Origin of the sequence: Mumia flava, from assembly GCF_002797495.1 — a bacterium.
GTDB lineage: Bacteria > Actinomycetota > Actinomycetes > Propionibacteriales > Nocardioidaceae > Mumia > Mumia flava.
The window spans coordinates 2,833,200-2,890,495 of sequence record NZ_PGEZ01000001.1 but is presented as its reverse complement, the minus strand read 5'-3'; the positions used below and the strand labels follow the sequence as shown (position 1 = coordinate 2,890,495).

Annotated in this window: 49 protein-coding genes (1 of these 49 only partly in view); 24 read left to right on the top strand and 25 right to left on the bottom strand. The window is 72.0% G+C overall.

Features of this window, described 5'->3' with window-relative positions:
* Window positions 1-69 precede the first annotated feature (69 nt).
* Window positions 70-996, top strand: a complete 927-nt coding sequence (locus CLV56_RS13435; RefSeq protein WP_039352616.1) for a LysR family transcriptional regulator — start codon at window positions 70-72, stop codon at window positions 994-996.
* Between the two features lie 4 nt (window positions 997-1,000).
* Here the strand turns inward: CLV56_RS13435 and CLV56_RS13430 are convergent, their stop codons facing one another.
* From CLV56_RS13430 to CLV56_RS13415, 4 genes are all read right to left on the bottom strand, one after another.
* Window positions 1,001-2,071 carry a YihY/virulence factor BrkB family protein gene (locus tag CLV56_RS13430; RefSeq protein ID WP_100414954.1) on the bottom strand — a complete coding sequence of 357 codons (1,071 nt, stop codon included), beginning with the start codon at window positions 2,069-2,071 and terminating at the stop codon, window positions 1,001-1,003.
* A gap of 48 nt (window positions 2,072-2,119) precedes the next feature.
* Window positions 2,120-2,629: a 2'-5' RNA ligase family protein gene (locus CLV56_RS13425; protein WP_039352613.1), complete on the bottom strand. Its 510-nt coding sequence runs from the start codon at window positions 2,627-2,629 to the stop codon at window positions 2,120-2,122.
* Between the two features lie 163 nt (window positions 2,630-2,792).
* Window positions 2,793-3,809, bottom strand: a complete 1,017-nt coding sequence (gene trpS, locus CLV56_RS13420; protein ID WP_039352610.1) for a tryptophan--tRNA ligase — start codon at window positions 3,807-3,809, stop codon at window positions 2,793-2,795.
* 62 nt (window positions 3,810-3,871) lie between these two features.
* On the bottom strand, window positions 3,872-5,179 hold the full coding sequence (locus tag CLV56_RS13415) for a hemolysin family protein (RefSeq protein ID WP_039352607.1): 1,308 nt from the start codon (window positions 5,177-5,179) through the stop codon (window positions 3,872-3,874).
* A 40-nt stretch (window positions 5,180-5,219) separates the two neighbouring features.
* Between CLV56_RS13415 and galK the strand changes: the two genes are divergently transcribed.
* The 6 genes from galK to purU all read left to right on the top strand — a co-directional run bounded on the left by galK (window position 5,220) and on the right by purU (window position 10,950).
* Complete coding sequence (galK, locus tag CLV56_RS13410; protein ID WP_039352605.1) at window positions 5,220-6,338, top strand: galactokinase; 1,119 nt, start codon at window positions 5,220-5,222, stop codon at window positions 6,336-6,338.
* Between the two features lie 92 nt (window positions 6,339-6,430).
* A complete protein-coding gene (locus CLV56_RS13405) occupies window positions 6,431-7,261 on the top strand; it encodes a prephenate dehydratase (RefSeq protein ID WP_039352701.1) in 831 nt (276 codons plus the stop codon).
* A 164-nt stretch (window positions 7,262-7,425) separates the two neighbouring features.
* The gene (gene trxA, locus CLV56_RS13400; RefSeq protein ID WP_039352603.1) at window positions 7,426-7,818 is read left to right on the top strand and encodes a thioredoxin; all 393 of its coding nucleotides are present in this window, start codon (window positions 7,426-7,428) and stop codon (window positions 7,816-7,818) included.
* Between the two features lie 178 nt (window positions 7,819-7,996).
* The gene (locus CLV56_RS13395) at window positions 7,997-8,563 is read left to right on the top strand and encodes a PadR family transcriptional regulator (RefSeq protein WP_039352600.1); all 567 of its coding nucleotides are present in this window, start codon (window positions 7,997-7,999) and stop codon (window positions 8,561-8,563) included.
* Window positions 8,545-10,068: a DHA2 family efflux MFS transporter permease subunit gene (locus CLV56_RS13390; protein WP_100414952.1), complete on the top strand. Its 1,524-nt coding sequence runs from the start codon at window positions 8,545-8,547 to the stop codon at window positions 10,066-10,068. Before CLV56_RS13395 ends, CLV56_RS13390 begins: the two co-directional genes overlap by 19 nt.
* Before the next feature lie 18 nt (window positions 10,069-10,086).
* Window positions 10,087-10,950 (top strand): formyltetrahydrofolate deformylase, encoded by an 864-nt coding sequence (gene purU, locus CLV56_RS13385; RefSeq protein ID WP_039352597.1) that lies wholly within the window; start codon window positions 10,087-10,089, stop codon window positions 10,948-10,950.
* 80 nt (window positions 10,951-11,030) lie between these two features.
* Here the strand turns inward: purU and CLV56_RS13380 are convergent, their stop codons facing one another.
* Window positions 11,031-12,722: a hypothetical protein gene (locus tag CLV56_RS13380; protein ID WP_157805161.1), complete on the bottom strand. Its 1,692-nt coding sequence runs from the start codon at window positions 12,720-12,722 to the stop codon at window positions 11,031-11,033.
* A 176-nt stretch (window positions 12,723-12,898) separates the two neighbouring features.
* Entirely contained in the window at window positions 12,899-14,149 is a 1,251-nt protein-coding gene (locus tag CLV56_RS13375; RefSeq protein ID WP_245857819.1) for an MFS transporter, read from the bottom strand.
* A gap of 149 nt (window positions 14,150-14,298) precedes the next feature.
* Here CLV56_RS13375 and aqpZ point away from each other — a divergent pair, with 149 nt between their 5' ends.
* On the top strand, window positions 14,299-15,051 hold the full coding sequence (gene aqpZ, locus CLV56_RS13370) for an aquaporin Z (protein ID WP_245857817.1): 753 nt from the start codon (window positions 14,299-14,301) through the stop codon (window positions 15,049-15,051).
* Between the two features lie 105 nt (window positions 15,052-15,156).
* A complete protein-coding gene (locus CLV56_RS13365; RefSeq protein ID WP_039364299.1) occupies window positions 15,157-16,146 on the top strand; it encodes a malate dehydrogenase in 990 nt (329 codons plus the stop codon).
* Window positions 16,147-16,392: 246 nt separating this feature from the next.
* Here the strand turns inward: CLV56_RS13365 and CLV56_RS13360 are convergent, their stop codons facing one another.
* The 3 genes from CLV56_RS13360 to CLV56_RS13350 all read right to left on the bottom strand — a co-directional run bounded on the left by CLV56_RS13360 (window position 16,393) and on the right by CLV56_RS13350 (window position 18,019).
* A complete protein-coding gene (locus tag CLV56_RS13360; protein WP_039364296.1) occupies window positions 16,393-16,785 on the bottom strand; it encodes a phage holin family protein in 393 nt (130 codons plus the stop codon).
* Window positions 16,786-16,874: 89 nt separating this feature from the next.
* Window positions 16,875-17,162, bottom strand: coding sequence for a DUF3017 domain-containing protein (locus CLV56_RS13355; RefSeq protein WP_100414951.1), 288 nt, complete (start codon window positions 17,160-17,162; stop codon window positions 16,875-16,877).
* Window positions 17,159-18,019, bottom strand: a complete 861-nt coding sequence (locus CLV56_RS13350; RefSeq protein ID WP_039364349.1) for a bifunctional methylenetetrahydrofolate dehydrogenase/methenyltetrahydrofolate cyclohydrolase — start codon at window positions 18,017-18,019, stop codon at window positions 17,159-17,161. The genes CLV56_RS13355 and CLV56_RS13350 overlap by 4 nt, the downstream gene beginning before the upstream one ends.
* A gap of 31 nt (window positions 18,020-18,050) precedes the next feature.
* Here CLV56_RS13350 and CLV56_RS13345 point away from each other — a divergent pair, with 31 nt between their 5' ends.
* The gene (locus CLV56_RS13345) at window positions 18,051-18,596 is read left to right on the top strand and encodes a YbaK/EbsC family protein (protein WP_039364293.1); all 546 of its coding nucleotides are present in this window, start codon (window positions 18,051-18,053) and stop codon (window positions 18,594-18,596) included.
* Window positions 18,597-18,744: 148 nt separating this feature from the next.
* On the opposite strand, the gene CLV56_RS13340 is transcribed toward CLV56_RS13345, so the two are convergent.
* From CLV56_RS13340 to CLV56_RS21025, 4 genes are all read right to left on the bottom strand, one after another.
* The gene (locus CLV56_RS13340) at window positions 18,745-20,967 is read right to left on the bottom strand and encodes an NADP-dependent isocitrate dehydrogenase (RefSeq protein WP_039364290.1); all 2,223 of its coding nucleotides are present in this window, start codon (window positions 20,965-20,967) and stop codon (window positions 18,745-18,747) included.
* A gap of 93 nt (window positions 20,968-21,060) precedes the next feature.
* Complete coding sequence (gene purH, locus CLV56_RS13335; protein ID WP_039364287.1) at window positions 21,061-22,620, bottom strand: bifunctional phosphoribosylaminoimidazolecarboxamide formyltransferase/IMP cyclohydrolase; 1,560 nt, start codon at window positions 22,618-22,620, stop codon at window positions 21,061-21,063.
* Complete coding sequence (gene purN, locus CLV56_RS13330) at window positions 22,617-23,204, bottom strand: phosphoribosylglycinamide formyltransferase (protein WP_245857910.1); 588 nt, start codon at window positions 23,202-23,204, stop codon at window positions 22,617-22,619. The genes purH and purN overlap by 4 nt, the downstream gene beginning before the upstream one ends.
* A 19-nt stretch (window positions 23,205-23,223) precedes the next feature.
* A complete protein-coding gene (locus CLV56_RS21025) occupies window positions 23,224-24,531 on the bottom strand; it encodes a cell division protein PerM (protein WP_211288068.1) in 1,308 nt (435 codons plus the stop codon).
* 114 nt (window positions 24,532-24,645) lie between these two features.
* Between CLV56_RS21025 and CLV56_RS13325 the strand changes: the two genes are divergently transcribed.
* On the top strand, window positions 24,646-26,523 hold the full coding sequence (locus CLV56_RS13325; protein WP_100414949.1) for a sensor domain-containing protein: 1,878 nt from the start codon (window positions 24,646-24,648) through the stop codon (window positions 26,521-26,523).
* A gap of 160 nt (window positions 26,524-26,683) precedes the next feature.
* Here CLV56_RS13325 and sucD read toward each other — a convergent pair whose 3' ends face one another.
* The gene (sucD, locus tag CLV56_RS13320) at window positions 26,684-27,586 is read right to left on the bottom strand and encodes a succinate--CoA ligase subunit alpha (protein ID WP_039364281.1); all 903 of its coding nucleotides are present in this window, start codon (window positions 27,584-27,586) and stop codon (window positions 26,684-26,686) included.
* 13 nt (window positions 27,587-27,599) lie between these two features.
* Window positions 27,600-28,766, bottom strand: coding sequence for an ADP-forming succinate--CoA ligase subunit beta (gene sucC / locus CLV56_RS13315; protein ID WP_039364277.1), 1,167 nt, complete (start codon window positions 28,764-28,766; stop codon window positions 27,600-27,602).
* Between the two features lie 119 nt (window positions 28,767-28,885).
* Here sucC and CLV56_RS13310 point away from each other — a divergent pair, with 119 nt between their 5' ends.
* Window positions 28,886-29,773: an alpha/beta fold hydrolase gene (locus tag CLV56_RS13310; protein ID WP_039364274.1), complete on the top strand. Its 888-nt coding sequence runs from the start codon at window positions 28,886-28,888 to the stop codon at window positions 29,771-29,773.
* Here the strand turns inward: CLV56_RS13310 and CLV56_RS13305 are convergent.
* The gene (locus CLV56_RS13305) at window positions 29,751-30,029 is read right to left on the bottom strand and encodes a hypothetical protein (protein ID WP_039364271.1); all 279 of its coding nucleotides are present in this window, start codon (window positions 30,027-30,029) and stop codon (window positions 29,751-29,753) included. The genes CLV56_RS13310 and CLV56_RS13305 overlap by 23 nt on opposite strands.
* Window positions 30,030-30,209: 180 nt before the next feature.
* Between CLV56_RS13305 and CLV56_RS21020 the strand changes: the two genes are divergently transcribed.
* On the top strand, window positions 30,210-31,412 hold the full coding sequence (locus CLV56_RS21020) for a M23 family metallopeptidase (RefSeq protein ID WP_211288067.1): 1,203 nt from the start codon (window positions 30,210-30,212) through the stop codon (window positions 31,410-31,412).
* Between the two features lie 31 nt (window positions 31,413-31,443).
* Here CLV56_RS21020 and CLV56_RS13295 read toward each other — a convergent pair whose 3' ends face one another.
* Window positions 31,444-34,002: a UvrD-helicase domain-containing protein gene (locus CLV56_RS13295; protein ID WP_100414947.1), complete on the bottom strand. Its 2,559-nt coding sequence runs from the start codon at window positions 34,000-34,002 to the stop codon at window positions 31,444-31,446.
* A gap of 122 nt (window positions 34,003-34,124) precedes the next feature.
* On the opposite strand from CLV56_RS13295, the gene CLV56_RS13290 reads away from it, so the two are divergent.
* Genes CLV56_RS13290 through CLV56_RS13280 form a run of 3 tightly spaced genes read left to right on the top strand, consistent with a single transcriptional unit; the run spans window position 34,125 to window position 36,330 of the window.
* Entirely contained in the window at window positions 34,125-34,499 is a 375-nt protein-coding gene (locus CLV56_RS13290; protein ID WP_245857815.1) for a GntR family transcriptional regulator, read from the top strand.
* Between the two features lie 47 nt (window positions 34,500-34,546).
* Entirely contained in the window at window positions 34,547-35,533 is a 987-nt protein-coding gene (locus CLV56_RS13285; RefSeq protein WP_039364268.1) for a daunorubicin resistance protein DrrA family ABC transporter ATP-binding protein, read from the top strand.
* Window positions 35,530-36,330, top strand: a complete 801-nt coding sequence (locus CLV56_RS13280) for an ABC transporter permease (RefSeq protein ID WP_039364265.1) — start codon at window positions 35,530-35,532, stop codon at window positions 36,328-36,330. The genes CLV56_RS13285 and CLV56_RS13280 overlap by 4 nt, the downstream gene beginning before the upstream one ends.
* Here CLV56_RS13280 and CLV56_RS13275 read toward each other — a convergent pair.
* Window positions 36,312-39,608, bottom strand: coding sequence for an ATP-binding protein (locus CLV56_RS13275; RefSeq protein WP_170224795.1), 3,297 nt, complete (start codon window positions 39,606-39,608; stop codon window positions 36,312-36,314). The two genes, CLV56_RS13280 and CLV56_RS13275, sit on opposite strands and share 19 nt — an antisense overlap.
* 25 nt (window positions 39,609-39,633) lie before the next feature.
* Window positions 39,634-41,070, bottom strand: coding sequence for a glucose-6-phosphate dehydrogenase (gene zwf / locus CLV56_RS13270; RefSeq protein WP_039364262.1), 1,437 nt, complete (start codon window positions 41,068-41,070; stop codon window positions 39,634-39,636).
* Between the two features lie 282 nt (window positions 41,071-41,352).
* Between zwf and CLV56_RS13265 the strand changes: the two genes are divergently transcribed.
* A complete protein-coding gene (locus tag CLV56_RS13265; protein WP_170224794.1) occupies window positions 41,353-42,072 on the top strand; it encodes a TetR/AcrR family transcriptional regulator in 720 nt (239 codons plus the stop codon).
* An 18-nt stretch (window positions 42,073-42,090) separates the two neighbouring features.
* Here the strand turns inward: CLV56_RS13265 and CLV56_RS13260 are convergent, their stop codons facing one another.
* Window positions 42,091-43,524 carry a M4 family metallopeptidase gene (locus CLV56_RS13260; RefSeq protein WP_100414943.1) on the bottom strand — a complete coding sequence of 478 codons (1,434 nt, stop codon included), beginning with the start codon at window positions 43,522-43,524 and terminating at the stop codon, window positions 42,091-42,093.
* A 141-nt stretch (window positions 43,525-43,665) separates the two neighbouring features.
* On the opposite strand from CLV56_RS13260, the gene CLV56_RS13255 reads away from it, so the two are divergent.
* Window positions 43,666-44,778 (top strand): ferredoxin reductase, encoded by a 1,113-nt coding sequence (locus tag CLV56_RS13255; RefSeq protein WP_039364259.1) that lies wholly within the window; start codon window positions 43,666-43,668, stop codon window positions 44,776-44,778.
* Between the two features lie 45 nt (window positions 44,779-44,823).
* The gene (locus CLV56_RS13250; RefSeq protein WP_100414942.1) at window positions 44,824-46,104 is read left to right on the top strand and encodes a fatty acid desaturase family protein; all 1,281 of its coding nucleotides are present in this window, start codon (window positions 44,824-44,826) and stop codon (window positions 46,102-46,104) included.
* A gap of 180 nt (window positions 46,105-46,284) precedes the next feature.
* Here CLV56_RS13250 and CLV56_RS13245 read toward each other — a convergent pair whose 3' ends face one another.
* A complete protein-coding gene (locus CLV56_RS13245) occupies window positions 46,285-46,935 on the bottom strand; it encodes a response regulator (protein WP_039364257.1) in 651 nt (216 codons plus the stop codon).
* Window positions 46,932-48,377 carry an ATP-binding protein gene (locus CLV56_RS13240; RefSeq protein WP_211288066.1) on the bottom strand — a complete coding sequence of 482 codons (1,446 nt, stop codon included), beginning with the start codon at window positions 48,375-48,377 and terminating at the stop codon, window positions 46,932-46,934. The genes CLV56_RS13245 and CLV56_RS13240 overlap by 4 nt, the downstream gene beginning before the upstream one ends.
* A 141-nt stretch (window positions 48,378-48,518) precedes the next feature.
* Here CLV56_RS13240 and CLV56_RS13235 point away from each other — a divergent pair, with 141 nt between their 5' ends.
* From CLV56_RS13235 to CLV56_RS13225, 3 genes are read left to right on the top strand one after another with little or no spacing between them, the layout of a single operon-like run.
* Window positions 48,519-49,970, top strand: a complete 1,452-nt coding sequence (locus tag CLV56_RS13235; RefSeq protein WP_039364253.1) for a PspC domain-containing protein — start codon at window positions 48,519-48,521, stop codon at window positions 49,968-49,970.
* Window positions 49,967-50,449, top strand: coding sequence for a hypothetical protein (locus CLV56_RS13230; RefSeq protein WP_039364250.1), 483 nt, complete (start codon window positions 49,967-49,969; stop codon window positions 50,447-50,449). The genes CLV56_RS13235 and CLV56_RS13230 overlap by 4 nt, the downstream gene beginning before the upstream one ends.
* Window positions 50,446-50,694 carry a PspC domain-containing protein gene (locus CLV56_RS13225; protein WP_100414941.1) on the top strand — a complete coding sequence of 83 codons (249 nt, stop codon included), beginning with the start codon at window positions 50,446-50,448 and terminating at the stop codon, window positions 50,692-50,694. Before CLV56_RS13230 ends, CLV56_RS13225 begins: the two co-directional genes overlap by 4 nt.
* Here CLV56_RS13225 and CLV56_RS13220 read toward each other — a convergent pair.
* The 3 genes from CLV56_RS13220 to CLV56_RS13210 all read right to left on the bottom strand — a co-directional run bounded on the left by CLV56_RS13220 (window position 50,674) and on the right by CLV56_RS13210 (window position 55,359).
* Window positions 50,674-51,738 (bottom strand): glycerophosphodiester phosphodiesterase family protein, encoded by a 1,065-nt coding sequence (locus CLV56_RS13220; protein WP_157805160.1) that lies wholly within the window; start codon window positions 51,736-51,738, stop codon window positions 50,674-50,676. The genes CLV56_RS13225 and CLV56_RS13220 overlap by 21 nt on opposite strands.
* A gap of 104 nt (window positions 51,739-51,842) precedes the next feature.
* Window positions 51,843-53,594, bottom strand: a complete 1,752-nt coding sequence (locus tag CLV56_RS13215; RefSeq protein ID WP_245857813.1) for an ABC transporter ATP-binding protein — start codon at window positions 53,592-53,594, stop codon at window positions 51,843-51,845.
* The gene (locus CLV56_RS13210; RefSeq protein ID WP_039364307.1) at window positions 53,581-55,359 is read right to left on the bottom strand and encodes an ABC transporter ATP-binding protein; all 1,779 of its coding nucleotides are present in this window, start codon (window positions 55,357-55,359) and stop codon (window positions 53,581-53,583) included. Before CLV56_RS13210 ends, CLV56_RS13215 begins: the two co-directional genes overlap by 14 nt.
* 212 nt (window positions 55,360-55,571) lie before the next feature.
* Between CLV56_RS13210 and nhaA the strand changes: the two genes are divergently transcribed.
* The gene (nhaA, locus tag CLV56_RS13205; RefSeq protein WP_039364247.1) at window positions 55,572-56,867 is read left to right on the top strand and encodes a Na+/H+ antiporter NhaA; all 1,296 of its coding nucleotides are present in this window, start codon (window positions 55,572-55,574) and stop codon (window positions 56,865-56,867) included.
* A 272-nt stretch (window positions 56,868-57,139) separates the two neighbouring features.
* Window positions 57,140-57,296, top strand: the 5' end (the start) of a protein-coding gene (locus CLV56_RS21375; RefSeq protein ID WP_100414938.1) for an HNH endonuclease. Its footprint extends 1,442 nt past the window's final position; 157 of the gene's 1,599 nt are visible here — the first part of the coding sequence; the start codon lies at window positions 57,140-57,142; its stop codon lies off the right edge, out of view.

The window sequence follows — 57,296 nt, the reverse complement described above, 5'->3', positions numbered from 1 at the left end:
CGGATGCAGGTGCGCTAAGTCATACTGAGGCTCACTTTCATAGCCGTTGGCTATGGAACACTGGGAGGCGTGCAGATCCAGCAGCTCGCCTACTTCGTCGCCGTGGCCCGCACCCGGCACTTCACGCACGCCGCCGACGAGTGCGGCGTCTCGCAGCCGAGCCTGTCGAAGCAGATCCGCGTCCTGGAGAACTCGCTCGGCACCGCGCTGTTCGTCCGCGAGCGCGGCGCCGTGTCGCTGACCCCGGCCGGCGAGGCCCTGCTCCCCCATGCGCAGGAGATCCTGATCGAGGTCGACGAGGGCCTGCGCGCAGTGCGCGAGGTCTCCGGGCTGCAGCGCGGCCGCGTCCGGATCGGCGCCACGCCGTCGATGTGGGACGGGCTGATGTCGGGCACGCTCGCGGCGTTCCGCGCGGCCCACCCGGGCATCGAGCTCGAGGTCACCGAGGGCGGGTCGCGCACCCTCACCCGCGGCCTGGGACGCGGCGACCTCGACCTGGCGCTCGTGATCGTCCCGCTGCGCGCCGGCGACCCTGACCTGGTCGCGACCCCGCTGCTGCGCGAGCGGCTCGTGCTGGCGAGGCCGGCGGGGACGCCGTCACGCTTCGGCGACGACCCGATCGCGGTGGCCGATCTCGAGGGTGTGCCGCTGGTGACGTTCCGCGAGGGCTACGACCTGCGCGACACCACGACGAACGCGTGCCTCGACGCCGGCTTCGAGCCGACGCTCGCGATCGAGGGCGGCGAGATGGGAGCGGTGCTGCGGTTCGTCGAGGACGGGCTGGGGTACGCGGTGGTGCCGCCGATGGTCCTCGCGTCGCGTCCCGGGCTGCGGGGCACGCCGATCGAACGACCGCGGCTCACACGGACGATCGCGCTGGCGCACCGCCGTACGGAGGCCCTGCCGCTCGCGTCGCAGGCGTTCCGCCGGATGCTCGTCGAGCACCTCGGCGCCACCGCCGACGAGCCGGGCGGCCCCGAGGTCGACCGCGCCTGACGCGTCAGGCGCCGCGCTTCTTGTCCCAGCGCACCCACGCCCACGCCGCCGCGACGATTCCCGCCCCGACGAACGCAGCGCGTCCGACCGCGCCCGCGTCCTGGCGCTCCGGCGCACGTCCGACCGGCGTGATCGCCGCGGTCCCGGGTGACGGGACGGTCTCGACGCGCGGCACCACGGCCCGGTGCCGCGCCGCTCTCGAGGTCACCGCCCAGCCCGCGCCGTACACGATCAGCTGGGAGAAGTAGTAGATCCAGACCAGCATCGTCACCGCCACCGTGAAGGTCGCGAGAGCGCCGCCGGCGACGTTGCCCAGGACGAACGAGGCGAGCTGCTTGAGGATCTCGAAGCCGACCGCCGCGAGCAGCGCCCCCTGCCACAGCGAGCGGTTCGGCACGTCGGTCCCCGACAGGAGCTTGTACATGGTGAAGAACAGCAGAGCCCCGCTGGCCACGCCGAGCAGCACGCTCAGGACACCGATCCCGAGCTCCGCCACGCCGCTGCGGACGCCGACCAGATCGAGGAGGTCGCCGACGTACTGCGTGACCGCACCGGAGATGCTGACCGACAGGATCAGGACGACGCCGGTCAGGATCAGCACCGCCAGGTCCCGCAGCTTGCCGGGGACGAACCCGAACTCCCGCTGCTCCGGGACGTCGAACATCGTCGCGAGCACCGCCCGCATCCGCGAGATCCACCCCAGCCCGGTGTACAGCAGGAGCACGGAGCCGATCCCGATCACCGCGTCGCTCGAGCCGGCGATCTGCTCGATCGAGATCTGCCCCGTCGGCGGCGGGTCCTCGGTGGTGATGATGCCCGGGAAGACCTCGCTGACCGCGGTCGCCAGCGCGTCGTCGAGGTCGGGGAACCACTGGCTGACCTTGCCGATCAGGCCGAACGCGAGCGCGAGCAGCGGGAAGACCGACAGGAAGCCGAAGTAGGTGATCGCACCGGCCAGCAGCGTCCCCTTCACCGCACCGACGTACTGGACCATCCGGACGACGTGGTCGAGCAGCGGCCACCGACGCCGCTGGCGCTCGAACCACTCCTTCAGCCGTGCGATCAGGTCCCCCACCTCTTCCTCGCCGGTCGTACGGTCCGCCGGTCGCGCGTGTCGCGCGTGTCAGCCGAGCGTGAACTCCTGCGACGGGCTCCAGCCATCCGCATCATCGTGCCGGTACAGCGCGAAGGAGCGCACCTCGAAGTCGCACTCGAAGTCCGCGAGCGTCGCGTACGCGCGGTCGAGCGCCGCGTCGTCGAGGTGGTGGGCGACGGTGACGTGCGGGTGGTACGGGAACTCGAGCTGGCCGACCAGCAGTCCGTCGCGCACGTGCTTCGCGAGCACCTCCGTGCTGGAGATCCCCTCGCTGACCGCGACGAAGACCACGGGCGAGACCGGGCGGAACGTGCCCGTCCCCCGCAGCCGCATCGGGAACGGGTCGACCGCCCGCGCATCGTCGGCGAGCTTCTCGTAGACCTTCGGCAGATCGGTGTCCTCGACCTCGGTCGGCGGGAGCAGCGTCACGTGGCTGGGGATCCGCGCCGCCTCCGGGTCCCCGAAGTCGGCGCGGTGCGCCCGCAACTCGCTGCCCCAGGGTTCGGGGACGGGAATCGCGACGCCGATCGTGGGCATGCGGACACCCTAGCGGCAGATCGGCGGTCGCAGTCGAGGCCGCAACGCCGTACGACGCGTCTCGATCCGGAACCTCTCCGGTGGTCGAGGCGCGAGCGGAGCGAGCTCCCTCCGGTGGTCGAGGCGCGAGCGGCGCGAGCGATCGAGACCGAACCCGCCCCGATCAGCGGGCGCGGACGAATCCCACCCGGTCGTACGCCGCGTCGAGCGTGGCCTGCGAGACCTCGCGCGCACGCGCCGCACCCTCGCCGAGGATCCGGTCGAGCTCGGCCCGGTCGTCGAGCAGCTCCATCGTCGCCGCGCGCAGCGGGCCGACGAAGTCCGCCACGATCTCGCTCAGGTCGACCTTGAACGCGCCGTACCCCTGCCCGGCGTACTGCCCCGCGATCTCGTCGACCTTGCGGCCGGTGAGCGCGGAGTAGATCGTCAGCAGGTTCGAGACGCCGGGCTTCTCCTCGCGGTCGAAGCGCACCTCGGCCTCGGAGTCGGTCACCGCCGACCGGATCTTCTTCGCCGCGGACTTCGGATCGTCCAGCACGTCGACGATCCCCTTCGGCGACGACGCGGACTTGCTCATCTTGATCGTCGGGTCCTGGAGGTCCACGATCTTCGCGGTGTCGGCGATGATGATCGGCTCGGGCACGGTGAAGGTCTCGCCGAAGCGGCCGTTGAACCGTTGCGCGAGGTCGCGGGTGAGCTCGAGGTGCTGACGCTGGTCCTCGCCGACCGGCACGCCCTGGGTCTGGTAGAGCAGGATGTCCGACGCCATCAGCATCGGGTACGTCAGCAGCCCGACCGAGGCCTGGTTGAGGCCCCCCCTGGCCGCCTTGTCCTTGAACTGCGTCATCCGCTGCGCCTCGCCGAGGCCGGTGATGCAGTTCAGGACCCACGCGAGCTCCGCGTGCTCCGGGACATGGCTCTGCACGAACACCGAGGCCCGCTGCGGGTCGAGCCCGAGGGCCAGCAGCTGCGCGACCGAGCGGTACGTCCGCTCCCGCAGCGCGGCCGGGTCGTAGTCGACCGTGATCGCGTGCATGTCGACGACGCAGTAGAAGGCATCGTGGTCGTCCTGCAGGCGGATCCAGTGCTGCAGGGCACCCAGGTAGTTGCCGAAGTGGAACGAGTCGGCGGTCGGCTGGATGCCGGAGAACACACGGGGACGCGAGGACGGATCGGGCATGCTCCGATTCTGCCAGCAGGCTCCGCGCTCCGGTCCACCGGATTTGCCCGGGCGGGTGCGGCTCAGCCCTCGTCGAGCCCCAGCTCGGCCCGGCCCTCGTCACGCTCCAGGCGCAGCTGCGCGACCCTCCGACCGTCCTTCGCCGCCACCACGAGCCGGAACCCCTCGTACGTGACCACGTCGTCGACCTCCGGGATCCGCCCGAGCCGCGCCGTCACGTACCCGGCGACGGTCTCGTACGGGCCGTCGGGCAGCGCCACCCCGGTCTCGTCGGCGAAGTCCTCGATGTTCAGCAGACCCTCGACGACCATCGTGTTGCCGACGAACCCCGTCGCGGCCCGCTCCGCGGTGTCGTACTCGTCGCGGATGTCGCCGACGACCTCCTCCACGAGGTCCTCGAGCGTCACGATCCCGTCGGTGCCGCCGTACTCGTCGATCACGATCGCGAGGTGCACGCCCGCGCGACGCATGTCGGTCATCGCGGCCAGCACGTTGCGGGTCCCCGGGATCACGACGATGTCGCGGACCAGCTCACCCACCCGTACGGAGCGGCCCTGCATCGCGGGGTCGAACAGGTCGCGGACGTGGACGAACCCCTCGACCTCGTCGGCGGTGCCGCGGATCACCGGGTAGCGCGAGTGCGGCTGCTCGCGGGCCAGCTCGACCGCCTTGTAGACGGGCATCGAGGCGTCCATGAAGTCGACCTCGGTCCGCGGCAGCATGACCTCGCGGACGTGCCGGTCGCCGGCGGAGAAGACGTCGTCGACGATCCGCCGCTCCTCGTCCGAGAGCCCCTCGGTGGTCTGCACGAGACCGCGCAGCTCGACGTCGGTGATCTCCTCGCGGGCCGCGGACGGGTCGCCGCCGAGGATCCGGACGACGAAGTTCGTCGAGACCGACAGCAGCCAGATCACCGGCGTCGCGATCCGGGCCATCAGGTCGACGCCGGGCGCGAGCGCCATCGAGAACGCGACGGCGTGCTGCATCGCCAGGCGCTTCGCACTGAGCTCGGAGAAGACGATCGACAGGTACGAGATCAGGATCGTGATCCCGACCAGCGCGACCACGGACGCGACGCCGGGCGCCATCCCGGCGTCCTCGAGGACGGGGCTCAGGTCGCCCGCGAGCGTCGCTCCGCCGAAGGCCGCCGACAGGAATCCCGACAGGGTGACGCCGATCTGCACGGCGGACAGGAAACGGTTCGGGTCCGAGGCCAGCCGGGCCACCGTCGCACCGCGCTTGCCCCGGGTCGCGATCTCGGCGAGCTGCGAGTCACGGATCGAGACCAGGGCCATCTCCGCGGCCGCGAACACTCCACCGACGATGATGAACAGCCCGACCAGGGCCACGTTCCACAGGGTCTGGTCCACGCCGACAGCCTAGCCAGGCGCCGTAGTCCAGGATGGGGCCATGAGTGCGCACGAGAAGGCGGCCGACGGCGAGGTCACGACCTGGGCGGCTCCCGGCCGGGTGAACCTGATCGGCGAGCACCTCGACTACCTCGGCGGCCCGGTCCTGCCGATCGCGATCGACCGGCGCACGACCGTCAAGGTCCGCCGCCGTGACGACGGCCGCGTGCGGGTCTGGTCGGGGATAACGGAGAAGTCGGTCGAGTTCGGTGTCGACACCGCGCCGGGCGACGTCCAGGGCTGGGCGCGCTACGTCGCCGGCACGGTCTGGTCGCTCGCGCAGGCGGGGCACCGGGTCTCCGGCGCCGACCTCGTGATCGACTCCGACGTGCCGCTCGGCGCCGGCCTGTCGAGCTCGGCCGCGATCGAGTGCGGGGTCGCGGTCGCGCTGGCCGGGATGGAGGGGTGGTCGCTCGACCCGATCGAGACGGCGCTGCTGTGCCAGCGCGCCGAGAACGACTACGTCGGGGCGCCGACCGGCTCGATGGACCAGCTCGCGGCGATGTGCGGGCAGTCCGGCCACGCCCTACTGATCGAGACCGCTCCGACGCCGCCGACCGTCGAGGCGGTGCCGGCCCACTGGGTCGCCGACGGGTACGCGCTGGTCGTGATCGACACGCAGGCACGCCACAGCCTCGCCGACGGGGAGTACGGCAAGCGGCGGGCGCAGACCGAGGAGCTCACCGGTCTGCTGGATCTCGAGGTGCTGGCGACCGCGCCGCCGGACGCCGTGCTGAAGGTCGACGACCCGGTGCTCAAGGCGCGGCTGCGGCACGTGATCACCGAGACGCAGCGGGTGCGCTCGGCCGTACGGGCGCTGTCGTCGCGTGACTGGGCGCAGTTCGGCCAGCTGATGTCGGCGTCGCACGCGTCGCTGCGCGACGACTACGAGGTGAGTGCTCCGGAGCTGGACCTGGCGGTGGAGACCGCGCTGGAGAACGGCGCGCTCGGTGCGCGGATGACCGGCGGCGGGTTCGGCGGGAGCGCGATCGCGCTCGTCGACGCCGAGCGGGTCGAAGCGCTGACCGAAGCGGTGGTCGCGGCGTTCGCGCGGGTCGAGTTCACGGAGCCGCGGACGTTCGTGGTCGCGCCCGAGGACGGCGCCGGCCGCATCGGCTGAGCCGCTGCTGCGATGATGGCGCGGTGACCGTCGACGCTGCACCCGACACCGCCGGATCCGGCACGCCCGCTCCCGGCCAGGGCCCGCGCCGGATCGCCTATCAGGGTGAGCCCGGCGCGAACTCGCACATCGCCTGCGCCGACGCGTACCCGGACGCCGAGCCCGTCGCGTGCGCGTCGTTCGAGGACGCGTTCGCCGCCGTCAGCGACGGGAGCGCAGACCTGGCGATGATCCCGATCGACAACACGCTCGCGGGCCGCGTCGCGGACATCCACCACTTCCTGCCGACCAGCGGGCTGCACATCGTCGGCGAGTACTTCCTGCCGATCCACTTCGACCTGCTCGTCGTCCCGGGGACGGCCATCGACCAGGTCCGCGAGGTCCACAGCCACGTGCACGCGCTCGGGCAGTGCCGCAAGATCATCCGCGAGCACGGGTTCGTCCCGGTGATCTCCGGCGACACCGCCGGCGCCGCGCGCGAGGTCGCCGAGTGGGCGGACCCGACCAAGGCCGCGCTCGCGACGCCGCTGGCCGCGCAGACGTACGGGCTGGAGACGCTGGCGCGGCACGTCGAGGACGAGGACCACAACACGACGCGGTTCGTGGTGCTGTCGAGGACCCCGGATGTCCCGCCGGTGGGGATCGGGCCGACGGTGACGACGTTCATCTTCAACGTGCGCAACATCCCGGCGGCGCTCTACAAGGCGCTCGGCGGGTTCGCGACCAACGGCATCAACATGACCAAGCTCGAGAGCTACATGGTCGGGGGTGCGTTCGCGGCGACGATGTTCCTCGCGGAGGTCGACGGGCATCCGGACGAGCCGGCGCTCGCCCGGGCGCTCGAGGAGCTGGCGTTCTTCTCCACCGAGGTGCAGGTGATGGGCGTCTACCCAGCGCACCCGCACCGCGCCGAGAACCCCTGAGGGCGGGCGCTTCCCTCAGTGTCGAAGAACGTTGACACGGAGTGACCTCGATCTTCGACACTGACGCGGGCGTGCCGTACGGGAGCGCGCCGGGAACATGTGCGGCCGGTCCGCTGTTGAACCAGGCGAGAACGGACTTCCCGACACGATCGGAACGGATAGACATGGCAACGACCGCCCTGACCGCTGACAGCTTCATGGACACGATCTCCTCCGACGGGATCGTGCTGGTGGACTTCTGGGCCTCCTGGTGCGGCCCGTGCCGCCAGTTCGCGCCGGTCTTCGAGGCCGCGTCGGAGTCCCACGAGGACATCACGTTCACCAAGGTCGACACCGAGGCCGAGCAGGAGCTCGCCGGTGGCCTCCAGATCACCTCGATCCCGACGCTGATGGCGTTCCGCGACGGCATCCTGCTCTTCAACCAGCCCGGGGCGCTCCCCGCTACGGCGCTGGAGCAGGTGATCGACGCGGTACGCGAGGTCGACATGGACGAGGTGCGCGCCGAGGTCGCCAAGCAGCAGGCGGAGCAGTCCGAGAACGGTGACGCCCCGGCCTGAGGGGTCTCGATCGTCGCTTCGCTCCGCCTCGACCAGCGGGGGGAAGTCGCTCCGCCTCGAGCAGTGGCGGAACCGACAGAAGGGCGGGACACGATCACGTGTCCCGCCCTTGGTCGTGTCCGAGGCCCGACGTAATATTCCACCTGGAATAATCCGCACCGACCACACAGGACCGCCGATGGCCGCTCTCACCCCGCTCGCGATCTCGACGATCGCGCTGCTCGCGGAGCGGCCGATGCACCCGTACGAGATGCTCCAGCTGCTGATCGAGCGGCGCGACGACCGGCTGCTCAAGGTGCGCGCCGGCTCGCTCTACCACACGATCGAGCGTCTCGAGCGCGACCAGCTCGTCGAGGCGGTCGGCACCGAGCGGTCGGGCAACCGCCCGGAGCGCACCACGTACGCGATGACCGACGCAGGTCGCGACGCGCTCCGCAGCGCGGTCACCGACCTGCTTCGTACGCCCGTGAACGAGTACCCGCGCTTCCCGTTCGCGCTCAGCGAGGCGCACAACCTCCCGGCCGACGAGGTCATCACGCTGCTCGCCGAGCGCCGTGACGCCCTCGCAGCCGACGAGGCCGAGCTGGAGTCCGTGATCGTGCGCGCCCACGAGCGCGGCGTCCACGAGGCCTACTGGTTCGTCGCCGACTACCTGCTCACCGTCCACCGCGCCGAGCTCGCCTGGATCGACCGGCTGCTCGACCGCCTCCGTACGAAGGACCTCGCATGGCCGCACCCGCAGTGACCGACGCCGAGACCCGCAGCCCGTGGCCGGCGCTGTGGGCGCTCGTGATCGGGTTCTTCATGATCCTGGTCGACACCACGATCGTGACGGTCGCGATGCCGGCGATCATGGAGTCGTTCGACGCCGACGTGTCGACGGTCGTGTGGGTCACCTCCGCGTACCTGCTCGCGTACGCCGTCCCGCTGCTGGTCACGGGACGGCTGGGCGACCGGGTCGGACCGAAGCGGGTGTACCTGACCGGGCTCGCGCTGTTCACCGCCGCGTCGCTGTGGTGCGGGCTGACCGGGACGATCGAGATGCTGATCGCCGCCCGGGTCGTGCAGGGGCTCGGCGCGTCGATGATGACGCCGCAGACGATGTCCGTCATCACCCGGACGTTCCCCGCGGACCAGCGCGGACGCGCGATGAGCCTGTGGGGCGCCGTGTCCGGCGTCGCGATGCTCGTCGGCCCGATCGCGGGTGGGCTGCTCGTCGACGGGCTGGGGTGGGAGTGGATCTTCTTCGTGAACGTCCCGGTCGGGATCGTCGGCTTCGTGCTGGCGATGCGGCTCGTCCCCGCGCTCCCGACGCTGTCGCACCGCTTCGACCTGCTCGGCGTCGCGCTCAGTGCCGTCGGGATGTTCCTGCTGGTCTTCGGGATCCAGGAGGGCGAGACGTACGAGTGGGGGACGATCACCGGGTTCGTGACGGTGTGGGGTCTGATCGCGACCGGCGTGGTCGTCCTCGGGATCTTCGTGGTCTGGCAGCGGGTCAACCGCGCGGAGCCGCTGGTGCCGCTCAGCCTGTTCCGGGACCGCAACTTCTCGCTGTCGGCGGTGGCGATCGCGACGATCGGCTTCGGCATCACGGCGATGTCCTTCCCGGTGATGCTGTGGGCCCAGGTGGCGCGCGGCTACACCCCGACCCAGGCCGGGATGCTGCTGATCCCGATGGCCGTGCTCGCGTCGGTGCTCGCGCCGTGGGTCGGCGGGCTGGCCGACCGGATGCACCCGCGCATCCTGTCCGGCATCGGGATCGGGTCGTTCATCGTGGCGCTGGTGTGGCTGGGGATGACGCTGAGCGCCGACGTCCCGGTCTGGCAGATCCTGCTTCCGATCTCGCTGCTCGGAGTCGCGAACGGCTTCATGTGGGGTCCGACGACCTCCACCGCGACGCGCAACCTGCCGATGGACAAGGCCGGCGCCGGCTCCGGGATCTACAACACGATGCGTCAGGTCGGCGCCGTGTTCGGCAGTGCGGCGATCGCGGCCATCATGACCGCGCGGCTCGCGGTCGAGGTGCCCGGAAGCGGCGACGTCTCCCCCGCGGAGATGGGGTCTGCCGGCGGCTCGCTCCCGGCGCAGGCGGTCGAGGGGTTCAGCTCGGCGATGGGCCAGTCGCTGCTGCTCCCGGCCGCGGTGCTCGTGATCGGGCTGGTCGCGGTGCTCTGCTACGCCCGTCCGACGCAGCTGCGCCCGGGCCGCCGCCGCGAGGTCGCAACGGCGCCCGCTGCCGCGGCGGACTGACGCCGTACCCTGTCGGTCATGTCCGAGGTGCCGACGTACGTCCTGACCCTGACCTGCCCCGACCGCCCGGGGCTGGTCCACGCGATCTCGTCCTGGGTGGTCGAGCAGGGCGGCAACATCCTGGACGCACAGCAGTTCACCGACGCCGACGGCGGTCGCTTCTTCCTGCGGGTGCACGTCGAGCCGACCAGCGGCGAGGCGTACGACACCGAGCGGCTGCGGGCCGCGTTCGCGCCGGTCGCGGAGCAGCACGCGATGACCTGGAGCCTCGTGGTCGCGGAGGCCCCGTGCCGCACGCTCGTGCTGGTCTCGAAGGAGGGTCACTGCCTGAACGACCTGCTGTTCCGGCAGAGCATCGGTGCCCTCAACATCGAGATCGCCGCCGTCGTCTCCAACCACACGGTGCTGGAGCGCATGGCCGCCTCGTACGACGTGCCGTTCCACCACGTGCCCGTGACCAAGGAGACGAAGGCGGACGCGGAGGCTGAGATGCTCCGGCTCGTCGACGAGCTCGACGTCGACCTCGTCGTGCTCGCGCGCTACATGCAGATCCTGTCCGACGACGCGTGCCGTGCGCTCGAGGGCCGCGCGATCAACATCCACCACAGCTTCCTGCCGAGCTTCAAGGGCGCCCGCCCGTACCACCAGGCGCACGACCGCGGCGTGAAGCTGATCGGCGCGACCGCGCACTACGTGACCGCGGACCTCGACGAGGGGCCGATCATCGAGCAGGACGTGACGCGGGTCGGGCACCAGATGGGCCCGAGCGCGCTCGTCCAGGCGGGGCGCGACGTCGAGACGCGGGTGCTCTCGCGCGCGGTCGGCCTGCACGCCGAGCAGCGCGTGCTGCTCAACGGCGCCCGTACGGTCGTCTTCCCCTGACCCTTCCGACCACGATTCGTCGAGTTCCGGCGCCAATCGCAGGCACGGATCCGACCGGAAGTCGACGAATCGCGGTCGGGTCAGGACTCGGGCGCGTCGACGGGCCAGTAGCGCACGAGCGCGTGGGCTTGGGTGAAGAAGCTGCCTTCTTCCTCGGGCACCACGCGATGGATCACCTCGAGCCGGTACGCGCCCGGTTCTGGTGCCGGGTGCGAGGTGAGCAGGCAGTGGTCGAGCGAGGTGCGGACCTCGACGTCGACACCGTCGGACGTGACATCCGCCGACGCCCGCTCCCACCCGGCGAGGTCGGGCGAGTCGGGCGGCTCACCCGACCACAGCTCGAGCGCGACGCTCAGCCGGCGGTTGGAGCCGGCAACCGGGCAGTACGCACCGCTGCGGAAGAACCGCACGCGGTCGGCGACGCCGAGCAACAAGGCCTCCTTCGCGTCGGCATCTGCCGTGCCCGTGCCGAGGTAGGCCCACCACAGGTAGCCCTCCACGTAGGCGTCGTCGACGACCGACCGATGCACGAGCTTCGGACTGTCCATGGTGCTTCTTCCTGTGTTCCACCACTGCGGCACCGAGCCCGGATCCGGCGTCGGGAGTGCCAGGGGCTTGGCATCCTCCGCCGCCAGTGGGCGCGGTTCACTGACAGATCGGCCCAACACGATCGTCGGACGAAGACACACGCTGATCTGGTCGGAACCGGATCGATTCCTGATGGTGACCTCGTCGCCCGACGCCGCAATCGGAATCCAGGTCACGGCCGAGACACCCGACAACGGATCCTCATGCAAACCCAAGGCAACGACCCCCCGCTCACCGATAGGCGGTGCCCCCGTCGGGTACACGTCGACCCAGCCCGTGGCATCACCGGTCGCATCGGAGGCCCACACCGCGATCTCTGCTCCCCCGATCTCGTTCACGCCAAGGGACTCGCGCAAGCTCAATGATCTGGTCTCCCGGTCACCCACGTCCACGCAGATCGACCGTGTCTGCGGCGTCGACGTGAGGATCCCCGCGCCAGTTCCGTCACCCGACACGTACCCCGTCACCGTGACGACGACGCGCGCTTGCTCGCTCCCGACCAGGTCGATCGCCAGATGCCCCGAACTGTTCAACCGCATGATCGAGGAGGACGCCTCCGACGAGCTGCTTGCCCGGTACGCGATCGCCCCCGGCTCCGTGGGCGTCCGTGGCGCTGCATCGCCACCTCTCCCGAAGTACACGACTCCATCTCCTGCCGAATCCACGCTGACACGTCCGAGAACAGCGAGCGTCCCCGCCGGTATCCCAAACCTCCTCGTGACGATCAGCTCGCCGGAGGCGTTGGCTTCGAGAGCCATGCCGGGAAAGGCGACAGGATTCTGGAGGAGAACAATCCGTCCACGATCGATCTCGGCGGTCCCCTCAGAGGCATGAAAGGCGAGCGCGTCAATCCTGGCGTGGGTCGAACCGATCGAGTTTCCCACCTGAAATCGGCCGTCCGCGTCCAACGGGACGGTCACGGATTGCGGCGCCGGCAAGCGGCCCACGCCGTACTGCGAAACGGTGATCTGATCGTCCTGGGGTCCGACCACGATGCCGTCACCGTCGGTCGTCGCCGATCGCACGGTGATCAGCACCGTTACCGCATCGACCCCACGTGCGGGAATGCCTCCGATGCCTGAGGCCTGGACCTGCCGTCGGCTCCCCTCGAGCGGCTGCGTGTCAACCTCGGTATCGAGCAGCGTGACGGCAGGAATCGGTTTGACCACTCGCTCTTGGTTCACGCGCCTCCTTCGGCGGCGCTGGCAGTGGCTGCCCGCGTCCGGGGCGCGCCAGTCTTCTCGACTGGATCAACGCTGTCAACGTGCGTTCGCCTCGGCTCCGCCCAGGATTCGGGCGATCCGAGGAGAGATCAGCACCGTCATTCTTCCCCGGATTGCCCACATCGCGGTCGGGCGGGTCAGTACGCGAGGGACAGCGACAGGCGCTCGCTGCGGTAGAGCACCGCGGAGGCGACGAGGATCCCCAGGCCGGCCAGGCTGAGCAGCACGCCGACCCACGCGGTCGAGAGGTACCCGAACCCGGCCGCGATCGCCGCACCACCGAGTGCGGCCCCGAGCGCGTTCGCGGCGTTGAGAGCGGAGTGGTTCAGCGCGGCGCCGAGCATCTTCGCGCTCCCGGCGACCTGCATCAGCCGCATCTGGAGCAGCAGACCGAGCGCCGACGCAGCCGTCGACAGCAGGAAGACCCCGGCGAACATCAGCGCGCCGTGCTGCGCGGTCCACGAGAAGATCGCCAGCAGCACCGCCATCGTCGTCAGCATCGCGACCAGCCACGCGAACAGCGCGTGGTCAGCGAGCCGCCCGCCGATCGCAGTCCCGGCGATCGACCCGAGCCCGAACGCGAGCAGCGCCACCGGAACGTACGCCTCGGCGAGGCCGGTCACGTCCGTGGTGATCGGCGCGATGTAGCTGTAGACGGCGAACAGGCCGCCGAACCCGACCGCACCCACGCCCGCGGTCAGCAGCACCTGCGGCTTGCGCAGGGCGCGCAGCTCGCGCCGTACGGTCGCCGACGTGTCGCGCTGGTGCTGCGGCACGAACGCGCCGATCATCCCGATCGTCACGACGGCGAGCGCGACGACGACCCAGTACGCCGAGCGCCAGCCCATCGCCTGCCCGAGCCAGGTGCTCGCCGGGACACCGGCGAGGTTGGCTGCGGACAGCCCCATCATCACCGACGCGACCGCGCGTCCGCGTCGCTCCGGCGCGACCATCGACGCGGCGATCAGGGACGCGACGCCGAAGTACGCGCCGTGCGGGAGGCCGGCGACGAACCGGGCCAGCACCAGCGTCTCGTACGTGGGGGCGATCGCGGTGAGCAGGTTCCCGAACGCGACGGCGGCGATCAGGCCGATCGCGAGCGCGTGCTTCGGCAGCCGCGCGGTCAGCGACACGATCACGGGGGCGCCGACGACGACGCCGACCGCGTACGCGGAGATCAGGTGCCCCGCACTCGGGATCGAGACACCGGCCGCGTCGGCGATCTGCGGCAGCAGGCCCATCGTCACGTACTCGGTCGTGCCGATGGCGAAGCCGCCCAGCGCCAGCGCGAGCAGGGCGAGAGTGAGGTGGGCGGGACGGTCGTCGCGCCGCTCCCGCAGGATGCGAGGCAGGCGTACGGTCCGGTGGCGAAGCTGCGAATCGGTCACCAGAACCACAATAAGTTTGGCTGCACGACAATTCCCGGCCGAGCGGGGTGACCTCACTCACCCGCGTGTCACCGCGCGAATCCCCTCGAATGCGGACAAGATCGTCGGTGGTGACCCATCACGAACCGGGGGGAACGATGACACCGAAGATGAGCGCCCGCCTGGGCGCGGAGATGCTCGGCAGCTTCTGGCTGGTCTTCGGCGGCTGCGGCACAGCCGTCCTGGGCGCGTACTTCCTCGCACCCGACAACGAAGCGGTCAACCTCGGCGTCGGGCACCTCGGCGTCTCGATCGCGTTCGGCCTCACGGTCCTGACCGGGATCTACGCGCTCGGCGCGGTCTCCGGCGGGCACTTCAACCCAGCAGTGACGTTCGGGCTCGCGCTCGGCAAGCGGTTCCCCTGGAAGGACGTCGTCCCCTACTGGATCGTGCAGATCATCGGCGCCACGATCGGCGGCGCCGTCCTGCTCGTCGTCGCCAACGGCATCCCGGGATTCTCGGCATCCGAGTCGGGCTTCGCCACCAACGGGTACGACGACCTCTCCCCCGGCGGCTACTCGCTGCTCGCCTGCGCCGTGATCGAGGTCGTGCTGACCGCGATGTTCCTGTACGTGATCCTCGGCGCGACCGACGCCCGGGCGCCGATCGGATTCGCGGGTGTCGCGATCGGTCTCGCGCTCACCCTCATCCACCTCATCTCGATCCCGGTCACGAACACCTCGGTGAACCCGGCCCGCTCCCTCGGCGTCGCGTGGTTCGCCGGCTCCGACGCGTTGTCGCAGGTCTGGTTGTTCCTGCTCGCACCACTCGTCGGCGGAGCGATCGCCGGCCTGACGTACGCGCTGGTGACCGGCGTCGATCGCGAAGGCGTCGAGGTCACCGGCGACGTCGAGGCTGAGTAGCGGGCACGCTCGCGGTGTGACCCGCGACTCTGCAGGACGGGCGGTGTTGCTAGCGTCGGCGACACCGTGTACCACGCGTACGCCCCGTCCTTCTGAGGAGATGTCGTGAGCGCAACACCCGTGAAGGTGGCCGTCACCGGCGCCGCCGGTCAGATCGGCTACAGCCTGCTCTTCCGGATCGCCGCCGGCGATCTGCTCGGCCCGGACACGCCCGTCCAGCTGCGGCTGCTCGAGATCACCCCCGCGCTGAAGGCGCTCGAGGGTGTCGTGATGGAGCTCGACGACTGCGCGTTCGGCCTGCTCGACTCGGTCGAGATCGGCGACGACCCGAATCACATCTTCGACGGCGCCAACCTCGCGCTCCTCGTCGGCGCGCGCCCCCGTACGAAGGGCATGGAGCGCGGCGACCTGCTCGAGGCCAACGGCGCGATCTTCACCGCGCAGGGCAAGGCGCTCAACGACAACGCGGCCGACGACATCCGGATCGGCGTCACCGGCAACCCGGCCAACACCAACGCGCTGATCGCGAAGACCAACGCGCCCGACATCCCGGCCGAGCGCTTCTCCGCGCTGACCCGCCTTGATCACAACCGCGCGCTGTCGCAGCTCGCCGCGAAGACCGGCGCGAAGGTCACCGACATCTCCAAGATGACGATCTGGGGCAACCACTCCGCGACCCAGTACCCGGACGTCTTCCACGCCGAGATCGCCGGCCGCAACGCCGCCGAAGTCGTCGACGACCAGGCCTGGATCGAGAACGACTTCATCCCGACCGTCGCCAAGCGCGGCGCGGCGATCATCGAGGCGCGCGGCGCGTCGTCGGCGGCCTCCGCCGCGTCGGCGACGATCGACGCCGCCCGGGACTGGCTGCTCGGCTCGCCCGAAGGCGACTGGGTATCGATGGCGGTCTCGTCGGACGGCTCCTACGGGGTCCCCGAGGGCCTGATCTCGTCGTTCCCGGTGACCACCAAGGGCGGCGACTGGGAGATCGTCCAGGGTCTGGAGATCGACGACTTCTCGCGCACCAAGATCGACGCCAGCGTCGCCGAGCTCGCCGAGGAGCGCGACGCCGTCACCAAGCTCGGCCTGATCTGACGCACCCGCCGCTGGTCGAGGCATCCCTACCGCTGGTCGAGGCGCGAGCGGAGCGAGACCCTACCGCTGGTCGAGGCGCGAGCGAAGCGAGACCCTACCGCTGGTCGAGGCGCGAGCGAAGCGAGACCCTACCGCTGGTCGAGGCGCGAGCGAAGCGAGTGATCGAGACCAGGGGTCTCGATCGGGCTCGTTCCTCGCCCGCCTCGACCAGCGGATTGGCTGAGCCCGCCTCGACCAGCGGTCGGGTCAGTCGTCGTCGCGCAGGGACTGGACGCCGGCCTTGACCAGCAGGAACGGCACCACCAGCGTCGCGAGCGCCGCGACGAGCCAGACGATCAGCGCGGCCAGGATCCAGGTCCCCGCTCCGCTGATCTCGATCCCGTCGGACAGGAGCGACGCGACGATCAGCGCCGCGAGCGTCGAGATGATGCCGACGCCACCGACGAACGCGTTCGCGTTCTTCACCGCGACCTTGAGAATGAACGGCGACAGGATCGCCTGAGCGATCGCGAAGATCACCACGGCGACGACGAAGCCCCCGGCCGACACCGTCATGTCGTCCAACAGCGACCCGGCGATCAAGATCCCGATCGCAGCGCCGATCAGGGAGATGCCGATGTTCCAGAGCATCCGAATCATGTCCGGAGCCTAGCGCCAACTCACCCCTCGTGAGGCCGTCCGGGCGGCGACGCGCCGTACGGCCGGGTGAGGTGCCTGCGTGTGCTCCGTCAGGCGAACAGCCCCGGCGGCACGATGATCGCCAGGGTGACCAGCGCGGTCCCGAGCAGCGCCATCCACACGGTGTCGAACACACGACCCCGCACCCGCAGCAGCCCGGCGGCCGGATCGGGCAGCACCGCTCGTACGACCGCGCCGAACACCAGCGACGCGCCGATCGCCGCGATGCCGAACCGCCACGCCCCCACGCCGACCATCACCATGCCGACGCCGAGGACGGCGACCAGGGCGACGAAGACCTGGCTACCGCGTTCCTTGAGCTGCCCCTCGGCTCTCATGCGTCGGCGGCTGCCCGCTCCGCGGCCTCGACGACGTTCTGCAGCAGCATCGCGCGCGTCATCGGCCCGACACCACCGGGGTTCGGGGAGACCCACCCCGCCACGTCCATGACGTCCGGGGCGAGGTCGCCGGCGATCTTGCCGTCCGCGTCGCGGCTGACGCCGACGTCGAGCAGCGCGGCGCCGGGCTTGACCATGTCGGCGGTGATGATCGACGGCACCCCGGCCGCGGCGACGACGATGTCCGCGCGGCTGACCTCCGCGGCCAGGTCACGGGTGCCGGTGTGGCACAGCGTGACGGTGGCGTTCTCCGTACGGCGGGTCAGCAGCAGGCCGAGGGGGCGGCCCACGGTGACGCCGCGACCGACGACCACGACGTTCGCGCCCGCGATCTCGACGTCGTTGCGGCGCAGCAGCTCGACGATCCCGCGCGGCGTGCACGGCAGCGGAGCCGGCCGGCCGAGCACGAGCCAGCCGAGGTTCGTCGGTTGGAGGCCGTCCGCGTCCTTGGTCGGGTCGATCGCGCCGATCACGGCGTTCTCGTCGATCGACTTCGGCAGCGGGAGCTGGACGATGTAGCCGGTGCAGGCGGGGTCGGCATTCAGCTCGGCGAGGTGGTCGAGGACCTCGGCCTGCGTCGCCGTCGCCGGCAGGTCGACCCGGATCGACTCGATCCCCACCTGTGCGCAGTCGCGGTGCTTGCCGTTGACGTAGATCTGGCTGCCCGGGTCCTCACCGACCAGCACGGTGCCGAGGCCCGGCGTCACGCCGCGCTCCTTCAGCGCGGCGACCCGCTCGGCCAGCTCGGACTTGATCGCGGCGGCAGCCGCCTTCCCGTCGAGGATCTGCGCAGTCACGGTCGCCAGTCTCGCATGCGAGGATGCGCCCATGTCTGCCAGCCTCGGAACCCTCGACCTCGTCCCGGCCGCCGAACGCCCGGACCTGCTCGCGCCGCCCGTCGCGGGTGCGCTCGCCGGTCTGTCGGCGGACGACGCCGCCACGGTCCTGGTCTGCGAGATCGACCCGGACCTCGCCGACACCGCGGCGCTCACCGACGCGTACGACCTGCCGCTGGAGGTGTCCGCGAACTGCATCGTCGTGCTCGGCAAGCGCGCCGGCGAGGAGCGTACGGCCGGGTGTGTGATCCCCGCGGACGCGCGGCTCGACGTCAACGGCGTCGTACGCAAGCGGCTCGACGTGCGCAAGTGCTCGTTCGCGCCGCGGGAGTGGGCCACGGAGCACACGGCGATGGAGTACGGGGGGATCACGCCGGTCGGGCTGCCCGGCGCGTGGCCGCTGCTGATCGACGAGCGGGTCGCGCAGCTGGACCAGGCGATCATCGGGTCCGGGCTGCGCCGCTCCAAGCTCGTGCTGCCCGGCCGCGTGCTCGCCGCACTCCCGGGCGCCCAGGTGCTCCCGCTCGCGACCGCCTGACCCCCCCGGCCCCGGGCTCGGGCGGCAAGGCAGCGTCTACGGTGGCCCTGCGTACGGGCGCGGCTGGACGCTGTCCTACCGTCGGCGGAACGCGACCGCGAGCGGTAGGACAGCGTCCACGGAGCGGGGCCGCCCGGGACGCGGTTGCTCAGCCGCCGAGGGACTGCAGTGCGGCGTTCCAGGTGGCCGACGGGCGCATCGCGGCATCGGCCTTGGCGACGTCGACGCGGTAGTAGCCGCCGAGGTCCACCGGCTTGCCCTGGACCGCGACCAGCTCGTCGACGATCGTCTGCTCCTGCTCGCGCAGCGTCGCCGCGAGCGGGGCGAAGGCCGCGGCGAGCTCCGCGTCGTCGGTCTGCGCCGCCAGCTCCTCGGCCCAGAACAGCGACAGGTAGAAGTGGCTGCCGCGGTTGTCGATCCCGCCGAGGCGACGCGTCGGCGACTTGTCCTCGTCGAGGAACGTGCCGTTGGCCCGGTCGAGCGCAGCCGCGAGGACCTTCGCCCGGGCGTTGCCGGTCGCCTCTCCGTACTGCTCGAGGCTGACCGCCAGGGCGAGGAACTCGCCGAGGCTGTCCCAGCGCAGGTAGTCCTCCTTGACCATCTGCTGCACGTGCTTCGGGGCCGAGCCGCCGGCACCGGTCTCGAACAGCCCGCCGCCGTTGATCAGCGGCACCACCGACAGCATCTTCGCGCTGGTCCCGAGCTCGAGGATCGGGAACAGGTCGGTGAGGTAGTCGCGCAGCACGTTGCCGGTCACCGAGATGGTGTCCTCGCCGCGACGGATCCGCTCCAGGGAGTACGCGGTGGCATCGACCGGCGCCAGGATCTCGATCGTGAGGCCGTCGGTGTCGTGCTCGCCGAGGTACGCCCGGACCTTCGCGATCAGGTTCGCGTCGTGGGCGCGGGTCTCGTCCAGCCAGAACACCGCGGGGTCGCCGGTCGCGCGGGCGCGGGTGACGGCGAGCTTGACCCAGTCGCGGATCGCAACGTCCTTCGTCTGGCACATCCGCCAGATGTCACCGGCGGCGACCTCGTGGGAGAATACCTCGTCGCCGGCCGACGTGACGACGCGGACCACGCCGTCGGACTGGATCTGGAACGTCTTGTCGTGGCTGCCGTACTCCTCGGCCTTCTTCGCCATGAGACCGACGTTCGGGACCGAGCCCATGGTCGACGGGTCGTACGCGCCGTGGGCCTTGCAGTCGTCGATCACGGCCTGGTAGACGCCGGCGTAGCTGGAGTCCGGGATCACCGCGAGGGTGTCGGCCTCCTCGCCGTCCGGGCCCCACATGTGGCCCGAGGTGCGGATCATGGCCGGCATCGAGGCGTCGACGATGACGTCGCTGGGGACGTGCAGGTTGGTGATGCCACGGTCGGAGTCGACCATCGCGAGCTCCGGGCCGGACGCGATCTCGGCCTCGAACGACGCCTTGATGGCGTCGCCGTCGGGGAGCTTCGCGAGACCGGCGAGGATCCCGCCCAGGCCGTCGTCCGGAGTCAGACCGGCGGCGGCCAGCGTCTCGCCGTACGTCGCGAAGGTCTGCGGGAAGAACGCCCGGACCGCGCGGCCGAAGATGATCGGGTCGGAGACCTTCATCATCGTGGCCTTGAGGTGCAGCGAGAACAGCACGCCCAGGTCCTGCGCGCGCGCCACCTGGTCGGCGAGGAACGCGTCGAGCGCGGCCGTGCGCATCACCGTGGCGTCGACGACCTCGTCGGCGACGACCGGCACCGACTCCTTGAGCACCGTGGTGGTGCCGTCGGCGGCGACGTGCTCGATCTTCAGCGTGTCGTCCGCTGCGATCACGGCCGACTTCTCGTTGGAGCGGAAGTCGTCGACGCCCATCGTCGCGACCTCGGTCTTGGAGTCGGAGCTCCAGGCGCCCATGCGGTGCGGGTACTTGCGGGCGTACCCCTTCACCGACGCGGGCGCACGGCGGTCGGAGTTGCCTTGGCGCAGCACCGGGTTGACCGCGCTGCCCTTGACCTTGTCGTAGCGGGCGCGGACGTCCTTCGCCTCGTCGGTGCTCGCGTCGTCGGGGTAGTCCGGGATCGCGAAGCCCTGCTGCTGCAGCTCGGCGATCGCGGCCTTGAGCTGCGGGATCGAGGCCGAGATGTTCGGCAGCTTGATGACGTTGGCCTCGGGCCGCTCCACGAGCTCGCCGAGCTCGCCGAGGGCGTCGGGGACCTGCTGCTCGGCGGGCAGCACGTCGTCGAACTGCGCCAGGATGCGACCGGCCAGCGAGATGTCGGCGGTCGCGACGTCGATCCCGGCGGTCGCGGCGTAGGCGCGGATCACCGGCAGGAACGAGTGCGTCGCCAGAGCCGGAGCCTCGTCGGTGTAGGTGTAGATGATGGTGGAGTCGCTCACGGATCGCCCTTCGACTGCGTGAAGTTCTGTCGATATCAAGATATCTCGGACCGGGACCGAGGGTGAGGCCGCCCCGCGGGGCGGCCCCGCGGCTCAGTGGAAGAAGTGCCGGGTCCCGGTCGTGTACATCGTGATGCCCGCGGCCTCGGCCGCCTCGATCACGGCCTCGTCTCGTACCGATCCCCCGGGCTGGACGACGGCGCGGACGCCGGCGTCGATCAGCACCTGGAGACCGTCGGGAAACGGGAAGAACGCGTCCGACGCGGCCACCGCACCCGCGGCCCGCTCGGCGCCCGCTCGCTCGACGGCCAGGCGGCAGGAGTCGACCCGGTTGACCTGACCCATCCCGACGCCGACCGCGGCCTCGTCGTTCGCCAGCAGGATCGCGTTCGACTTCACCGAGCGGCACGCCGTCCACGCGAACGCGAGATCGGCGAGCGTGCGCTCGTCGGCCGGCTCGCCCGACACCAGCGTCCAGGAAGCGGGGTCGTCCCCGTCGGCGTCGACGTGGTCGGTGCGCTGGACCAGCAGCCCGCCGGAGACCGGACGCATCTCGATCCCGCCGCCGTGCGGGTCGGCGTCGCAGATCAGCACACGGATGTTCTTCTTGCGGGTGAGGATCTCCACGGCGCGCGGCTCGTACTCCGGCGCGACGATCACCTCGGTGAACACCTCGGCGACCTGGTCGGCCATCGCGGCCGTGACCGTACGGTTCGCCGCGATCACGCCGCCGAACGCCGAGACCGGGTCGGTGGCGTGCGCCTTCGCGTGCGCGACCGCGATGTCGTCGGCGACCGCGATGCCGCACGGGTTTGCGTGCTTGATCACCGCGACCGCGGGCCGGTCGAAGTCCGCAGCGGCACGACGGGCCGCGTCGGCGTCGACGTAGTTGTTGTACGACATCTCCTTGCCGTGCAGCTGGCGCGCGGACGCGATCCCGGGGCGGGAGCCGTGGTAGAGCGCAGCCGCCTGGTGCGGGTTCTCGCCGTACCGCAGCACCGTCGAGAGCGCCCAGTCCCCGCCGACCCACGCCGGGAACTGCTGCGCGGGCTGCGGTGCGTGCACGCTCTCGAACCAGCTGGCGACCGCGATGTCGTACGTCGCGGTGTGCGCGAACGCCTCGGCGGCGAGCCGCTTGCGCTGCTCGAGGGTGAACCCGCCGCTGCGCGCGACGTCGATCAGCGCCTCGTACCGGGTCGGACTGACCACGACGGCGACCGAGGCGTGGTTCTTCGCGGCGGCGCGGACCATCGACGGCCCGCCGATGTCGATCTGCTCCACGACGTCGTCCGGGGCCGCGCCGGAGGCCACCGTCTCGCGGAAGGGGTACAGATTGACGACGACCAGGTCGAACGCCTCGATCCCGAGGTCGGCGAGCTGCTGCCGATGGCTGTCGAGCCGCTGGTCCGCCAGGATCCCGGCGTGGACCCGGGGGTGCAGCGTCTTCACCCGACCGTCGAGCGTCTCGGGGAACCCCGTGAGCTCCTCGACCTTCGTCACGGCGACCCCGGCCTCCGCGATCCGGGCCGCGGTCGACCCGGTCGAGACGAGCTCGACCCCCGCGTCGGACAGCGCCGTCGCCAGGTCGGCGAGGCCCGTCTTGTCGTACACCGAGATCAGGGCCCGCTTCAGGGGGCGACGATCCTCGCTCATCCGATCGTGACCTTTCTTCCGTCGATGGTCCAGCCGCGCCCGACCATCGCGCCGACGACGTCGACGAGCTGTCGACGCTCGGCCTGCTTGATGCGTTCGGTCAGGGTCTCCTCGGTGTCGTCGTCGGCGACCTCGACGGCCACCTGCGCGACGATCGGACCCGTGTCGACGCCGGCGTCGACGAAGAACAGCGTCGCGCCGGCGACCTTCACGCCGTACTCGAGCGCGTCACGGGGACCGTGGATCCCGGCGAAGCTCGGCAGCAGCGAGTTGTGCGTGTTGACGTAGCGGTCGGTGAACTCCTCCAGGAAGGTCGGACCGACCAGCTTGAGGAACCCGGCCGAGATCACCAGGTCCGGCTCGTACGCAGCGACGGCCGCGGTCAGCGCGGAGTCCCACGCCGCCCGGTCCGGGTGGTCCGAGACACGCTCGACGAACGTCGCGACCCCCGCCGCCTCGGCGCGCTCCACGCCGTACGTCCCGTGCCGGTCGGCTCCGACCGCCAGCACCTGGGCGCCGTACGCGGGGTCGCCGCAGGCGTCCAGGAGCGCCTGCAGGTTGCTCCCCGATCCGGAGACCAGCACCACCAGACGCGCCGGACGGTCACCCGTCGGAGGCGTCGTCCGGGCGACCGACTCGCTCGCCGGACTCTCTCCCGGCGTCGGAGCCGCCGTCGGCTGCGGGTCCGGTGCGGTCGTCCCGCCTGGGCTCGACTGCGGCGTCGTGTCCTCCACGCGGCCCACGATAGTGGCCGAACGCCCCACCGAGCGCGCCGCCCACCGCCAGCACCCCGATCGCCAGGGACCCGGCGAGCAGCAGGTCCGGGCCCGTGTCCGCGAGCCGTCCCGGTCCGACCGCGCCGCCGGACAGGGTGGTCGCCGCCGCCACCAGCGTGCCGGCGAAGGCCCCGGCGCCGGCGCCGACAGCGAGCGCTCCCATCGGGTCGGTCGGGTGACGCCGGGCCGCGAGGAATCCCGCCAGCGCCCCGGCGAGCAGCGGGAGACACCCGAGGACGACGAACCAGCCCGGGCGCTCCCCCTCGGCCGGGATCCAGGCCAGGACCGGCAGCGCGGGCAGCGGCCCGAGCGTCGAGGCGCCGAGGGTGACCGACGTGCCCGAGCCCGCGGCGAAACCCGGGCCCAGCAGCATCGCGACGGCCCACAGGACGAGATTCGGGAGCACGGCCGCGCACACCACCAGCAGTCCGGCGCCACCCAGGGCTCCGGGCGACAGCCCGTCCCAGAGCGCCACCGCCGCGTCGAGGTTGACGACGAGACCACCGACCACGACGAGCAGCCCGCACAGCACCAGGGCGCCGGCACCGATCACGCCGCCCCGGACGGCCGACCGTGCCGAGGCCGGGAGCGCGGCGGCCCACCGGCCCGCCACCCCGGTCGCGAGCGCCGCCCCCGCCGTACCGCACACCAGGCCCACGAGCCCGCCCGCGACCGCGGCGCGCAGCGGATCCACGTGGGCCGGGCCCGTCGCCGACCAGACAGCGAGCAGGGCGAGCGCGCCGGCGTACGCGACCGCGCAGGTCCCGCCCACCACCGCCGTGGTGCGAGCTCGCGGCGCCACGCCGAACGCGAGGCACGTCCGGTGGGCGACGGCGACCAGTCCGATCGCCGCCAGAGCCAGCACGCCGAGCGGGATCGCGCCGATCGGGGTCCCGGCCGCCTCCAGGCCGGACCCGTTGCCGAGCAGCCACGCCATCGCCCCGACCCGCAGGGCGCCCACGGCGTCACCGGACCCGTCCGGGATCCACACCAGGACCGCGACGCCGCCGGCCAGGATCACGCCGCCGGCAGCACCTGCGAGGCCGGCCACGAGGCCCGCGAGCGCGGCGGCGCGCAGCTGGTCCACGGCGGGCCGGGCGGTCGCGGACTCGGGTCGCGCAAGCGTGGAGGTCATCGCGACCATGGTCCCTGTAGCCTTGAGCGCCAGGACGGAGGCACGCCGACGGGGGCGCCGCGGGTCTGCCGTCACCGACGACCGACCAGCACAGCGATCGAGGAGCCCCGGGTCATGCCGAAGGTGGACGAGTTCGACACGTTCTACGACTCCACCAGTCGCTACGTCACCCACCTCGCCTACGCCGTCAGCGGCGACCGGGTCGCCACCGCGGACGCGGTCGCGGAGGCGTACGAGCACGCCTGGCGACGGTGGGCCAAGGTCCGCACCACCGATCCGCTCGCCGAGGTCCGCTCCGAGGCCTTCCACCGGACCCGGGTCTCCCGCGGGACGCACCCCTGGCGTCGCCGCCACGAGGAGGACAGCGACGTCGAGCTGCTCGAGGCGATGGCGGCCCTGCCGGCGCGCGGACGTCGCCTCGTGGTGCTCCAGACGCTCGGCGAGCTCGATCTCTCCTCGGCCGCACGCGAGGTCCAGATGACCGACGAGGCCGCGGTCGCCGCGACCCAGGAGGCCGTCGCGAGCCTCGAGGCCGACCTCGGCCAGAGCATCGGACAGCTCGAGGGACGCCTCCTCGGTCTGGCCGAGGTGTCCGAGGGCATCGAGCTGCCGCGCCCCGCGCACATCCGCCGCATCGCCCGTCGCCGCTCACGACGCAACACGGTCGTGGTCGTGGCGGCCGCGTGCGCCGCGGTCGTCGCCGCCGGCGTCGCCGTCGCCCCGACCGAGCCGATGAGCCAGGCCGCGGCCCAGGAGCGCGATCGGGTGGGCGAGGCCTCCGTCGCCGACGCCGCCCCCGGCGAAGCGATCACGAGCGGCTCCCTGATGACCGCGACCGAGGTCTCGACGATCGCACCGGGCCTGAGCTGGACGACGGTCGCGTCCTCGTCCGACGTCGCCGACCAGCCGTCCGACGACGCGAGCGCCGCGGCGGACAGCCAGCAGGCCGACACCGTCGACGACACTCCGCTGACCGCCTGCGCACCCCAGCGGTGGGCCACGAAGAACCCGGCCGCGCGGCTGATGCGCGAGTTCGAGGCGCAGGAGAAGCCGCAGACCGTCACGCAGACCATCGAGGTCGCCCAGAACGCCGACCAGGCCCGGCAGGCCTACGGCCGGCAGGTCTCGTGGTTCGCCAACTGCTCGGTCCCCGGGATCCGTCTGCTGGAGGCCAGCCGGGTCGCGGGAGCGCAGGGCCGGACCACGATCCTGCGGCTGCGCGACTCCGGCTCGCCCGCGAGCACCATCACGGTGGGCATCAGCCAGACCGGCGTCGCCACGACCTTCCTGCTCCACGACGCCCGCAACGGTGCGGCACCGACCCAGCCGTTCGCGAACGCGCTCACGGAGGGCACCCGCCTGATCTGCGCCGACGCGGCCGGCCCTTGCCCGCGCTCGGGCGCGAAGGCGACCCGCGCACCGCTGCCGCCGACGTCGAAGCACGCGACCTACCTCGCCCTCGTCGACCTCCCCAGTCTCGACGGGCAGAGCCAGCCGTGGGGCGGGACCGATCCGTCCGCGCCGCGCCCGAACCCGGCAGCGACGCTCTGCGACAACGCCACGTTCGCCCCCAAGGAGGCCAAGGGTCTCGACCGCGCGCGGTCGCGGGTGTACGTGATCCCGAACGACAAGGTGGCTCCGCGGCCGTTCTCGGTCGCCGAGACCGTCGCCCGGTTCGGCAACCCCAAGCAGGCCCAGGCGTACGTCGCGAAGCTCCAGAAGCGGATCCGCAAGTGCGACAACCGCGTCGAGTCGGCGAGCGTGCGGACCACGCAGCGCGTGTCCGGTCCGGGTTACCGGGGGCGGACCTGGCGGATCGAGTTCGAGACGGGGCCGAAGGGCCGGCTCTACTACCATCTCGCCCTGGTGCGGCGCGGCAACCTCGTCGCCGAGGTCGCGCAGGCCGGCAACCGCAGGGTCGACCTCGGCAACCGGACCTTCGCCCAGCTCGCCGACCGCGCCGGGCAGCGGCTCGCGAACTCCCCAGGCTGACGCACCCGTACGACGTGGGCCCGCCCCGTACGCCGGGACCGCGTACGCCGGGACCCCGAACGACGGGCCTCCGAACGACGCGAACGGCGCCCCGACCCGCAGGTCGGGGCGCCGTCGTCGTTCAGGCGGGCCCGGGGTCAGCCGAGCCGGGTCTCGACGCTCAGCCGAGGTCCTTGAGGATCGCCCGCATCAGCTCGGCGGTCTCGGACGGCGTCTTGCCGACCTTGACGCCGGCTGCCTCGAGCGCCTCCTTCTTCGCCTCGGCGGTGCCGGACGAGCCGGACACGATGGCGCCGGCGTGGCCCATCGTCTTGCCCTCCGGCGCGGTGAAGCCGGCGACGTACCCGACGACCGGCTTCGTGACGTTCTCGGCGATGTAGGCCGCGGCCCGCTCCTCGGCGTCGCCGCCGATCTCGCCGATCATCACGATCGCCTTCGTCTCGGGGTCGGCCTCGAACGCGGCGAGCGCGTCGATGTGCGTGGTCCCGATGATCGGGTCGCCCCCGATGCCGATGGCGGTCGAGAAACCGTAGTCGGCCAGCTCGAACATCATCTGGTACGTCAGCGTGCCCGACTTCGAGACCAGACCGATCGGGCCCGACCCGGAGATCGTCGCCGGCGTGATGCCCGCGAGCGAGACGCCCGGCGTGATGATGCCGGGGCAGTTCGGGCCGATGATCCGCGTGGTGCCCTTCTCCTGCGCGTACGCGAAGAACTCGGCGGTGTCCTGGACCGGGACGCCCTCGGTGATGACGACGAGGAGCTCGATGCCCGCGTCGATCGCCTCGATGACGGCGTCCTTGGTGAAGGCCGGCGGCACGAACACGACCGAGGTGTTCGCGCCGGTCTTCTCGATCGCCTCGGAGACCGAGCCGAAGACGGGCAGCTCGACGTCGGCGCCGGAGGCGTCGACGTGGCTGACGGTGGTCCCGGCCTTGCGGGCGTTCACGCCGCCGACGATGTCGGAGCCGGCCTTGAGCATCAGCGCGGTGTGCTTGGTGCCCTCACCGCCGGTGATGCCCTGGACGATGACCTTGGAGTTGTTGTTCAGGAAGATCGACATGTGACCTCGCCCCTTATGCGTTCGCCAGCTCGGCGGCGCGGTCGGCGGCGCCGTCCATCGTGTCCACGAGGGTCACGAGCGGGTGGTTGCGTTCGTTGAGGATACGGCGACCCTCCTCGACGTTGTTGCCGTCCAGCCGCACGACCAGCGGCTTGGAGGCCTCGTCACCGAGCAGGTCGAGCGCCCCGACGATGCCGTTGGCGACCGCGTCGCAGGCGGTGATGCCGCCGAAGACGTTGACGAAGACCGCGACGACCTGCGGGTCGTGCAGGATCACGTCGAGGCCGTTGGCCATCACCTCGGCGGACGCGCCGCCGCCGATGTCGAGGAAGTTCGCAGGCTTGACGCCGCCGTGCGCCTCACCGGCGTACGCGACGACGTCGAGGGTCGACATGACGAGGCCCGCGCCGTTGCCGATGATCCCGACCTGGCCGTCGAGCTTGACGTAGTTGAGGCCCTTCGCCTTCGCCTTGGCCTCGAGCGGGTCGGCGGCCTCCTTGTCCTCGAACGCGGCGTGGTCCGCGTGCCGGAAGTCGGCGTTCTCGTCGAGCGAGACCTTGCCGTCGAGGGCCTCGAGCTTGTCGCCGGCCAGGCGCGCGAGCGGGTTCACCTCGACGAGCGTCGCGTCCTCGTTCACGAACACCTGGTACAGCTGCTCGATCGTGGTCGCGGCCTGGTCGAGCAGCTCCGCGGGGAAGCCTGCGGTCTCCGCGATCTCGCGGGCCTTGGCGGCGTCGACACCGGTGGACGGGTCGATCGGGATCTGCTTGACGGCGTCGGGGTTGGTCTTGGCGACCTCCTCGATCTCGACGCCGCCCTCCACGCTGGCGATGCACAGGTAGCGGCGGTTCGAGCGGTCGAGGAGGAACGAGAAGTAGTACTCGTCCTCGATCGACGCGGCAGGAGCGATCAGGACCCGGTTGACCGTGAGTCCCTTGATCTCCATCCCGAGGATGTCGTCGGCGCGGTCGCGGGCCTCCTGCGGAGTCTTCGCGAGCTTCACGCCACCGGCCTTGCCGCGGCCACCGGCCTTGACCTGAGCCTTCACGACGACTGCGCCGCCGCCCAGGTCCTCGGCGCCCTGCTGCGCCTCCTCCGGGGTGTTCGCCACGACGCCGAGCGTCACGGGAACCCCGTGCTTGGCGAAGAGCTCCTTCGCCTGGTACTCCATCAGATCCACGGTGATGCCGTCCTAACCAGTTCGGTACGCTGCCGTACAACCTCTCGACAACCTCTCGCGAGAGTAGTCTCGTGAGCCTCGTCACATCAGTACCGGGGTCTCGGCCCTAGGCTCAGCGCATGGCTTCCGACGGCACTCCGATCAGTGTGCACTCCCGTGGCGCGACTCTCGCGGTCTACCGCGACGGGGATCCGTCCGGGCCGACGGTCGTGCTGGTTCACGGCTTCCCCGACGACCACAGCGTGTGGGACCGCGCGGTGCCGTTGCTCTCCGACCTGGACGTCGTCCGCTACGACGTGCGTGGTGCGGGCGCTTCCTCGGTGCCCGGCGACGTCGACGGCTATCGGATCGAGCGCCTGGTCGACGATCTCGCCGCCGTCATCGACGCCGTACGACCGGACGGCGAGCCCGTGCACCTGGTCGGGCACGACTGGGGCTCGGTCCAGCTCTGGGCCGGGGTCTTCGCCGCCGCGGAGGACCCGCGCCTGACGGGGAGGCTGGCGTCCTTCACGTCGATCAGCGGTCCGGACCTGCGGCTGTACGGCGGGTTCCTGCGGGCCGCGTGGCGCGACCGCCGGCTCGGCGTGCTGTGCCGGCAGCTGGCGAAGTCGTGGTACGTCGGGGCGTTCCAGGTGCCGCGGCTGCCCGAGGCCGGGTTCGACCGGGCCTCGGAGACGATCCGCAGCGTGCTCCGGCGCAGCCAGCGCTTCGACCGGTACGGCGGGGACCCGTGGGGGCCCGATCTGGCGCGCAACGCCTCGAACGGCGTCAACCTCTACCGCGCCAACGCGTTCCGGCAGCTCGGGGGGCTCGCTCCGGAGCCGACCGACGTGCCGGTCACCCTCGTCGTGCCGACCCGCGACGACTTCCTGTCGCCGGAGCTGTACGAGGACCTCCCGCGCCGCGTGCCCGAGCTCGACCGGGTCGACGTCGACGCCGGTCACTGGATGGTCTGGACGCACCCGGAGCGGACCGCCGAGGTGATCAGGCGCCGCGTGGCGGCTTGAGCGGGTCGGTGCTCAGGTCGAGCACGGCGACGTCCTCGGCGCCGAGCGCGTCGAGGGCCGCCCTGACAGCGTCGGCGCCCGGGCCCCCGCCCGTACCGGCGAGCGCGACGACGTCGACGTCCTCCTGGACGGCCACCGCAGCGAGCGCCTCGGCGGTCTCGAGCGCACCGACGAGCACGACCTCGTGGCCGTCGTCGCGCGAGGCGCGCGCGTACGTTGCCACCTGATCGAGCGGGCCGTGAAGAGCGATGCGCACGTTGTTACCTACTTGTCACTCTGATTTGTCCAACTTGTCGTGAAGGTCACATCTTCTCGTTCCCTTCCGATCATGCCAGCGGATTTCCCGAGGACCTTGACCACGCGCCCAACATCCAGCACCCTTGTCGGAATGCCACTCCTTCGGAAACGGGGGCGCATCCGTTAGGGTCGGCAGTCGTTGTCCACCCCCACGGAGGTCCAGCTCGTGACGTCGCGCCCTGCGCCGAAGCGCCGCGCCGAGAAGCCGAGGAAGCGCTTCTCTCGCCCGGCGACCTCCGCAGACGAGACCGGATCGATCGGCCGTCGCAGCGCAGGGAAGCCCCAGGACGAGCCCCGTGCGGAGCGCACGTCCGAGGCCGACCAGGGCTCCGTACGCCCCTCCGGCGCCACCCCGCCCGAGCGCGGGACCTCCCGGTCGAGCGCGTCGTGGTCCGAGGCCCCCGCCTCCCCGTACCGCGCGGCCCTGCGGGACACCCCGACCGAGCCGGCGCAGTCTCCGGCTCCCGGCTCGTCCGCCTACCGCGGCAAGCGGGCCGCCGAGCTCCCCCCGATCCCGTCCGACGCGACGACGCAGATCGACGCCGTCGGCCCCCGCACGACCGTGACCGAGCGCCGTTCCGGTGAGAGCCGCTCGAGCCGACGGCCGGTCCCGCCCGGCTCGCGCTCGACCCGCGTCCGCACCCGCCGACGGCTCCCCGCCCCGGCGCTGGTCGGCGCCGCGGCGCTGGTGATCGCCGGTGTCGGCGCCGTCGCCCTGTCCTCGGCGAAGCCGCCCGTGATCGAGGCGGTCGACTACCAGGCCCTGTCGGCCAGCGTGGACGGCGCGGCGTCGAAGCGGTACGACCCGAACAACCCCGACGTCACCCGTGACTTCGACCGGGCCATGCTGGACAAGCAGGTCGAGGCCCAGGCGGAGCAGCTGCAGGCGTCGCTCGAGCAGCTCGCCGCGAAGGCCGAGCACCGCTCCGAGCAGATCGAGCGCAACCAGTGGGTGATCCCGCTGACGGGCTACCGCCTCACGGCACGCTTCGGCCAGTCCAGCTCGCTGTGGTCGACCGTCCACACGGGGCTCGATTTCGCCGCACCGTCGGGCACGCCGCTGGTCGCGATCGCGCGCGGCACGATCACCGAGACCGGCTACGACGGCGCGTACGGCAACAAGACCGTCCTCACGCTCGAGGACGGCACGGAGATCTGGTACTGCCACCAGTCGTCGATCTCGGTCAGCGTCGGCGAGTCCGTCGAGCCGGGTCAGACCATCGGGACGGTCGGCTCGACCGGCAACACGACCGGCCCGCACCTCCACCTCGAGGTACGGCCGACCGCCGACACTCCGGTCGACCCCCTGCCGGCGCTGCACGAGCACCACGTCTTCCCCTGACGAGTCACTCGCGGCGGGCCCGCGAGTCGCGTCAGATCTTGTCGACGGGCGCGTAGCGGAGGAGCAGACGCTTCACGCCCTCCGAACCGAAGTCGATCGACGCGACCGCGCGGTCCCCCGCACCCTCCAACGCCACCACCGTGCCGAGGCCGAAGGTGTCGTGCGTGACCCGGTCGCCGGGACTCAGGCTCGGCACGTCACGCTTCGCCCGGCTGGCCTGGTCGGCCGAGGCGGCACGCATCGGCGCGGAACGACGCGACGGCGGGGCGTACCCGCCCGACCAGGTCGTCGTGTCGGCCTCGGTGCGCTTCCAGTCGACCAGGTCGGTGGGGATCTCGGAAAGGAAGCGGGACGGCGGATTGTGCGACGGCGCTCCCCAGGCCGAACGGACCAGGGCCCGGGTGAGATAGAGCCGCTGCTCCGCGCGCGTCAGCCCGACGTACGCGATCCGGCGCTCCTCCTCGAGCTCCTTCGGATCGCCGAGCGACCGCATGTGGGGAAAGACCGCCTCCTCGAGGCCGGTCAGGAACACCACCGGGAACTCCAGCCCCTTCGCGGTGTGCAGCGTCATCAGCGTGACCATCCCGTCGCCGGAGTCGGGGATCGAGTCGGCGTCGGCGACCAGCGAGACGCGCTCGAGGAAGGACGCGACCGAGCCCGGCTCGAGAACGTCGTCGGAGGTCTCGGCAGGCTCGACCGGCGCGGGGTCTCGATCGCTCGCTCCGCTCGCGCCTCGACCACCGGGAGACGAGGCCTCGCTCGCGCCTCGACCACCGGGAGACGCGGCCTCGCTCGCGCCTCGACCACCGGGAGACGAGACCTCGCTCGCGCCTCGACCAGCGGGGGTGTCGGAGGCCGGAAGGTCCGCGAGCGTCGCCGCGTCGGAGACGAACTCACGCGCCACGGCGACGAGCTCGGCGAGGTTCTCCGTACGGGCCTCGTCCTGCGGATCGGTGCTGTGCTCGAGCTCGTCGAGGTAGCCCGACCGCGCCAGCGTGGCCTCGAGCACCGCGTCGACGGGCTCTCCCGCGGCGACCATGTCCTGCAGCCCGGAGACCACCTCGACGAAGCCGCGGACCTGGTTCAGGGAGCGCGTCGCGATCCCGGGCGCCTCCTCGGCCTGCTGCAGACCCTCCCAGAACGTGATCCGCTGACGGTCGGCGTACGCCGCCACGCAGGCCTCCGCGCGGTCACCGATCCCGCGCTTCGGGGTGTTGAGGATCCGGCGCAGCGACACCGAGTCCGCGGGGTTGACCAGCACCCGGAGGTACGCGATCGCGTCCTTGATCTCCTTGCGCTCGTAGAAGCGCACGCCCCCGACGACGCGGTACGGGAGGCCGACGCGGATGAACACCTCCTCGAACACACGGGACTGGGCGTTCGTCCGGTAGAACACCGCGACGTCGCCGGGCTTCGCCTCACCCTCGTCGGTGAGCCGGTCGACCTCGTCGGCGACGTACTGGGCCTCGGCGTGCTCGTCGTCGGCGACGTAGCCGGTCACGAGCTCCCCCTTGCCGGCAGCGGACCAGAGGTTCTTCTTCTTGCGGCCCTCGTTGCGGGAGATCACGGCGTTCGCGGCGTCGAGGATGTGCTGCGTGGAGCGGTAGTTCTGCTCGAGCAGGATCGTGCGTGCGGACGGGAAGTCGGCCTCGAACTCGAGGATGTTGCGGATGTTCGCGCCGCGGAAGGCGTAGATCGACTGGTCGGAGTCGCCGACGACGAGCAGGTCGGAGTCCGGCTCGTTGCACAGCTCGCGGATCAGGACGTACTGGGCGTGGTTGGTGTCCTGGTACTCGTCGACGAGGACGTGACGGAACCGCCGCCGGTACACGTCGGCGACGTCGGGGAACGCCTGGAGCAGGTGGACCGTCGTCATGATCAGGTCGTCGAAGTCCATCGAGTTCGATGCCTTCAACCGCTCCTGGTACGTCGCGTACGCCGCGGCGTAGGTCCGCTCGGAGTCGTTCGCGGCCTTCGCCACCGCGGTCTCGTGATCGACGAGCTCGTTCTTGAGGTTGGACACCCAGGCGAGCACCGAGCGCGGCGCGAACCGCTTGGGGTCCAGCTCCAAGTCCCGGCACACCTGCGTCATCAGGCGCTTGGAGTCGGCTGCGTCGTAGATCGTGAACGTGGAGGTGTAGCCGAAGCGCTGGGCCTCCTTGCGCAGGATCCGCACGCACGCGGAGTGGAACGTGCTCACCCACATCAGCCTCGAGCGTCCGCCCACGAACTCGGCGACCCGCGAGCGCATCTCGGCCGCCGCCTTGTTGGTGAAGGTGATCGCGAGGATCGAGCCGGGGTGCACGCGGTACTGGGAGATCATCCAGGCGATCCGCCGGGTGAGCACCCGGGTCTTGCCCGAACCGGCACCGGCGACGACGAGCAGCGGGCCCCCGGTGTGTGTGACGGCCTCGCGCTGGGGATCGTTCAGGCCGGCCAGGAGGCGCTCCGCCTCGGCCGCGCGCTTCGCCTCGATCTCCTCGTCGCTGAGTCGCGCGTGCGACGGCGCCGCCGGATCCGAGGCTCCTCTCGAACGGTCGCGGGCAGCGTCGGAGGCACGGTCGGAGGGCACGGGGAACGGAAGGCTCATCGTGGGTCCCAGCCTACGACCGGGGCCCGACACCGCGGGCCCCGCACCGCCGGACGATGGAGAAGGCTCCGGCACCCCGGGGCCGTACGCTGGTGCTCCGAGCGAGTGGTCGAGGAGGCACCGTGACGTCGTCGATCCCCGGACTGGTCGTCGACCCGACCGACGACGAGCCGCCGTACGAGCAGGTCCGCCGCCGGGTGGCTGCGGCCGTGGCGACCGGGTCCCTCCCCGGCGGGTCGCGCCTGCCGACCGTCCGTGGGCTCGCCGACGAGCTGGGGCTGGCCGTGAACACCGTCGCCAAGGCCTACCGCGCGCTCGAGGCCGACGCCGTGATCGAGACCCGCGGCCGGCGCGGGACCTACGTGCGCAGCGCTGTCCTCGAGGGCGACGCCGCGCAGGCTGCGCGACGGGCCGCACGGGACTACGTCGCCGACGTCCGCCGCCTCGGCCTCGGACGGACGGAGGCCCAGCGCCTCGTCGGCGACCTGTGGGACTGACAGGCCGCTGACAGCACCTTGACAGCACCGGTCGCGACCGTGGAGGCATGACACACGCGATCGAAGCCGAAGGTCTCGTCAAGAGGTTCGGCGACACCACTGCTCTCGACGGCGTCGACCTGCTGGTTCCCGAGGGCACCGTGCTCGGGGTGCTCGGCCCCAACGGCGCCGGCAAGACGACCGCCGTCCGCATCCTGGCCACCCTGCTGCGCGCCGACGCCGGCCGCGCCTCGGTGGCCGGTCACGACGTCGCCCGGGACCCGGACGGGGTCCGCCGCTCGATCGGGCTCACCGGGCAGTACGCATCGGTCGACGAGCAGCTGTCGGGTCGCGAGAACCTCGTGCTGTTCGGCCGGCTGCTGGACCTGAGCCGCCGTGACGCGCAGGCGAGGGCCGACGAGCTGCTCGAGCAGTTCGGGCTCACCGAGGCCGCCGGGCGCCGCGCCCGGACGTACTCGGGCGGCATGCGACGCCGCCTCGACCTCGCGGCGAGCCTCGTCGGCCGTCCACAGGTGATCTATCTCGACGAACCCACCACCGGGCTCGACCCGAGCAAGCGCGAGGACATGTGGGAGATCGTGCGCGACCTGACCCGTGCCGGCACCACGGTGCTCCTCACCACGCAGTACCTCGAGGAGGCCGACGCGCTCGCCGACGCCATCACCGTGATCGACCGGGGCCGCGTGATCGCGCAGGGCACCCCGCACGAGCTCAAGTCGCTCGTCGGCGGCCGCACCCTCCAGGTCCGGCCGGCGAACCCGTCCGACCTGCCGGCCGTCACCGAGGCGCTCGAGCGGGTCGCGGGCCGGAGCGCGGAGGAGATCGGCACGGGTGTCGTCGCCGTGCCCGTCGTCGACGACGCGACCCTCCCCACGGTGGTCCGCACCCTCGACGAGCACCACGTGGCGGTCTCCGAGCTGCGGCTCGCGCTGCCCGACCTGGACGAGGTCTTCTTCGCCCTCACCGGCCACGGCGCGCCCGGCGCCACCGCGGAAGCACCGACCGAACCCCACGACAAGGAGCTGGTCCGATGACCACCCTCACCGCCGTTCCGGGCCGCACCGCGCCCCGACCGCTCCCCCTGGTCCGGCACGGCCTCGTGCTGGCCCGCCGCTCGATCTCCACGATCGTGCGCACGCCCGAGCAGCTGATCGACGTCACGCTCCAGCCGATCCTGTTCACGCTCGTGTTCGTCTATCTGTTCGGCGGCGCGATCAGTGGCTCGACCCACGACTACCTGCAGTTCGTCCTCCCGGGTCTGATGGTGCAGACGGTGCTGCTCAGCACCGTGAGCATCGGCGTCAACATGAACGACGACATCAAGGAAGGCCTGTTCGACCGCTTCCGCTCCCTGCCCATCCCACGCTCCGCTCCCCTGGTCGGCGCGGTCCTCGCCGAAGGCGTCCGCTACAGCACGTCGATCGTCGTGACCCTCGCATTCGGGTACGTGATCGGCTTCCGCGCCGACACCAACCCGGCCTCCGTGGTCGCCGGGATGCTGCTCGTCCTGCTGTTCGCGTGGGCGCTGTGCTGGGTGTCGGTGTTCCTGGGGATGATCGTCCGCCAGTCCGGCGCGGTGCAGGGGATCGCGTTCCTGGTCCTGTTCCCGCTGACGTTCGGCTCGAGCATGTTCGTGGACCCCGACACTCTGCCGGGATGGCTCCAGGCCTTCGTGAACGTCAACCCGCTCAGCAGCCTCACCGATGCCGTGCGCGGCCTCTTCACCGGCGGCGCCGCCGTCTCCGACATCGCGGTCTCGCTCGGTGGTGCGGCTCTGATCATGGCGGTGTTCGCGCCGCTGGCGGTCGGCGCCTACCGGCGAAAGGCCTGAGCGTCGGTGGGGTCCGCGGCCCCACCGGCCTCGTCGACCTCGGTCCTGTCCGGCCCCGCACCTGGGCCGTCCGCGGGTACCGGGCTGGCGAGCGCCAGTGCCGCGGTCCGCCGCAGCGCCCGACCCGTGCCGTACGCGGTGTCGTACGCGGCGTCCCCCATCCGGGCCCGTAGCCGCTGCTCGAGATCGCTCGCATCGCGGTTCGCCGCGTCGGGCCCGCCTCGGACCGCGTCGGCCGCACCGAGCCGCCGCGCGGCCAGCACGTCGTCGCCGAGCCGCTCGGCCAGCCAGGCGTGCCCGACCCCGACCATCGCGACCACCGGCATGTCCCGTACGTCCCGGGCTGCGGCGGCGGCCTCGGCCAGCTGAGTCCGTGCGGCGGCGGGGTCGCGACGCAGCAGGACCAGGGCGGTCGACAGCAGCGCGATCGCCCGGACCTGCGGCGCCCCGGGCATCCGGGACGGGCCGAGCGCCTCGAGCAGCCGGGCAGCCGCGCGCTCGGCGGCCTCCGTGTCCCCGAGACGTCGTTCGAGGTCCACCTCCGCGACGCCGACGTACCGCGCAGCGTCCGGGCGGCCCTGGTGGCGAGCGTCGGCTGCGATCGTCGCGAGCTCCGCCCGGAGCCGGTCGGTGTCCTCGGGGCCGGCCGCCACGAGGTCGAGCCCGAGGCGACGGGTCCGCAGCTGGAGGACGTCGTCGACGGCCCCGACCTCGACGAGGAGCGCGATCGCGTCGTCGATCCAGCGGCGTGCCTCGTCGAGGCGGCCACGCCGCTCGCACGACACGGCCAGGACCGAGGCCGCCATCGCCTGCCCCCACCGGTCGCCGACCTCGCGGAATCCGCCGATCGCGTCGAGCAGCTCGGTGACGTCGTCGCTGACGACCCCGGCGTTGTCGTACCAGCTGAGCTCGATGAAGCGCACCGCCGAACGCAGCCACGGGTCGCCCGAGCCGACCGCCGCCGCGATCGAGGCCGACGCCGCCTCGCCGAGCTGGGGTCGTCCTGGTGTCGCGGTGTCGGCGAAACCCTCCGCGAAGACGTCGACGCCGACCTGGACGAGCGCGGCGAGCGGGTGGTCGCGGTCGAACCCGTCGGCCTCGCGCAGCTCGCGCAGACGCGCAGCGGACGCGGCCAGGGACTCCTTGCGGTCGGGGTCGTCGTGCAGCCCCACCACGCGGAGCGCGAGGCACAGCGACTCGCTCGTGGGATCGGCATCACCGTCGAGAGCGAGGGCGCGGCGCGCCCAGTCGGAGATCTCGGCGTGGTCCCCGCGCAGCGAGTAGTACCAGCCGATGTCCGCGACCAGGCGCACGGCCGAGATCCGGTCGGTCCGCTCGACGGCGTAGCGCAGGGCAGCGACGAGGTTGTTGCGCTCCGCGTCGAGGGTGGCGAGGGCGGCGACCTGGTCGCGGGTCCGCAGGGTGGGCTCGAGCGCCCGGGCCAGCTGCAGAGCGTACGCGAGGTGCCGTCCGCGCACCTCGTCGCCGATCCGTCGGTCGGCGAGCCGGTCCTGGCCGTACTCGCGGATCGTCTCGAGCATCCGGAACCGCGGCTCGGTGTCGTCGGGTGCGGGGACGGGCACCAGCAGCGACTTGTCGACCAGCGCACCCAGCAGGTCGAGCGCGTCGGCCTCGTCGATCACGGCGAGCGCGGCCGCCGCGGACGCCGTCACGCCGCCCGGCAGGACCGCGACGCGCTCGGCCAGGTCGCGCTCGGCGTCGGACAGCAGGTCCCAGCTCCACTCGACGACCGCGCGCAGCGTACGGTGCCGCGGCAGGGCCGTACGGCTCCCGCCGGTGAGCAGTCGGAACCGGTCGCCCAGCCGCGCGGCGACCTGCTGCGGCGTCAACGTCCGCAGGCGTGCGGCGGCGAGCTCGAGCGCGAGGGGCTGACCGTCGAGCCGACGGCAGATCTCCAGCACGGCCGGCAGCGCAGCGGCGTCGAGCACGAACGACGGCGCGGCGGCGCGGGCCCGCTGGACGAAGAGGTCGACCGCGCCGTACCCCAGCGCCTCGTCCGGTGTCGCCCCGCCGGGCGCGACCGCGAGCGGGCCGAGCGACACGACCGTCTCCGCCGGGACGGCCAGCGGCTCCCGGCTGGTCGCGAGCACCGTGAGGCCGGGCAGGTCGCGCAGCAGGTCCTCGACCAGGACGGCCACGTCGGCGACGAGGTGCTCACAGTTGTCGACGACGAGCAGCGGACGCCCGGCGGCAAGGGTCTCGACGACCCGCCGACGGGCGGTCGGGCGCTGGTCGGACCCGCGCTCGATCGCAGCGACGTCGCGCAGGCCGAGCGCAGCGACGATCGCGTCGAGGAGCTGGTCCGGGTCCGTGACCGAGGCGAGCTCGACCAGCCACGCACCGTCGGCCGGGTCCGGGACGGCCCCGGAGGCCGCCTCGGTCGCGAGCCGTGTCTTGCCCGCACCGCCGGGGCCGACGACCGTGACGAGCCGTCGTGCGGAGCACAGCGCGCGGACGTGCTCGACGAGGTCGTCGCGCCCGACGAAGCTGGTGAGCGCGGGCCGCAGGTTCGTACGCACCCCCTCGCCAGCCAGCGCAGCGCGTCGCGGCGCCGCCACGTCGGCGTCGCCCCTCAGCACGGCGGCCTGCACCTGCTGCGCCGCGAGGGACGGGTCGAGCCCGAGGTCGTCGGCGAGGCGGCTGCGCATCTGCTCGTAGGCTGCGAGCGCGTCGGCCTGGCGTCCGGAGGCGGCAAGCGCCCGGACCAGCGAGACGGCGAGGCGCTCACGGTACGGGTGGGCGGCGACCAGCGCGCGCAGCTCGGTGACCAGTCCCCCGACCTCGTAGTCCCCCGACCCGAGGTCGGACTCCACCCGGTCCTCCAGCACCGCGAGCCGCCGCTCGTCCAGCCCGGCAGCGGACGTCGCGACGTACGGCGCATCACCGATCCCGTCGAGCGCGTCGCCGCGCCAGAGGGCGAGCGCGTCACGTGAGCGCCCCTGCCCGGCCAGCCGGGTGAAGCGGTGAACGTCGACGTCGGTGCTCTCGCAGGTCAGACGGTAGCCGCCGGCAGTCACGGTGATCGCCCCGTCGCCGAGGCGGGCGCGCGTCCGCGACACGACGGACTGCAGGGCGTTGTGCGCGTGCTGGGGGATCTCGGTGCCCCAGAGGTCGTCGATGAGCGTCTCGATCGCGACCGCGTGCGGGAGGGCGAGGGCGAGCCGGGCGACGAGGGCGCGGTTGCGCGGACCCCCGACGTCGATGCTGCGACCGTCGCCGTCGGTGATCTCGAAGGGGCCGAGCAGCCGAACCTGCACGGTGCCCATCCTGGCACCCGGGGCCTCAGGGCAGGTTCGTGCTCTCCCGCCACGGACGCTCGAACGGCAGCCGCCAGGCGTTCGGCGCGATCAGCTGGTGGATGGCGTTCGGGCCCCAGGAGCCGGGCTGGTAGATCCGCACCGGCGGTGGCGTCGCGAGCAGCGGCCTGGAGATCTCCCAGAGCCGCTCGATGCCCTGCGCGGTCGTGAACAGCGTGTGGTCACCGCGCATCGCGTCGTAGATCAGCCGCTCGTACGCCTCGAGCGCACCCTCGGCGCCGGGCGCCTCGTGGAACGCGAACTGCATCGACAGCTTGTCGAGCCGCATCCCGTGCCCGGGTCGCTTGCCGTAGAACGACAACGACAGCCGCGCGCGGTCGGCGAGGTCGAAGGTCAGGTGGTCCGGTCCCTGCGACCCGACGCCGGACCCCTCCGGGAACATGCTCTTCGGCGGCTCGCGGAAGGCGATCGAGATGATCCGGGCACCCTCGGCGAGCTTCTTGCCGGTCCGCAGGTAGAACGGGACGCCGGCCCAGCGCCAGTTGTCGATGAAGCAGCGCAGCGCGATGAACGTCTCGGTGTCGGAGTCGTCGGCGACGTCGGGCTCCTCGCGGTAGCCCGCGTACTGGCCGCGGACGACGTCGGTCGGCTGCACCGGCTCCATCGACCGGAAGACCTTGTTCTTCTCCTCGGTGATCGCGTGCGGTGCGAGCGCGGTCGGTGGCTCCATCGCGACGAAGCCGAGGACCTGGAAGAGATGCGTGACGACCATGTCGCGGTACGCGCCGGTCTGCTCGTAGAACCCGATCCGCCCGCCGAGGCCCAGCGTCTCCGGGACGTCGATCTGGACGTGCTCGATGTGGTTGCGGTTCCAGATCGGCTCGAACAGACCGTTGGCGAAGCGGAACGCGAGGATGTTCTGGGCGGCCTCCTTGCCCAGGAAATGGTCGATCCGGAAGATCTGGTCCTCGCGGAACACCTCGTGCAGCGCGGCGTTGAGGGTGCGGGCGGTCTCGAGGTCGGTGCCGAACGGCTTCTCCATCACGATCCGCGACCGGGGTGCGAGACCGGCCTCCTCGATCTCCTGGACGACCGACAGCGCAGCCTTCGGGGGGACGCTGAGGTAGTGCAGGACCTGCGGCTCGCCGCCGAGGTCGGCCTCGGCCCGGTGCACGGCGGTCGCGAGCCCTTCCGGTCCGGCGTCGCCGGGGGCCCACCGCAACAGCTCCGCGAACGCGTCCCACTGGTCCTGCGGCGGGTCGGAGTCGCTGAACTCGTCGACGGCGTCGCGGGCGAGCGTACGGAACTTGTCGAGGTCGACGTCGTCGAGCGAGGTCCCCACGATCCGCGCCTGCGGCAGCAGCCCGGCCTGGTAGAGGTGCAGCAGGCCGGGGAGCAGCTTGCGTCGGGCCAGGTCGCCGGTCGCTCCGAAGAGCACGATCACGTACGGCTGAGCCTCCATGCGACCCAGGCTAGTGCGAATCGACCCCGACGTGCGGGTCGCGACCGTCACTGCGTGTGCCCCGACGGGGCACGCCTGCCGACGGCTGCGAGCGGGCAGACCCGTGACAAGCACATCGGGCCGGGCATCGTGCGTCGACGACCCCGGGGGGTGTTGGTCGTCGCATGCACGGGCCCGACCCGATGCTCGCCTCTTTCGCAAGGCGTTCTGAGATGCAAAAGTACAGGTATGGTTCCGATGGGACAAGGGCGGGCGTCCAACTATTCGGGCGAATCTGCCCGGATGGAGCCGTCTGACCCCGATCCGTCCGACCCGCCGAGACCCGCGAGCGGTCTCCAGCCCGCGCGGATCCACGAGTGGGCCACCCTTCCGCCACGTACGCCCCTTCCCCGTGGCCGCTCGGCGCTCCCGCCGGCGGAGGTCGCCGAATCGCAGCGCGGCCGGATCCTGCACGCGATCGTCGAGGAGACCGCCGAGCGCGGGTACGCCGCGACCAGCGTGCAGCACGTCACGGCACGCGCTCGTGTGTCGCGGACCGCGTTCTACCAGCACTTCTCCAACAAGGAGGACGCCTTCGCGACCGCCCACCTGAACGCGAGCCGCCGGCTGCTCGACATCATCGCGGAGCACGTCGCACAGCACGCCGACCAGTCGTGGCGCGTGCAGCACCGCGCCGGCGTGACCGGCTACCTCACGGCGTTCGCCGGCGCACCGTCGTCCGCCACCGCCTTCCTGGTCGAGCTGCTCAGCGCCGGCGACCGCCTGCTCGACCAGCGCGACATGATCCTCGGGTTCAGCGCCCGCGGCCTGTCCCGGCTCGCCGAGCTCGCCCACGCCGACCACCCCGACCGCCCGCTGCCCAGCAGCGACGTCACCTACGCGCTGGCGGCCGCGGCGGACGCCCTCATGACCCGCGAGGTCCGCGCCGGACGCACCACCCTCCTGCTGGGATGCGCCGACGAGATCGTGGCGTTCCAGGCCGCGGTGCTCGCGGGATCCTGACCCCCCCTGCTCCGCGGGTCAGTCGCCGAGCACGAGGCGCACGAGCCGCGCGAGTCCGTCGTCGAGATCAGCCTCGCCCACGCGTACGGTGCGGCCGGCGTGGGTGATCGCGTAGACGAACCGGTCACCCCCACCCCGTTGGTCGAGGCGCGAGCGGTCACGCCCACCCCGTTGGTCGAGGCCCGAGCGGTCACGCCCACCACGCTGGTCGAGGCCCGAGCGGTCACCCCCACCACCCTGGTCGAGGCCCGAGCGGAGCGAGGGATCGAGACCCTCGAGACCGCTCACCAGTCTCGCCACCTCCGGTCCACGGGGGTCACGCTCGAGATCGACAACCCCCTCGCGCTGCATCCCCGCGAACCCGCCCGTACGAACGACCGTGACCGTCCCGCCGACGGGCGCGACCGGCGCCACCGAACCGGGCACCGGAGCGACTCCGACGGCGGCCCACGCATCGGCGACCACGCCGGCGACGTCTGCCCCGAACCCTGCTGCGGCGGCGTCCACCGTCGCCTGCGCGAACCCGGCGAAGTCCGTCGTGCGCCCGACCGCTCCGCCGGTCAGCGCCGCGTACCAGACCGGACCGGCGACCTCCCAGCTCCGCCCGCCGAGCGCGGTCGCGGCGCGGTAGAACGCGTGGTTCGGGATGCCCGAGTTGAGGTGCACGCCGCCGTTGTCCTCGTCGGTCTCGATGTAGTCGTCCATCGACGCGACCTGCGGGTCGGAGCCGAGCAGCGGGTCGTCGTACGCGGTGCCGGGCGCCCTCATCGAGCGCAGCGCCTCGGCCTGGATCCCGGGGAGGAAGAGCCCGCGCCCGATCAGCCAGTCGGCGTCGGCGGCGTCCTGGCCGAGCGCGCGCTGGGTCGTGACGGCGGCGAACACGTCGGACATCGACTCGTTCAGGGCGCCGGGCTGGTCGCGGTAGACGAGGTCGGCGCTGAACTGCGTGACGCCGTGGGTGAACTCGTGGAACAGCACGTCCGGCGGATCCGTGAAGCGGCCGAACACCTGCCCGTCGCCGTCACCGAACACGAGCTGCGAGCCGTCCCAGAACGCGTTGTCGTAGTCCTGGCCGTAGTGCACGGTCACCGTCACCGGGCTGCCGCGGCCGTCGACCGAGTCGCGTCCGAACACCACCGCGAACGTCTCGTGCACCACCGAGGTGGCGTCGTACGCCTCGTCGACCGCGGCGTCACCGGTCGGTGGCGCGTCGTCACCCCGCGCCAGGGCGCCCGGCAGGATCGTCGAGCCACCGGCGCTGTAGACCGCCTTGGTGCCGTCGACGTCCTGCGGGAGGGCAGTGTCGGGCCCGGCCGTCGCCCGCGCGGCCCGCAGCGCGAGGTCGTCGCGGCGCGTCCGCGCGCAGCGCGTGCGCAGGGCGGGATCGTCGAGCGACTGCGCGCTCGCGGCGATCCGGTCGAGAAGGTACGGCGGGACGAATCCGCAAGTCATGGTCCCGTCCTATCGTCTGCCACCGACATCGGCACGACGCCCCGGCGGTGGTGGACTTCACAGCCGGACCCCCTTCCGAGATCAACCTACGGTGGCGTAGGTTGTCTGTGCACACCCGTTCACTCAAAGTTCGGAACCATCATGGGGATCACTCGCAAGGCGCTGGCGTCGCGTCCGGTCGCGGCGCTCGCGTCCCCGCGCTCGGTCGACGACTACCTCGACCTGGTGCACCCGATGCTCACCGTCCACCAGGTTCGCGCGCGCGTCGTGGAGGTCGTGCGCGAGACCGACGTGGCGACCACGGTCGTCCTCGCGCCGAACGGCGCGTGGCGCGGGTTCCGTCCCGGCCAGCACGTGGAGTTCGGGGTGGAGGTCGAGGGGCGCCGCCGGGTCCGGGTGTTCTCGGTCTCCAGTTCGGCGCACGGCCGGCGCCGCGGCAACGGCCGGTTCAGCGTGTCGGTGAAGGCGCACCCGGACGGGTACGTGTCGCAGTTCCTCAACCAGGGCCTGGTCCCGGGCACGCTCGTGCACCTGTCCCAGGCCGACGGCGAGTTCGTGCTCCCCGACGTCGTACCCGACGATCTGCTGCTGCTCAGCGGCGGGTCGGGGATCACGCCCGTGATGTCGATGCTGCGGACGCTGCACGAGTCCGGGCACCGTGGCCGCGTCACGTTCCTGCACTACGCCCGCGCCCGCTCCGACGAGCTGTTCAGCGACGAGCTGGACGAGCTGGCGGGGCTGGACGAGCTCGCCGACGCCGGCGTACGGATCGTCCGCGTCTACACCCGCGAGCCGGAGCCCGGCGCCGAGCTGACCGGCCGTTTCGACCTCGACCACCTGCGGCGGCTCGGTGTCGACCCCAACCGCACGCTCACGTACGTCTGCGGGCCGGCCGGCCTGATCGCGTCGGTGCGCGAGACGTACGACGCGCTCGGTGCCGCCGACCGGCTCCGGGCGGAGTACTTCAAGGTGCCGGCCGTCGACCTCGACGCCGCGGACGCGACCGGCACGCTGACGTTCGCCGACTCCGGCACCGCCGCCGACAACACCGGCGCCACCGTCCTCGAGCAGGCCGAGGCCGCCGGCCTCAGCCCGGCGTACGGATGCCGGATGGGCGTCTGCAACACCTGCGCCGTGAAGAAGAACCACGGCGCCGTCCGGCACGTCATCACCGGCGAGATCAGTGCCGACACCGACGAGACCGTCAAGATCTGCGTCCAGGTCCCCGTCGGCGACGTCGACGTCGCCCTCTGACCGCCCACGCTCCCTCCCGTACGTCCAGCCCTCCTGGAGGTCCCGATGTCCCACCACCACCGCCGTCGCACCACGGTCGAGGCGTACGACGCCTCGGACCACAACCGTGCCCCGCTCCCCCTCGTCGGCGACGCCGGCCAGACCGCGACCGTCGGGCTCGACCGGATGACCGCCGAGCAGCTCGACGAGTTCGGCCGCGAGCTCGACGACGTCCGCCAGCGGGTCCTCGACGACCTCGGCCAGGCCGACGCCGACTACATCCGCCGCGTCATCAAGGTCCAGCGCGCGCTCGACGTCGTCGGGCGGATCGCGATGTTCTTCCCGTTCGTGCTGCCGGTCTTCGTCGCCGGGATCGTCCTGCTCGGGATCTCCAAGATCCTCGAGAACATGGAGATCGGGCACAACGTGATGCACGGCCAGTACGACTGGATGAACGACCCGCTGGTCGACGGGCGCCGCTACGAGTGGGACAACGTCGCGCCCGCCGAGGACTGGAAGCACGGGCACAACTACATCCACCACACGTACACGAACATCCACGGGATGGATCGCGACATCGGCTACAACCTGTTCCGGGTCGACGCCGAGCAGCCGTGGTACCCGAGCCACCGCTTCAACCTGCCGCTGGCGTTCCTCCTCATGCTGTTCTTCGAGTGGGGCGTGATGTACCACGGGGTCGAGCTCGACGAGTACCTCGGCGGCCGGATGAGCAAGGCCGAGTTCACCGCCCGCAAGAAGCGCGCGCTGCAGAAGGTCCGCCGGCAGATGCTCAAGGACTACGTGCTCTTCCCGGCGCTGGCGCTCCCGCTGGTCCCGTTCACGGCCTGGTGGGTCCCGCTCGCGGTCCTCGGCGGCAACCTCGTCGCGAACGTCATCCGCAACATCTGGACGTTCCTCGTGATCTTCTGCGGCCACTTCCCCGCCGACGTCGAGACGTTCACCGAGGAAGAGGCGCAGAACGAGTCGCGCGGCCAGTGGTACTTCCGTCAGCTCCTCGGCTCCGCCAACATCACCGGCCGCCCGCTCTTCCACGTGATGACCGGCAACCTGAGCTACCAGATCGAGCACCACCTCTTCCCCGACATCCCGGCGCGCCGCTACCCGGAGGTCGCGAAGGACGTGCACCGGCTGGTCGAGAAGTACGGCCTGACGTACAACACGGGCCGGCTCTCCAAGCAGCTCGGCAGCGTCGTGCACCAGCTCTCGGTGATGGGCCGCAAGCCCGACGACCCGTACCTCGTCGGCAACTCGCCGGAGTCCAAGGCGCTGCGCCGGGCGAAGCGCGAGGCGGCGAAGCGGGCCGAGGAGGACCGCGTCACCGTCTGACCGCGAGTCGTCTGTGGCGGGGTCGCGAGTCGTCTGTGGCGGGGGCGCGAGTCGTCTGTGGCGGGGGCGCGAGTCGTCGACGCGATCCGGCGTGGACGCGGACCTACCGCCGGTCGCGGGCAGTCGCTGCGTACGAGGTGGGGCGCGAGGTGCGAACGTGACGGGCAGACGGCGCCGACGTCAGATCAGCCGGCGGTCGCTCGCCCAGCGCGTGAGCTCGTGCCGGCTGGACAGCTGGAGCTTGCGCAGCACGCTCGACACGTGCGTCTCGACGGTCTTGACGGAGATGAAGAGCTCCTTCGCGACCTCCTTGTACGCGTACCCGCGCGCGATCAGCCGCATCACCTCCCGCTCCCGCTCGGTCAGGCGGTCGAGGTCGGAGTCGACCTGCGCGACCTCGATCGTCCCCGCGAACGCGTCCAGGACGAACCCGGCGAGCCGCGGCGAGAACACCGCGTCACCCCCGGAGACCCGGCGGATCGCGTCGACCAGCTCGGCGCCGGTGATGTTCTTCGTGACGTACCCGCGGGCGCCGCCCCGGATCACCCCGATCACGTCCTCGGCGGCGTCGCTGACCGAGAGCGCGAGGAACTTCGTCTCCGGCACGCGCGTCCCGACCCGGCGGATCACTTCGGCGCCCCCGCCGCCGGGGAGGTGCACGTCGAGCAGCACGACGTCGGGGCGGTGCCGCTCGATCGCGGCGACCGCCTCGTCGACGTCACCGGCCTCGGCGACGATCTCGACCGCGCCGCCGAGCTCGGCGCGCACGCCGGTCCGGAACATCGCGTGGTCGTCGACCAGCACCACTCGCAGCAGGTCCGTCGCGGTCATCGTGCCTCCCCTTCGTTCGGGTCTCGATCCTCACCGGTCCGGTCTCGATCCTCGCTCCGCTCGGACTCGACCACCGGTGCCTCCCCGTCCATCCGGTCTCGATCCTCGCTCCGCTCGGACTCGACCACCGGTGCCTCATCTTCCGCTGGTCGAGGCGTGAGCGGAGCGAACGATCGAGACCCCTCCGCAGAGCCCTCCAGCGGCAGCACGAGCCGCACCTCGGTGCCCTCGCCCACGCCCGAGCGTACGACGGCGCGACCGCCGTGGCGTTCCATCCGCTCCACCAGCGAGCGGCGGATCCCGAGCCGGTCCTCGGGGATCGCCTCCGGGTCGAACCCGCGACCGCGGTCGCGTACGAACACCTCCGCCTCCGCGCCACCGACCTCCACGTACACGTCGATCCGGTCGGCGCCGGAGTGCTTCGCGGCATTCGTCATCGCCTCGCGCGCGGCCGCGCGCAACGCTTCCACGTCCGGTGACGACTCGACGTCGCCGACGCCGACGACCTCGATCGGCACGCGGTACGTCGCCTCGACGTCGGCCGCGTCCGCACCCAGCGCGCTGCGCAGGCTCGCCTCGGCGGGCGGCGGCTCCCCGTACAGCCAGTCCCGCAGCTCGCGCTCCTGGCGCCGGGCGAGGGTGGCGACGAGGGACGGGTCGCTCGCGTTCTTCTGGAGCAGGGCGAGCGTCTGGAGCACGGAATCGTGCAGGTGTGCGGCGACGTCGGCGCGCTCCTGGGAACGGACCCGCTCGCGCCGCTCGGAGTCGAGGTCGCTGACGAGCCGGACGATCCACGGGCCGAGGATCAGCGCGGCGCCGAGCAGGGCGAGCACGAACGCGGCCAGCAGCTGCGTCGCCGACGAGAGGCCGCCGAGCTGCGCGACCAGCACCCCGTACCCGACGAGCACGAGCAGCCCGCCCGCGACGATCCGGGCCATCGCGCTCCAGCCGGACGTCGTGCTGACCCAGCGCTGCAGGGAGCGGTCGTCGGCCTGCCGCCAGATCAGCGCGACCCCGGCGATCCCGAGCATCAGCGGCAGCAGGACCCCGGCGAGCGCGCCGCTGCCCGCCCACACGAACCACGCCACGCCCAGTCCGATCACCACGAGCGCGACGGTCTGGAGGGTGTCGCGGCTGCTCGGCGAGCGGCCGTCGGACTCCGTACGCAGCCCGCGGCGGCGGGCTGACTCGAGTCCCGGCGCCTCGGCGCGGTCGCCGAGGGGGACGAAGATCCAGAACCCGAGGTACGCGAGCACACCCGCGAGCTGGAAGAGTGTCGTGATCACGAACACGAGCCGCACCCACAGCACCGGGACGCCGAGGTGGTCCGCGAGACCCTGCGCGACGCCGCCGAGGACCCGGGGCTGCGGGGAGCGGACGAGCTTCGGCGTCGCCGACGGCGCCGTCGTCGGCGCCGGGCCAGGAGCGGGAGTCGCAGTCACGTCGTCGATCGTCACACGTCCGCGCGCGCGGGAACAGCAGGGAACCGCCGGTCGTGACCCCGAACCCCGGCCCCCGGGCTCCGGTGGCGTTCAGGGTTGTCCCCCATGGTCCGGGCCGCCCTGCGCGGCCACGATGGAAGCATGAACGACAGCTCGGCTGCCCCCGGCGGCCCTCCGACACCCGAGTCCGGGACACCCGCGTCCGGCGGGTCGACCGACGGCCCCGCCGACGGCACACAGCCGTCCTCCGACGGTCGTACCGACCAGACCCCTCCGGCGGGCTCGGCCCAGATCGATGGCGCGATCGGCTCGGTCACACGCCTGCACCGCTCGGACCCGCGCATGGTGGCCGGCGTCTCCCAGGGCATCGGCCGCTGGCTGGGCATCGACCCGGTGATCCCGAGGATCCTGTTCGCGGTCCTCACCGTGCTCGGGATCGGCGGCGCGATCGCGTACGGCGCGGCGTGGGTCCTGCTCCCCGACGAGCGGACCGGTGAGTCGCTGGCGAAGCGGTGGTTCAACCTCGGCGACTCCGAGCCACAGGTCCGCCTCGTCGGCCTCGGCGTCGCAGCGGTGATCGCGCTGAGCTGGACCTGGGGTCCCGGCTGGGGCTGGTCGTTCGACTGGCTCTGGCTCGTCGCGGTCCTCGTCCTGGTCTGGATCGTGATCCGCAGCGCCGGCTCGCGCTCGTCGCAGACGCCCACGCAGCCGCCCGCACCGGGCACCCCGCCGTACGGCGCGGGCGGTGCGTACGGTCCCGCAGCGGCCCCGCCGTACGGGGAGCGGGCCGTGACCCCGCCGTACGGGCCGCCGTACGACTCGGCGACCGGCTCGGCGACCGGCGCCGCGTCGTACGGCACCGCCCAGGCTGCGTCGGTCACGACGCCGGCCGGCCCGTCCGGGACGGACGCGCCGGTGCCGCCGGGACCCCCAGCCCCGCCCGTACCGCCCACACCGTCCGTGCCCCCGACTCCTCCGCCGCCGAAGCCGCGCAACCCGCGGCACGACTCCGGCACCCTGACCCTGGCCACGCTCTCCCTCGCCGCGATCGCGTGCGGCGTGGCGGCCATCGGCTGGAGCGCGAACGACGGCTTCGAACCCTCGGTCCTGCCGGCGATCGTCACCGGCGTGATCGCGCTGGGGATGCTGGTCGGCACGGTGTACGGCAACGCCCGCCCGTTGATCCTGCCCGCGATCCTCGCGGTCGGCGTGCTCGGCGCGACGGCGGCCGTACCGACGTTCGACGCCGGCTCGGTCCGGGAGGCACCGGTGGTGGCGTCCCAGCTCGACGACCGCTACGAGCTCGGCATCGGCGAAACCGTGCTGGACCTGCGCGACATCGCCGACCTGGAGTCGCTCGACGGGCGCACGCTCGAGGTCGACCAGGGGATCGGCCACATCCGGATCCTGCTGCCCGACGACCTCGACGTCGACGCGAACGCCGACGTCCGCCTCGGACACGCCGCGGTCCTCGGGACCGAGACCGGCGGACCCGACCTCGAGGTGCACAGGACCACGGGGACGACCGATGCGCCCGATCTGACCCTCGACCTCAGTCTGACTCTCGGATCCGTGGAGGTGATCCAGCCGTGAAGCGCCACCCTCTCGACCCCGTCGCCCTGACGGCCCTCGTCGTCCTGGTCGCGATCCTGACCGTGTGGGGCCTGTGGATCGCCGGCGCGGACCCGGTGCCCGTGGCCGCTGCTGGTCCGGCGGTGCTGCTGGTCGCCGGTACGGTCGGGCTGATCGCCTCGCTCGCCGCCGGCCGCCGCGCACGCCGCTCAGCCGTCGCCGCCGGGCCTGCCCCGGTGGTGGAGGCACCGTACGACGCCGCCGTCGACGCACCGACCCCGGAGGTGACCGACAGCGACGCGGCGTACGACCTGCCCGCGGACGACGCGGCGTACGAACCGGGCGACCTGCCCGCAGACGACGCGGCGTACGAACCGGGCGACCTGCCCGCGGACGACGCCATGGACGCACCGCCGTACGACCCGCCCGCGGACGCACGCGACGACACCCTGCACCTCGACGACCTGACCCGACGCGACGACGAAGGAGACGCACGATGAGCCGCGACAAGCAGCTGACCCGACCGCGAGACGACCGTTGGATCGGAGGTGTGTGCAGCGGCGTCGCCCGCTACGCCGGCGTCGACCCGACCGTGGTCCGGCTGGTGACGGTGGTGCTCACCGTGATCGGGTTCGGGTCGATGATCGTCATCTACCTGGTCGCGTGGCTGCTGATGCCGAACGACCCGCCTGCCACGGCTTGGTCCGGGGTCACCGACCAGACGTCACCGCCCCCGAGCGCGTAGCGTCTGCGGACGCAGGGCCTGGGCCCGCAGCCACCGGTTGCGGGCTCGGACCACGAGGTCGGGGTGGTCGGTGAACACACCGTCCACCCCGGCTTCGCAGAAGGCCCGCATCTCCGCTGCGATCCGGCCGCGGGTCCCCGGACCGAACCGCCGCCGCAGCTCGCGCGGGAGGAACTCGTTCTCCCGCCGCAACGTCCACACCATCACCTCGAGCCCCGCCGCGTGCGCCTCGTCGACCAGGGTCGTCGGTCCGAGCGTCGACGCATCCGGCCCGCGCGCCAGCACGTACTCCTTGGCCACGCCGAGCGCCTGCACGTGCCGCGCCGACCACGCGAGGCCCTCGGGCTTCAGCAGGTCCGCGTACGTCCGGGTGTCGCCGGCGACCTCCAGATCGTACGGCCGGTCCTCGCTCATGATCGCCTGGATCAGCCGCACGTCGGAGGCACCGGCGAGGCGCTCCAGTGTGGCGAGCTCGTTCGCCTCGACCCACGTGAGCGGCCCGTCCATCCCGGTCTCGCGGAGCAGCTCGAGCAGCGGCTCCTCGACGGCGAGGCCCTGCTGACGCCAGTACGAGGGGTGCTTGATCTCGACGCAGATCCCGACCGGCCGCCGTCCCCGCACCGCGCGGTCGGCGTTGTGGCCGTGGACCAGCGCGATCAACTCGCGCAGAGTCGGCACGAGGAACGAACCGTCGAGCCGCGCGCTGCGCCGCCGCAGCTCCGGGAACCGCTCCCGCGCCCGCAGCGTCCGGACCTCGTCCAGCGACAGGTCCTCGCAGAACCACCCCTCGGCCTCGACACCGTCGACTACGCGCGTACGGCGTCGGGCGGCGAGGTCGGGCCGCTCGGAGATGTCGGTGGTCGCGCTCAGCTCGGGGTCGTGCCGCAGCACGAGCTCGCCGTCACCGGTGACTGCCACGTCGGTCTCGACCAGGTCCGCGCCCTGCCGGATCGCCAGGTCGAACGCTTCCAGGGTCATCTCCGGGAGGTACCCGCTGGCCCCGCGATGGGCCACCACGGCGGGGCCTTCGGCCCGTCTCGACATCGTCGTCTCCTGGTCGGCGTCGCGTTCCATGCTAGGAGGCGCGGACGCACGGCGGGCGACGGGCGCACGCGGGGCGTGTCACGGCCGGTCACCGCAGACGCGCGTCAGCTGTGCCAGGACCGCCAGAGCGCGGCGTACGGCCCGTCGCGCTCGACGAGCTCGTGGTGGGACCCGAGCTCGCTGATCCGGCCGTCCTCGACCACCGCCACCCGATCCGCGTCGTGCGCGGTCGAGAGCCGGTGCGCGATCGCGATCACGGTCCGCCCCTCCAGCACCGCACCCAGCGAACGCTCGAGGTGCCGCGCGGCCCGTGGGTCGATCAGCGACGTCGCCTCGTCGAGCACGAGCGTGTGCGGATCGGCCAGCACGACTCGCGCCAGCGCGACCTGCTGCGCCTGCGCATCCGTCAGCGCGTGACCGCCCGACCCGACCACCGTGTCCAGACCGTGCTCGAGCCGGTCGACCCAGTCGAGCGCGTCCACGGCGTCGAGCGCGTGCCGCAGGACCGCGTCGCCGGCGTCCGTACCGTCGAGTGCGAGCAGCAGGTTGTCGCGCAGCGTCCCGACGAACACGTGGTACTCCTGCGTCAGCAGCACCACGTGCTTGCGCAGCTCGGCCAGGTCGACCTCGGTGGTCGGTACGCCGCCGACCGTCACCGAGCCGGCGCTCGGCCCCGAGATCCCGGCCACGAGCCGCCCGATCGTCGACTTGCCCGCACCCGACGGCCCGACCACGGCGAGCCGCTCCCCCGGCGCGACGTCGAGGTCGACCCCGTGCAGCACCTCGCGACCGGCACGGTACTCGAACCGCACCGCGTCCAGCCGTACGCGCGTGTCGTCGCCCAGCGTCCGCCCGTCGACCGGGCGGTCGTCCGGCACCTCACCGACACCCAGCAGACGGGTGAGCGAGGTGACGCCGACCTGGAGGGTGTCCATCCAGTTCAGCAACCGGTCGACCGGGTCGATCAGGAACCGCACGTACAGCAGCGCCGCCGTCAGCTCGGCCAGCGAGATCGTGCCCTGCGCGTACAGCCAGGACCCGATCAGCAGCGTGCCGACCACCGGGACCAGGTAGCCGATCTCGACCGACGGGAAGAACACCGTCCGCAGCCGCCGGGTGTACGACTCCGCGGCGTACGACTCGGCGATGTCGTCGTCGAGGCGGCGCCGACGCTCGTCGTGCAGGTCGAGCGACTCCACCGTGCGAGCGCCCTCGACGGTCTCGGCGAGGGTGGTGTTGATCCGGGAGTACGAGGCGTGCTCGCGCAGGTAGCCGTCCTTCGCGCGCGCCAGGTACCACCGGGTCGCGATCGCCAGGATCGGCACCGCGGCAACGAGCGCCAACCCGACCCAGCCGCCGACGAGCAGCGCCGCCACGATCGTGCACACGGCGGTCACCAGCGCGACCAGCGTCTCCGGCAGCGCGTAGCGGACCGACCAGCCGAGCGTGTCGACGTCGCGCGACGTGCGGGTCAGCAGGTCACCGGTGCCGGCCTGCTCGACCGCGCCGATCGGCAGCCGCAGCGACTCGTCGACGAAGTCCTCCCGCAGCCGCGCCAGCACGCTCTCCCCGAACGTCGCCGAGCGCAGCCGCGCGAACCGCGTCAGCACCGTCTGCGCGAGCAGGCAGCCCGCGACGACGAGCGTGATCCGGTCGATCGAGGAGATCGACCCGGTCTCCGTCGCGCTCTGCACGAGCTCACCGATCAGCCACGGCACCACCAGGCCCGCGCCGGCGGCGGTCGCGTGCAGCAGCACGATCCCGACCAGGTCGGCGCGGTGGTCGCCCGCGATCGTCCGCACGTAGCGGCGCAGGGTGGCCGAGGACGCGACCGGCAGCGTCTCACGCAACGACATCGGCATCCTCCTCCTGGCGGGCGACCACCATCCGGTAGCCGGCAACGGTCTCCATCAGCTCGCGGTGCGACCCGGTCGCCCGCACCCGTCCACCGGACAGGAACGCGACCTCGTCGGCGGTCTCGAGCAGGAGCGGGCTCGTGGTCAGGACGACGGTCGTCCGCCCGGCCCGCTCGTGGCTCAGGTTCGCGGCGATCCGCGCCTCCGTGTGCGCGTCGACCGCCGAGGTCGGCTCGACGAGCACGAGCACGTCGGCCTCGCTCAGCAGGGCCCGGGCGAGCACGACGCGCTGGCGCTGCCCACCGGACAGCGAGCGGCCCCGCTCGGTCAGCTCGGAGTCGAGCCCGTCGTCCAGGCCGTCGAGCACGTCCGTCGCGGCCGCGACCCGCATCGCGTCGAGCAGCGCGTCCCGGTCGTGCCGCCCGCCGACGTCGAGCGCGTCGTGCAGCGACCCGGAGAACAGCACGGCCCCCGTGTCGCTCACGACGATCCGGCGGCGCAGCTCGTCGTACGCGATCGCGTCGAGCGGCACCCCGCCGTACGTCGGGGTCTGGCGGTACGTCGCGGCCACGTCGTACGGGGCCGTGAGAAGGTCCTCGGTGAGCGGCACGGAGGGCGCGACGTAGCCGCCGATCCGGTCGGCGACCTGCTGCGGCAGCGTCGGGTCGTCCGCGACCAGCGCCGTCACGCGACCGCGGGCCGCGACGAACCCGGTCCGCGGGTCGACGACGTCGCCGTCGGTCGGCGACAGCGGCGCGTCGGGCTCGGTCCGCGCGGGCTTCAGCCCGAGGATCCGTACGACGTGGCGCGCCGAGACGTGACCGCGGATGACCTTGTTCGCGGCCTCGGTGAAGGTCTGCAGCGGCAGCATGAGGAACGTCGCGTACCCGTAGAACGCGACCAGCTCGCCCGGCGTGATCTGCCCGGCCGCCGCGAACCTCGCTCCGATCCACACGACGACCACCACGAACGCGCCCGGCAGCAGCACCTGGAGCGCGTCGAGCACCGACTGCACCCGCGCCACGCTCACGCCCGCCCGACGGACGTCCTGCGATGCGGCGCGGTAGCGACGCGAGAACATCTCCTCGCCACCGATCCCCCGCAGCACCCGCAGCCCCGCGACGATGTCGCTCGCGAGCGTGTTGAGCTCGCCCTGGAGCGCCCGCGCCTGCGCGTTGCGCTGCTGGAGCCGGCCGAGCAGCGGCCCGGTCGCGAGCATGAGCAGCGGCACGCCGATGAGCACGACGAGGCCGAGCGTGACCGAGGTCCGCAGCAGGATCGCGGCCACCGCCAGGTAGGCGACGACCGAGCCCGCGAACCGGGCGGTGACGTCGACGGCGTTGCCGATGTTCGCGATGTCGGTGGCACCGACGGACACGACCTCGCCGTGGGTCAGGCGCCGGTGCAGGTCCGCGCCGAGGCGGCCCGCGTGCGCACTGACGAGCTGGACCGTGCGGTACGCGGAGTCCAGCCACATCTGCACCACCAGGCGGTGCCGCGTGATGCCGGCGAACGCCTGCACGAGACCCAGCACGACGAGCAGGGCGGTCCAGCCGAGCAGCGCGCGGTCGAACCCGTCCGCGACCACCGCGTCGATCGCCGAACCCAGCACCGCCGGCACCAGCGCCTGCGCCAGCATCCAGGTCACGCCGAACGTGATCGCGAGGACCAGAACCCACCCCTGGGACCGGAGGATCCACAGCAGATACCGGGCCGCTGAGCGAATGTCTGGCGTCCCGGGATCAGTCAGCGGAAGGTTCTTCACGAGGAGCAAGGCTAGACATTGCGGACAACGCGACGCGAACGAATATTCGCCGGCGAGGGCGGCGCGTGACGTACGCCTCACGACCGGCACGCCGTACGGGGCGGGTCCGCGATGTGGGGTGGAGCGGCGGACCGCCGCGGCGTCGTTAAACTTGGCACCTGGTGTGCCGGGAAGTCTGGTCGGCGCCATCCTGGCGACCCCGAAGGAGACCCGTGACCAACCCACCGATCCTCTCGCACGGCACCTGGCCGGAGTCCTCGCGGATCGCGAGCCTGCTCCGCAAGGAGACCGTCGGCGGCTTCCTGCTGATCGGCGCCGCCGTCGTCGCGCTGATCTGGGCGAACTCGCCGTGGGGCGACGCGTACGCCGACCTCCGCGACTTCGAGATCGGTCCCGAGTCCCTGCACCTGCATCTGTCGCTCGGCACCTGGGCCGCCGATGGCCTGCTCGCCATCTTCTTCTTCGTCGCCGGGCTCGAGCTCAAGCGCGAGCTCGTCGCCGGCGACCTGCGCGACCCGCGCCGGGCGGCGATCCCGATCGTCGCTGCGGTCGGCGGCATGGTCATGCCGGCTGTGATCTACGTGGCGATCAACGCCGCGTCGAGCACCGAGGGCGCTCTGCGCGGCTGGGCGATCCCGACGGCGACCGACATCGCGTTCGCGCTCGCCGTGCTCGCCGTGCTCGGGTCGTTCCTCCCGACGGCACTGCGGACGTTCCTGCTCACGCTCGCGATCGTCGACGACCTTCTCGCCATCTGCATCATCGCCTTCTTCTACACCGACCACCTCGAGATCGTGTGGCTGCTCGCGGCGATCGTGCCGATCGCGATCTTCGCGGTCCTCGTCCAGCGGCGGGTGCGGCACTGGTACCTCCTGCTCCCGCTCGCGGCAGTCGCGTGGGCCCTCGTGCACGCGTCGGGCATCCACGCGACGATCGCCGGCGTCGTGCTCGGCTTCACCGTCCCCGTGCTGCGCAGCAAGAAGGCCGGCGGTCCCGAGGCCGGGCCAGGGCTCGCGGAGTGGTTCGAGCACCAGTGGCGCCCCATCTCGGCCGGCGTCGCGGTGCCGATCTTCGCGTTCTTCGCGGCCGGCGTCGACGTGGGCGGGCTCAGCGGGCTGGCCGAGGCCAACCGCTCCACCATCACCTACGGGATCCTCCTCGGCCTCGTGGTCGGCAAGATGCTGGGCGTCTTCGGTGCGACCTGGCTGATGGCGAAGTTCACCCACGCCAATCTCGATCCGAGCCTCGCGTGGGTCGACGTCATCGGCGTCGCACTGCTCGCCGGCATCGGATTCACCGTCTCGCTGCTGATCGGCGAGCTGGCGTTCGGCAACGCCACCGAGCACGACGACTACGTGAAGATCGGTGTCCTCGAAGGCTCGCTCCTCGCCGCGATCCTGGCGGCCATCGTGCTGCGGGCGCGCAACCGGGTGTACCGCCGGATCCACGTGCAGGAGACCGAGGACCTCGACGAGAGCGGGATCCCGGACATCTACGAGCAGGACTGACGAGTCGCCCCGCGCGGGGTCGCGCTCGGCCGCTGGTCGAGGCGGAGCGAAGCGGCCCCTGCCCGGTGGTCGAGGCGGCCCTGGCCCGTTGGTCGAGGCGGAGCCAAGCGGCCCCTGCCCGTTGGTCGAGGCGGAGCGAAGCGACCCCTGCCCGGCGGTCGAAGCGGAGCGAAGCGACCCCTGCCCGGTGGTCGAGGCGGAGCGAAGCGACGATCGAGACCCCACCCCTGCCCGCGCAGAAACTGTCAGCAGCACTTCGTATAGTCGTACACATGTTCGATAGCAGCGCGATCGGAGACCTGGAAGCGGCCGTGGCCCGCCTCCAGGACCAACCGATCGGGCTCGCCACCGACCCCCAGCTGTGCGACCTGCTCCGACGCACCCGCGCCGCCACCGACAAGCTCGAAGGCCTCGAGGCCGCCGGCCTCG

Bases quoted from the DNA above. Each gene is read 5' to 3' on its own strand.
- CLV56_RS13355 (WP_100414951.1), bottom strand. From the start codon at position 17,162: ATGAGAGCCGAGGGGCAGCTCAAGGAACGCGGTAGCCAGGTCTTCGTC.
- CLV56_RS13220 (WP_157805160.1), bottom strand. From the start codon at position 51,738: ATGTCGAGACGGGCCGAAGGCCCCGCCGTGGTGGCCCATCGCGGGGCC.
- CLV56_RS13360 (WP_039364296.1), bottom strand. From the start codon at position 16,785: ATGATTCGGATGCTCTGGAACATCGGCATCTCCCTGATCGGCGCTGCG.
- CLV56_RS13390 (WP_100414952.1), top strand. From the start codon at position 8,545: ATGGCCGCACCCGCAGTGACCGACGCCGAGACCCGCAGCCCGTGGCCG.
- CLV56_RS13225 (WP_100414941.1), top strand. From the start codon at position 50,446: ATGAGCCGCGACAAGCAGCTGACCCGACCGCGAGACGACCGTTGGATC.
- CLV56_RS13395 (WP_039352600.1), top strand. From the start codon at position 7,997: ATGGCCGCTCTCACCCCGCTCGCGATCTCGACGATCGCGCTGCTCGCG.
- zwf (WP_039364262.1), bottom strand. From the start codon at position 41,070: ATGGAGGCTCAGCCGTACGTGATCGTGCTCTTCGGAGCGACCGGCGAC.
- CLV56_RS13265 (WP_170224794.1), top strand. From the start codon at position 41,353: ATGGAGCCGTCTGACCCCGATCCGTCCGACCCGCCGAGACCCGCGAGC.
- CLV56_RS13260 (WP_100414943.1), bottom strand. From the start codon at position 43,524: ATGACTTGCGGATTCGTCCCGCCGTACCTTCTCGACCGGATCGCCGCG.
- CLV56_RS13235 (WP_039364253.1), top strand. From the start codon at position 48,519: ATGAACGACAGCTCGGCTGCCCCCGGCGGCCCTCCGACACCCGAGTCC.
- CLV56_RS13345 (WP_039364293.1), top strand. From the start codon at position 18,051: ATGTCTGCCAGCCTCGGAACCCTCGACCTCGTCCCGGCCGCCGAACGC.
- aqpZ (WP_245857817.1), top strand. From the start codon at position 14,299: ATGAGCGCCCGCCTGGGCGCGGAGATGCTCGGCAGCTTCTGGCTGGTC.
- CLV56_RS13215 (WP_245857813.1), bottom strand. From the start codon at position 53,594: ATGTCGTTGCGTGAGACGCTGCCGGTCGCGTCCTCGGCCACCCTGCGC.
- sucD (WP_039364281.1), bottom strand. From the start codon at position 27,586: ATGTCGATCTTCCTGAACAACAACTCCAAGGTCATCGTCCAGGGCATC.
- CLV56_RS21025 (WP_211288068.1), bottom strand. From the start codon at position 24,531: ATGACCTCCACGCTTGCGCGACCCGAGTCCGCGACCGCCCGGCCCGCC.
- CLV56_RS13285 (WP_039364268.1), top strand. From the start codon at position 34,547: ATGACACACGCGATCGAAGCCGAAGGTCTCGTCAAGAGGTTCGGCGAC.
- CLV56_RS13310 (WP_039364274.1), top strand. From the start codon at position 28,886: ATGGCTTCCGACGGCACTCCGATCAGTGTGCACTCCCGTGGCGCGACT.
- CLV56_RS13250 (WP_100414942.1), top strand. From the start codon at position 44,824: ATGTCCCACCACCACCGCCGTCGCACCACGGTCGAGGCGTACGACGCC.
- CLV56_RS13280 (WP_039364265.1), top strand. From the start codon at position 35,530: ATGACCACCCTCACCGCCGTTCCGGGCCGCACCGCGCCCCGACCGCTC.
- CLV56_RS13245 (WP_039364257.1), bottom strand. From the start codon at position 46,935: ATGACCGCGACGGACCTGCTGCGAGTGGTGCTGGTCGACGACCACGCG.
- trpS (WP_039352610.1), bottom strand. From the start codon at position 3,809: ATGCCCGATCCGTCCTCGCGTCCCCGTGTGTTCTCCGGCATCCAGCCG.
- trxA (WP_039352603.1), top strand. From the start codon at position 7,426: ATGGCAACGACCGCCCTGACCGCTGACAGCTTCATGGACACGATCTCC.
- CLV56_RS13325 (WP_100414949.1), top strand. From the start codon at position 24,646: ATGCCGAAGGTGGACGAGTTCGACACGTTCTACGACTCCACCAGTCGC.
- CLV56_RS13425 (WP_039352613.1), bottom strand. From the start codon at position 2,629: ATGCCCACGATCGGCGTCGCGATTCCCGTCCCCGAACCCTGGGGCAGC.
- purU (WP_039352597.1), top strand. From the start codon at position 10,087: ATGTCCGAGGTGCCGACGTACGTCCTGACCCTGACCTGCCCCGACCGC.
- CLV56_RS13295 (WP_100414947.1), bottom strand. From the start codon at position 34,002: ATGAGCCTTCCGTTCCCCGTGCCCTCCGACCGTGCCTCCGACGCTGCC.
- CLV56_RS13255 (WP_039364259.1), top strand. From the start codon at position 43,666: ATGGGGATCACTCGCAAGGCGCTGGCGTCGCGTCCGGTCGCGGCGCTC.
- galK (WP_039352605.1), top strand. From the start codon at position 5,220: ATGAGTGCGCACGAGAAGGCGGCCGACGGCGAGGTCACGACCTGGGCG.
- purH (WP_039364287.1), bottom strand. From the start codon at position 22,620: ATGAGCGAGGATCGTCGCCCCCTGAAGCGGGCCCTGATCTCGGTGTAC.